The sequence below is a fragment of the Bradyrhizobium sp. LTSP857 genome (assembly GCF_000938285.1).
Classification (GTDB): domain Bacteria; phylum Pseudomonadota; class Alphaproteobacteria; order Rhizobiales; family Xanthobacteraceae; genus Bradyrhizobium.
Window position 1 is genome coordinate 55,140 of record NZ_JYMS01000046.1, and the last position, 57,671, is coordinate 112,810.

Annotated in this window: 48 protein-coding genes and 2 tRNA genes (2 of these 50 cut by a window edge); 34 read left to right on the plus strand and 16 right to left on the minus strand. The window is 64.3% G+C overall.

Features of this window, described 5'->3' with window-relative positions:
• On the minus strand, window positions 1–1,343 hold the 5' portion of the coding sequence (locus UP06_RS29720; protein ID WP_045007254.1) for an adenylate/guanylate cyclase domain-containing protein. The gene continues 433 nt to the left of window position 1, outside the view; the window shows 1,343 of its 1,776 coding nt (coding positions 1–1,343); it begins with the start codon at window positions 1,341–1,343; the stop codon falls past the left edge of the window.
• A 117-nt stretch (window positions 1,344–1,460) separates the two neighbouring features.
• Window positions 1,461–2,651 (minus strand): cystathionine beta-lyase, encoded by a 1,191-nt coding sequence (gene metC / locus UP06_RS29725; protein WP_045007255.1) that lies wholly within the window; start codon window positions 2,649–2,651, stop codon window positions 1,461–1,463.
• Window positions 2,652–3,045: 394 nt separating this feature from the next.
• Here metC and UP06_RS29730 point away from each other — a divergent pair, with 394 nt between their 5' ends.
• The 6 genes from UP06_RS29730 to UP06_RS29755 all read left to right on the plus strand — a co-directional run bounded on the left by UP06_RS29730 (window position 3,046) and on the right by UP06_RS29755 (window position 10,662).
• On the plus strand, window positions 3,046–4,062 hold the full coding sequence (locus UP06_RS29730; protein ID WP_045007256.1) for an amino acid ABC transporter substrate-binding protein: 1,017 nt from the start codon (window positions 3,046–3,048) through the stop codon (window positions 4,060–4,062).
• Between the two features lie 28 nt (window positions 4,063–4,090).
• Window positions 4,091–5,296 carry an amino acid ABC transporter permease gene (locus tag UP06_RS29735; protein WP_045007257.1) on the plus strand — a complete coding sequence of 402 codons (1,206 nt, stop codon included), beginning with the start codon at window positions 4,091–4,093 and terminating at the stop codon, window positions 5,294–5,296.
• Window positions 5,293–6,813, plus strand: coding sequence for an amino acid ABC transporter permease (locus UP06_RS29740; protein ID WP_045007258.1), 1,521 nt, complete (start codon window positions 5,293–5,295; stop codon window positions 6,811–6,813). The genes UP06_RS29735 and UP06_RS29740 overlap by 4 nt, the downstream gene beginning before the upstream one ends.
• An 11-nt stretch (window positions 6,814–6,824) precedes the next feature.
• Window positions 6,825–7,565, plus strand: a complete 741-nt coding sequence (locus UP06_RS29745; RefSeq protein WP_045007259.1) for an amino acid ABC transporter ATP-binding protein — start codon at window positions 6,825–6,827, stop codon at window positions 7,563–7,565.
• Between the two features lie 209 nt (window positions 7,566–7,774).
• On the plus strand, window positions 7,775–10,018 hold the full coding sequence (locus UP06_RS29750; protein ID WP_045007260.1) for an O-linked N-acetylglucosamine transferase, SPINDLY family protein: 2,244 nt from the start codon (window positions 7,775–7,777) through the stop codon (window positions 10,016–10,018).
• A 110-nt stretch (window positions 10,019–10,128) separates the two neighbouring features.
• A complete protein-coding gene (locus UP06_RS29755) occupies window positions 10,129–10,662 on the plus strand; it encodes a DUF805 domain-containing protein (protein ID WP_045007261.1) in 534 nt (177 codons plus the stop codon).
• An 11-nt stretch (window positions 10,663–10,673) separates the two neighbouring features.
• On the opposite strand, the gene UP06_RS29760 is transcribed toward UP06_RS29755, so the two are convergent.
• From UP06_RS29760 to UP06_RS29775, 4 genes are all read right to left on the minus strand, one after another.
• Entirely contained in the window at window positions 10,674–11,708 is a 1,035-nt protein-coding gene (locus UP06_RS29760; RefSeq protein ID WP_045007262.1) for a cysteine synthase A, read from the minus strand.
• A gap of 97 nt (window positions 11,709–11,805) precedes the next feature.
• Window positions 11,806–13,035 carry an SAM-dependent methyltransferase gene (locus UP06_RS29765; RefSeq protein ID WP_045007608.1) on the minus strand — a complete coding sequence of 410 codons (1,230 nt, stop codon included), beginning with the start codon at window positions 13,033–13,035 and terminating at the stop codon, window positions 11,806–11,808.
• A 94-nt stretch (window positions 13,036–13,129) separates the two neighbouring features.
• On the minus strand, window positions 13,130–13,966 hold the full coding sequence (locus UP06_RS29770; RefSeq protein ID WP_045007263.1) for a DUF1365 domain-containing protein: 837 nt from the start codon (window positions 13,964–13,966) through the stop codon (window positions 13,130–13,132).
• 4 nt (window positions 13,967–13,970) lie between these two features.
• Window positions 13,971–15,284, minus strand: a complete 1,314-nt coding sequence (locus UP06_RS29775; RefSeq protein WP_045007264.1) for an NAD(P)/FAD-dependent oxidoreductase — start codon at window positions 15,282–15,284, stop codon at window positions 13,971–13,973.
• 429 nt (window positions 15,285–15,713) lie between these two features.
• Here UP06_RS29775 and UP06_RS29780 point away from each other — a divergent pair, with 429 nt between their 5' ends.
• The 9 genes from UP06_RS29780 to UP06_RS41690 all read left to right on the plus strand — a co-directional run bounded on the left by UP06_RS29780 (window position 15,714) and on the right by UP06_RS41690 (window position 27,814).
• Window positions 15,714–17,156 (plus strand): efflux transporter outer membrane subunit, encoded by a 1,443-nt coding sequence (locus UP06_RS29780; RefSeq protein WP_245305595.1) that lies wholly within the window; start codon window positions 15,714–15,716, stop codon window positions 17,154–17,156.
• The gene (locus UP06_RS29785) at window positions 17,146–18,588 is read left to right on the plus strand and encodes an efflux RND transporter periplasmic adaptor subunit (RefSeq protein WP_045007265.1); all 1,443 of its coding nucleotides are present in this window, start codon (window positions 17,146–17,148) and stop codon (window positions 18,586–18,588) included. The genes UP06_RS29780 and UP06_RS29785 overlap by 11 nt, the downstream gene beginning before the upstream one ends.
• Before the next feature lie 36 nt (window positions 18,589–18,624).
• Window positions 18,625–21,777 carry an efflux RND transporter permease subunit gene (locus UP06_RS29790; protein ID WP_045007266.1) on the plus strand — a complete coding sequence of 1,051 codons (3,153 nt, stop codon included), beginning with the start codon at window positions 18,625–18,627 and terminating at the stop codon, window positions 21,775–21,777.
• Window positions 21,777–24,884: an efflux RND transporter permease subunit gene (locus UP06_RS29795; RefSeq protein WP_045007267.1), complete on the plus strand. Its 3,108-nt coding sequence runs from the start codon at window positions 21,777–21,779 to the stop codon at window positions 24,882–24,884. The genes UP06_RS29790 and UP06_RS29795 overlap by 1 nt, the downstream gene beginning before the upstream one ends.
• A 41-nt stretch (window positions 24,885–24,925) precedes the next feature.
• Window positions 24,926–25,666, plus strand: a complete 741-nt coding sequence (locus tag UP06_RS29800) for a tRNA-uridine aminocarboxypropyltransferase (RefSeq protein ID WP_045007268.1) — start codon at window positions 24,926–24,928, stop codon at window positions 25,664–25,666.
• Window positions 25,667–25,757: 91 nt separating this feature from the next.
• Window positions 25,758–26,585, plus strand: a complete 828-nt coding sequence (locus UP06_RS29805; protein WP_245305586.1) for an ABC transporter permease — start codon at window positions 25,758–25,760, stop codon at window positions 26,583–26,585.
• A gap of 7 nt (window positions 26,586–26,592) precedes the next feature.
• Window positions 26,593–27,348, plus strand: a complete 756-nt coding sequence (locus tag UP06_RS29810) for an ABC transporter ATP-binding protein (protein WP_045007270.1) — start codon at window positions 26,593–26,595, stop codon at window positions 27,346–27,348.
• A 54-nt stretch (window positions 27,349–27,402) separates the two neighbouring features.
• Window positions 27,403–27,476: transfer RNA gene (locus UP06_RS29815), tRNA-Cys, on the plus strand.
• A gap of 191 nt (window positions 27,477–27,667) precedes the next feature.
• Window positions 27,668–27,814: a hypothetical protein gene (locus UP06_RS41690; protein WP_197087424.1), complete on the plus strand. Its 147-nt coding sequence runs from the start codon at window positions 27,668–27,670 to the stop codon at window positions 27,812–27,814.
• A gap of 59 nt (window positions 27,815–27,873) precedes the next feature.
• On the opposite strand, the gene UP06_RS29820 is transcribed toward UP06_RS41690, so the two are convergent.
• Entirely contained in the window at window positions 27,874–28,068 is a 195-nt protein-coding gene (locus UP06_RS29820; RefSeq protein WP_045007271.1) for a hypothetical protein, read from the minus strand.
• Between the two features lie 257 nt (window positions 28,069–28,325).
• On the opposite strand from UP06_RS29820, the gene UP06_RS29825 reads away from it, so the two are divergent.
• The 16 genes from UP06_RS29825 to UP06_RS29900 all read left to right on the plus strand — a co-directional run bounded on the left by UP06_RS29825 (window position 28,326) and on the right by UP06_RS29900 (window position 48,001).
• Window positions 28,326–28,589: a hypothetical protein gene (locus UP06_RS29825; protein WP_045007610.1), complete on the plus strand. Its 264-nt coding sequence runs from the start codon at window positions 28,326–28,328 to the stop codon at window positions 28,587–28,589.
• Between the two features lie 455 nt (window positions 28,590–29,044).
• Window positions 29,045–29,929 (plus strand): ABC transporter substrate-binding protein, encoded by an 885-nt coding sequence (locus UP06_RS29830; protein WP_197087433.1) that lies wholly within the window; start codon window positions 29,045–29,047, stop codon window positions 29,927–29,929.
• On the plus strand, window positions 29,929–31,542 hold the full coding sequence (locus UP06_RS29835; RefSeq protein WP_045007273.1) for an amino acid ABC transporter permease/ATP-binding protein: 1,614 nt from the start codon (window positions 29,929–29,931) through the stop codon (window positions 31,540–31,542). Before UP06_RS29830 ends, UP06_RS29835 begins: the two co-directional genes overlap by 1 nt.
• Window positions 31,543–31,585: 43 nt before the next feature.
• Window positions 31,586–32,827 (plus strand): acetamidase/formamidase family protein, encoded by a 1,242-nt coding sequence (locus tag UP06_RS29840; protein WP_045007274.1) that lies wholly within the window; start codon window positions 31,586–31,588, stop codon window positions 32,825–32,827.
• A 134-nt stretch (window positions 32,828–32,961) separates the two neighbouring features.
• Window positions 32,962–35,295: an acetamidase/formamidase family protein gene (locus tag UP06_RS29845; protein ID WP_045007275.1), complete on the plus strand. Its 2,334-nt coding sequence runs from the start codon at window positions 32,962–32,964 to the stop codon at window positions 35,293–35,295.
• A 28-nt stretch (window positions 35,296–35,323) separates the two neighbouring features.
• A complete protein-coding gene (locus tag UP06_RS29850; RefSeq protein WP_045007276.1) occupies window positions 35,324–35,707 on the plus strand; it encodes a RidA family protein in 384 nt (127 codons plus the stop codon).
• Between the two features lie 1,086 nt (window positions 35,708–36,793).
• Complete coding sequence (locus UP06_RS29855) at window positions 36,794–37,957, plus strand: PspA/IM30 family protein (RefSeq protein ID WP_045007277.1); 1,164 nt, start codon at window positions 36,794–36,796, stop codon at window positions 37,955–37,957.
• 10 nt (window positions 37,958–37,967) lie between these two features.
• Window positions 37,968–38,627: an OB-fold-containig protein gene (locus UP06_RS29860; protein ID WP_045007278.1), complete on the plus strand. Its 660-nt coding sequence runs from the start codon at window positions 37,968–37,970 to the stop codon at window positions 38,625–38,627.
• Window positions 38,628–38,649: 22 nt separating this feature from the next.
• Window positions 38,650–40,353 carry a flotillin family protein gene (locus tag UP06_RS29865; protein ID WP_045007279.1) on the plus strand — a complete coding sequence of 568 codons (1,704 nt, stop codon included), beginning with the start codon at window positions 38,650–38,652 and terminating at the stop codon, window positions 40,351–40,353.
• A gap of 212 nt (window positions 40,354–40,565) precedes the next feature.
• The gene (locus tag UP06_RS29870) at window positions 40,566–40,934 is read left to right on the plus strand and encodes a hypothetical protein (RefSeq protein WP_045007280.1); all 369 of its coding nucleotides are present in this window, start codon (window positions 40,566–40,568) and stop codon (window positions 40,932–40,934) included.
• 135 nt (window positions 40,935–41,069) lie between these two features.
• A tRNA-Asn gene (locus tag UP06_RS29875) sits at window positions 41,070–41,144 on the plus strand.
• Window positions 41,145–41,334: 190 nt separating this feature from the next.
• Window positions 41,335–41,514: a hypothetical protein gene (locus UP06_RS29880; protein WP_045007281.1), complete on the plus strand. Its 180-nt coding sequence runs from the start codon at window positions 41,335–41,337 to the stop codon at window positions 41,512–41,514.
• Window positions 41,515–41,654: 140 nt separating this feature from the next.
• Complete coding sequence (locus tag UP06_RS29885; RefSeq protein WP_045007282.1) at window positions 41,655–42,317, plus strand: protein-L-isoaspartate O-methyltransferase family protein; 663 nt, start codon at window positions 41,655–41,657, stop codon at window positions 42,315–42,317.
• Window positions 42,318–42,522: 205 nt separating this feature from the next.
• Complete coding sequence (locus UP06_RS29890) at window positions 42,523–43,908, plus strand: TolC family outer membrane protein (RefSeq protein WP_045007283.1); 1,386 nt, start codon at window positions 42,523–42,525, stop codon at window positions 43,906–43,908.
• Window positions 43,909–44,211: 303 nt separating this feature from the next.
• On the plus strand, window positions 44,212–44,994 hold the full coding sequence (locus UP06_RS29895) for a PopZ family protein (RefSeq protein ID WP_045007284.1): 783 nt from the start codon (window positions 44,212–44,214) through the stop codon (window positions 44,992–44,994).
• A gap of 130 nt (window positions 44,995–45,124) precedes the next feature.
• Window positions 45,125–48,001, plus strand: a complete 2,877-nt coding sequence (locus UP06_RS29900) for a valine--tRNA ligase (protein WP_045007285.1) — start codon at window positions 45,125–45,127, stop codon at window positions 47,999–48,001.
• 5 nt (window positions 48,002–48,006) lie between these two features.
• Here the strand turns inward: UP06_RS29900 and UP06_RS29905 are convergent, their stop codons facing one another.
• Window positions 48,007–48,609: a DNA-3-methyladenine glycosylase gene (locus tag UP06_RS29905; protein WP_045007286.1), complete on the minus strand. Its 603-nt coding sequence runs from the start codon at window positions 48,607–48,609 to the stop codon at window positions 48,007–48,009.
• 130 nt (window positions 48,610–48,739) lie between these two features.
• On the opposite strand from UP06_RS29905, the gene lipA reads away from it, so the two are divergent.
• On the plus strand, window positions 48,740–49,696 hold the full coding sequence (gene lipA / locus UP06_RS29910; RefSeq protein ID WP_045007287.1) for a lipoyl synthase: 957 nt from the start codon (window positions 48,740–48,742) through the stop codon (window positions 49,694–49,696).
• Between the two features lie 6 nt (window positions 49,697–49,702).
• A complete protein-coding gene (locus UP06_RS29915) occupies window positions 49,703–50,173 on the plus strand; it encodes a type II toxin-antitoxin system RatA family toxin (protein WP_045007288.1) in 471 nt (156 codons plus the stop codon).
• Here UP06_RS29915 and UP06_RS29920 read toward each other — a convergent pair whose 3' ends face one another.
• The 6 genes from UP06_RS29920 to UP06_RS29945 are packed head-to-tail and all read right to left on the minus strand — an operon-like array spanning window position 50,174 to window position 55,315.
• Window positions 50,174–50,989: a c-type cytochrome gene (locus UP06_RS29920; RefSeq protein ID WP_045007289.1), complete on the minus strand. Its 816-nt coding sequence runs from the start codon at window positions 50,987–50,989 to the stop codon at window positions 50,174–50,176.
• Complete coding sequence (locus UP06_RS29925; protein WP_045007290.1) at window positions 50,989–52,611, minus strand: b(o/a)3-type cytochrome-c oxidase subunit 1; 1,623 nt, start codon at window positions 52,609–52,611, stop codon at window positions 50,989–50,991. Before UP06_RS29925 ends, UP06_RS29920 begins: the two co-directional genes overlap by 1 nt.
• Window positions 52,598–53,164: a cupredoxin domain-containing protein gene (locus UP06_RS29930; protein ID WP_045007291.1), complete on the minus strand. Its 567-nt coding sequence runs from the start codon at window positions 53,162–53,164 to the stop codon at window positions 52,598–52,600. Before UP06_RS29930 ends, UP06_RS29925 begins: the two co-directional genes overlap by 14 nt.
• On the minus strand, window positions 53,161–53,337 hold the full coding sequence (locus tag UP06_RS41695; protein ID WP_045007292.1) for a hypothetical protein: 177 nt from the start codon (window positions 53,335–53,337) through the stop codon (window positions 53,161–53,163). The genes UP06_RS29930 and UP06_RS41695 overlap by 4 nt, the downstream gene beginning before the upstream one ends.
• A gap of 8 nt (window positions 53,338–53,345) precedes the next feature.
• Entirely contained in the window at window positions 53,346–54,596 is a 1,251-nt protein-coding gene (locus UP06_RS29940) for a cytochrome c (RefSeq protein ID WP_082081740.1), read from the minus strand.
• A gap of 11 nt (window positions 54,597–54,607) precedes the next feature.
• Window positions 54,608–55,315, minus strand: a complete 708-nt coding sequence (locus UP06_RS29945) for a c-type cytochrome (protein WP_045007293.1) — start codon at window positions 55,313–55,315, stop codon at window positions 54,608–54,610.
• A gap of 435 nt (window positions 55,316–55,750) precedes the next feature.
• On the opposite strand from UP06_RS29945, the gene UP06_RS29950 reads away from it, so the two are divergent.
• Window positions 55,751–55,930 carry a hypothetical protein gene (locus UP06_RS29950; protein WP_045007612.1) on the plus strand — a complete coding sequence of 60 codons (180 nt, stop codon included), beginning with the start codon at window positions 55,751–55,753 and terminating at the stop codon, window positions 55,928–55,930.
• A 79-nt stretch (window positions 55,931–56,009) separates the two neighbouring features.
• Here the strand turns inward: UP06_RS29950 and UP06_RS29955 are convergent, their stop codons facing one another.
• Window positions 56,010–56,621 carry a CinA family protein gene (locus UP06_RS29955; protein WP_045007294.1) on the minus strand — a complete coding sequence of 204 codons (612 nt, stop codon included), beginning with the start codon at window positions 56,619–56,621 and terminating at the stop codon, window positions 56,010–56,012.
• Window positions 56,622–56,624: 3 nt separating this feature from the next.
• Window positions 56,625–57,671, minus strand: the 3' portion of a protein-coding gene (locus UP06_RS29960; protein ID WP_045007295.1) for a bifunctional 2-C-methyl-D-erythritol 4-phosphate cytidylyltransferase/2-C-methyl-D-erythritol 2,4-cyclodiphosphate synthase. Its footprint extends 135 nt past the window's final position; the window shows 1,047 of its 1,182 coding nt (coding positions 136–1,182); its start codon lies off the right edge, out of view; the stop codon is at window positions 56,625–56,627.

The window sequence follows — 57,671 nt, forward strand, 5'->3', positions numbered from 1 at the left end:
GCCCGATCGATGAGCGCGGCGCCATCGTCGAGATTGGCAGCGACGAATGCCAGGGCGAAGCCCGCCTGGGCGAGCGCGATTGCGTCGTCGAGACCGAGCCTGGCGGCCTTCCGTGCTGCGACTTCCGCGGCGGCAGTTTCCTGTCTGGTATCAGCGACCCAGCCATTCGCCTTGCGCCACACATAGCAATACGCGCTCATGCCATGGGCGGTCGCGAAGTTGGGATCGATCTCCGTGGCACGCTGGAAGTTCTGGAGAGCTTCGACGTTGGCGTCTTTCGTCCCCTGATAGATGTTTGCCATGCCATGCAGGTAATAGTCGTAGGCTGCGAGCTTGTCGGTCGGCTTGTGCTTGGCGCGCTCGATCTCGGCCTGCTCGAGCTTCGGCGCGATCGCGCCGATCACGCTGGTCGTCACTTCGTCCTGGAGCTCGAACACGTCTTCAAGCGCGCCGTCGAACCGGTCTGCCCACAAATGCGCGCCGTTCGAGGCGTCGATCAGCTGTCCGGTAATGCGCACCTTGTTGCCGGCTTTGCGCACGCTGCCTTCCAGCACGTAGCGGACGCCGAGCTCGCGCCCGACCTGCTTGATGTCGACAGCCTTGCCCTTGTAGGTGAAGCTCGAATTGCGCGCGATAACGAACAGCCAGGTCATGCGCGACAGGGCCGTGATGATGTCTTCGACCACGCCGTCAGCGAAATATTCCTGCTCCGGATCGCCGCTCATGTTGGTGAAGGGCAGGACTGCAATCGAGGGTTTCTCAGGCAGCACCAGTGCGGCCGGTCGATCGGGCGACCTCGTCGCGGACGTAGCTCCCGCTGCGGGGCGCGCTCGCCACGCCCGCATCGGCTCGGAAATGTTCTTGAGCGACTGCTGGCCCATGTCGTCATAGGCGATTTCGGTCTTGCCCCTGATCTGGCGATAGGCATCGTCCGAGATGCAAATGCCGCCGGGCTCGGCAATCCCCTCCAGGCGCGCCGCGATGTTGACGCCGTCGCCAAAGATATCGTCGCTGTCGATGATGATGTCGCCGACGTGAATGCCAATCCGGAACTGGATTTGCTTTTCGGCGGGCGTGTCGACGAAGGCGCTGGCCATGGCCCGCTGGACTTCGACCGCGCAACGGACAGCATCGACTGCGCTGCCGAACTCGACCAGCATGCCGTCACCGGTCGTCTTCACGATCCGTCCGCGGTGTTCGGCAATCTTGGGATCGACCAGCACCTGACGGCAGCTCTTCAGCCGTGCGAGCGTGCCTTCCTCGTCCTCGCCCATCAGGCGGCTATAGCCGGCGACGTCGGCGGCAAGGATTGCTGCCAGACGGCGGTCGACCCGGGCGGTCATGCTTTCGAATCCATCGTCAGTCGGCAATCCGTATGGCCAAGACGCAATAGCCATCGGCTTATACGTCAAGCCCGGCGAGCCGTCGATAGCAGCCGGATCGTTACAGACGGATCCGGGTCAGGAATTCGATGCGGCCTTCAACGCAGCAAAGCCGCGATCGAGATCCGCCTTCAGATCGTCGACACTCTCGAGCCCGATATGCAGACGCAGTGTCGGACCACCCGGCGCCCACTTGGTCGCGGTGCGATAGTCGTCGCAATCGAAGGGAATCGCCAGGCTCTCGAAACCACCCCAGGAGAAGCCCATGCCGAACAGCTTGAGTGTGTTGAGCATGGTGTCGACCGCCTTCTGCGGCGCCGGCTTCAGCACGATGCTGAACAGGCCCGAGGCGCCCGTGAAGTCGCGCTTCCAGATCGCGTGGCCCGGATCGGTCTCCAGCGCCGGATGCAGCACGCGCGCGACCTCGGGCCTGGCAGCGAGCCAGCGCGCCATGTCGAGACCGGAGCGATGATGCTGCGCGAGCCGCACAGACAGCGTGCGCAGGCCGCGCAGCGCGAGGAAGACGTCGTCGGGGCCGGCGCAGACGCCGAGCTGGCGGATGCCTTCGGCAATCTGGGGCCAGGCCCTGGCGTTGGCCGAGATCGTGCCGAACATGATGTCGGAATGGCCGCCGATATATTTGGTGGCAGCCATCATGCTGATGTCAACGCCCTGTTCGAGCGAGCGGTGATAGAGCGGCGTCGCCCAGGTGTTGTCGTCGATCACGAGCGCGTCACGCGCATGCGCGACCTCGGCAATAGTGCGAATGTCGGGCATCTCGAACGATTGCGAGCCCGGCGCCTCGACCAGCACTGCGCGGGTGTTGGGCTTGAACAGCTTTTCGATGCCTGCGCCGATCATCGGATCGAAATAGCTGGTTTCGACGCCGAAGCGGGTGAGCAGGCCGTTGCAGAAATTGCGCGAGGGCCGATAGACGTTGTCACAGACCAGCAGATGGTCGCCGGCCTTCAGCACCGAAAGCAGGGTGGTCGAGATCGCCGACAGCCCCGACGGCACGATGCCGACGCCGGCGCATTGCGGCCCCTCCAGCGCCATCAGCGTGTCCTGGAACGCCCGCGTGGTGGGGCTGCCGTGGCGGCCATACGTGAACTCGCCGCGATGGGCATGCAGGTCCTCGGCGGTCGGGTAGAGCACGGTCGAGCCGTGGAACACCGGCGGATTGACGAACCCCTTCTGCGCCTTGGTGTCGCGGCCGGAGGTGACCAGCCGGGTCTCGGCGTGCTGTTCGGAGGGGTGCGAGGAATCCATGCGTCTGCTTTCAAAAGCGCGTTTCCCCCGGGCGCCAATTGCGCCGGCGGGCCGGCCGGAGGCCGCAGATGTTAATAACAGAACACAGAAGAGTCCCGTCAACCCCTTGACCCGGCTCGCCAGTCGTTCTGTGATGCGCAGGTGCTATTCAGTCGCCGCATGTTGAGGGGCCTGCCGCGACCTTCGATCCATCGTCTGACCGGACCTTGCGCCACAGCCATCACGGCGGGCGCCCGCGGCGGGGATTAAGGTATGGCCTCAAGGGATGGGCGGGTGTTCGGCAAGGTTTCCAGCATGACTCTTGCAAGGCAAGCCTTAGTAGGATTTGCCCTGGCAGAGACGATCCTGAGACAACATTCCTGACCTTGAGACGACTTTGAAAGGCCTTCAACCCATGAAACGCGTAACCCTGGCTCTCACTCTCGCTCTCGCCGCCGGCCTCTCTGCCCAAGCCGCCGACGCGCAAACGCTCAAGACCGTCAAGGACCGGGGCGTCCTGGCCTGCGGCGTCAGCCAGGGCCTGCCTGGCTTCTCCTCGCCCGACGACAAGGGCAACTGGACCGGGCTCGACGTCGATGTCTGCCGCGCCATTGCTGCCGCGATCTTCAACGACCCGACCAAGGTCAAATTCGTGCCGACCTCCGCCAAGGACCGCTTCACGGCGCTGCAGTCCGGCGAGATCGATCTGCTCTCGCGCAACACCACCTGGACCCTCTCGCGCGACACCTCGCTCGGCGCCAACTTCACCGGCGTAACCTATTATGACGGGCAGGGCTTCCTGGTGAAGAAGTCGCTTAAGGTCAATTCGGCGCTGGAGCTGAACAGCGCCTCGGTCTGTGTGCAGACTGGAACCACCACCGAGCAGAATCTCGCCGACTACTTCAAGGCCAACAACATGAAGTACGAGGTGATCGCGTTCGGCACCAACGACGAAACCGTCAAGGCCTATGAGGCCGGGCGTTGCGACGTCTTCACCACGGACCAGTCGGGCCTCTACGCCAACCGCCTGAAGCTTGCCAATCCCAACGATCACATGGTTCTCCCGGAGATTATCTCGAAGGAGCCGCTCGGACCGATGGTGCGCCACGGCGATGACCAGTGGTTCGACATCGTGAAGTGGACGCTGTTTGCAATGATCACCGCCGAAGAGCTCGGCGTGACCTCGAAGAATGTCGACGAGAAGGCCAAACTGGAAAACCCGGAGCTCAAGCGCGTTCTCGGCAGCGATGGCAATTTCGGTGAACAGCTCGGCCTGACCAAGGACTGGGTGATCCGGATCGTGAAGGCCGTCGGCAATTACAATGAGGTGTTCGATCGCAACGTCGGTGCGGGCTCGCCGCTCGGCATCAATCGCGGTCTCAACAATCTCTGGAATAAGGGTGGTCTTCAGTACGCGCCGCCGATCCGCTGATCCCGCTTGATCTGCAGGCCAGCGGCAAATGAGTACAGAGGCCCGTAAACCGCCGCTCCAGATCGCGCTGAAGATCAGGCGGCTCTTGGGTGGCAAGGCAGGCTGGAACGGCGTCGCCGTCCAGTTTGCCTTCGCGGCGGTCCTGGGCTGGATCGCCTACGAGATCATCTCCAACGCCCGCGCCAACCTCGAAAACCAGCACATCGCCGCCGGCTTCGGTTTCCTCAGGAACAATGCAGGGTTTGACGTCAATCAGACCCTGATCTCCTACACCGGCTCGGACACGTTCTTCCGTGTATTTGTGGTCGGGATTCTGAACACGCTCGTGGTCTCGGTGGTGGGCATTGTCTTCGCCACCGTGATCGGTTTCATCATCGCGCTGTGCCGGCTGTCGCCCAATTGGCTATTGTCGCGCATCGGCGAGATCTACGTCGAGCTCATCCGCAACCTTCCGCTCTTGTTCCAGATCCTGTTCTGGTATCTGGCGGTGCTCGCGGCGCTGCCCAATCCGCGACAGAGCATTTCGCTCTTCGGTGTGGCCTTTATCAACAACCGCGGCCTGATCGTCCCGTCCCCGGTGGGAGAGCCTGGCCTCGGTCCGTTTCTGGCGATGCTTGGCCTTGGCATTGTCGCGTCGCTGGCGCTTCGCTTCTATGCGCGACGCGCCCTGTTCCAGAGCGGCCGGTTGATCCGCATCTGGCCCTATGTGCTGACGTTCGTCATCGGTTTGCCGCTGGTCACGATGCTCGTGTTCGGTCTGCCCTTCATCTTCGAATTTCCGCAGCTCAAGGGCTTCAATTTCGCCGGCGGGTCGCGGGTCATTCCGGAGTTCGTGGCGCTGACGCTGGCGCTATCGACCTATACTGCCGCCTTCATCGCCGAGATCGTGCGCGCCGGCATCCTGTCCGTCCACAGCGGACAGATGGAGGCGGGATCGTCGCTGGGCCTGAGCCGCGGCACCACGCTGCGGCTGATCGTCGTGCCGCAGGCGATGCGCGTGATCGTACCGCCGCTAACCAACCAGTACCTGAACCTCACCAAGAACTCCTCGCTGGCGGTCGCGATCGGCTATCCTGACCTGGTGTCGGTCTTCGCCGGCACGTCGCTGAGCCAGACCGGGCAGGCGATCGAGATCATCGCCATGACGATGGGCGTCTACCTCCTGATCTCGCTCATCACCAGCGGCGTCATGAGCATCTACGGGTGGCGCATCAGCCGGAGCCTCGGCGCATGACCGACATCACCGCGTCATCCTTCGTCCGTGCGGACATCGTCGCCGAACGTCCCGCACCGGTGAAGACCACAGGCTTCATCGGTCTGCTGCGCACCCGGCTGTTCAATTCGCCGACCAACATCCTGCTGACGATCCTGGGCGCCTTGCTGCTCTGGTTCACCATCATTCCGTCCGTCAGGTTCCTGATCGTTGATGCGGTCTGGACCGGGACGGACCGCACCGCCTGCCTCGCTGAGAACGCCGGGTTTACGGTCGGCGCCTGCTGGCCCTACATCCAGGCCAAGCTGCCGCAACTGATTTATGGCTTCTATCCGGAGGCCGAGCGCTGGCGGGTCAATCTCGCGCTCATCCTGGCGGTGGTTCTGCTGCTGCCGCTGCTGATTCCGCGCCTGCCGGCGAAGGGGCTCAACGCCGGCCTGTTCTTCTTCGCCTTCCCGGTGGTGGCGTTCTTCCTGTTACATGGCGGCGGCATCAAAGGCTTCGGCCTGAGCTGGACGGCCAGCGCACTGGAATTGTTCGACGACAGCATCAGCAGCGCCGGGCAGGTCCTGCTCAGTCTCAGCAAGACGTCAGCCATCGCGCCGCTGCTCTGGGTCGTCGGCAACCTCGTTGTTCTGGTCGGCACCGCGATCCATTGGCTGATCTTCCCGCTGACCTGGCTGCGCGATCATATCCAGGGGACGGGCCAGTCGATCTGGGTCGATTTCGCCATCACCACCGCCTTTGTCTCGCTGATCGTCTTCTTTCTCGGAGGCGGCGTCCGCGGCGGCGGGCGCGCTCTCGCATCGAGCATCGCCACTTTCATCGCGATCGCAATCGTCATCAAGCTGATGGACCTGGATCACGGCGGCCTGCCGATCGTCGCCACGAATCTGTGGGGCGGCCTCTTGGTAACGCTGGTGGTCTCCGTCACCGGCATCGTCACCTCGCTGCCGATCGGGATTGCGCTGGCGCTTGGCCGTCGCGCTTCTATCCCGTTGATCCGGATCTTCTCGATCGCCTTCATCGAGTTCTGGCGCGGCGTGCCGCTGATCACCGTGCTGTTCTTCGCCACCTACATGCTGCCGCTGTTCCTGCCGGGCAATTTTTCCGTCGATGGTCTCGTGCGCGCGCTGGTCGGCATTGCGCTGTTCACCGGCGCCTACCAGGCCGAGAACGTCCGTGGCGGGCTCGCTGCGATCCCGCGTGGGCAGGGCGAGGCGGCGGCGGCCCTGGGGCTGTCCTGGTGGAAGACGACGTCGCTGATTGTGCTGCCGCAGGCACTGCGCCACGTCATACCGAACCTCGTCAACAGCTTCATCTCGCTGTTCAAGGACACCTCACTTGTGTCGATCGTGGCGCTGTTCGACCTGTTGGGCTCGCTGCGGGCGTCATTCTCCGACCCGAAATGGTCGACGCCGTCGACGGCGTTCACCGGCTTCGCCTTCGCCGGCATCATCTACTTCCTGTTCTGCTTTGGAATGTCGCGTTACTCGCTCTTCGTCGAGCGCCGTCTCAACGCCCACCGCCGCAACTGATCGAGCTCGCCATGTCAGCCAAACCGATCGTCAACATTTCCGGCCTCAACAAATGGTACGGCGAGTTTCACGTGCTGCGCGACATCGACCTGGAGGTCGAGAAGGGCGAGCGCATCGTGATCTGCGGCCCCTCGGGCTCGGGCAAATCGACCCTGATCCGCTGCATCAATGCGCTGGAGGAATTCCAGGAGGGCGAGATCGTCGTCGATGGCATCGAGCTCGGGCCGAACCTCAAGCATGTCGACGCGGTGCGTCGCGAAGTCGGCATGGTGTTCCAGAGCTTTAATCTGTTTCCGCATCTGACGGTGCTGGACAATTGCACGCTGGCGCCGATCTGGGTCCGCAACATCCCCAAGAAGGACGCCGAAGCGACCGCGATGAAATTTCTGGAGCGGGTCAAGATCCCGCACCAGGCCAACAAGTTTCCGGGCCAGATGTCCGGCGGCCAGCAGCAGCGCGTCGCGATCGCCCGCGCCCTGACCATGAACCCGAAGGTGATGCTGTTCGATGAGCCGACCTCGGCGCTCGACCCCGAGATGGTCAAGGAGGTCCTCGACACCATGGTCGACCTCGCCAAGGAGGGCATGACCATGCTGGTCGTGACCCACGAGATGGGCTTTGCGAAGGAGGTCGCGAACCGCGTGGTGTTCATGGACGCCGGCCAGATCATCGAAGCCAACACGCCGAACGAATTCTTCGCCAACCCGCAGCACGCGCGCTCGAAGCTGTTCCTGAGCCAGATCCTGCGCTGATTTCGCAGATTTCGTAGGGTGGGCAAAGGCGCCCTTGCGCCGTGCCCACCATCCCTTGGCGATCTCGCGGAGACATGGTGGGCACGCTACGCTTTGCCCACCCTACAAGGCTGCGCCTGATTCCCGCGGCATCCCGGAGGCGCGCCGATCGGCCGGCCAGGCTTGCGAATCAGTTAGACTCGTCGTGGGCCATCCTTCGGAGAGCGACCTTGCAGAGCAGCGCCGGCGCGCGCGCGTTTCAGAACGCGCGATTGCAGAAGAAATTCAAGAAGCAGGCGGACGCCATCCTCACCGCCGCGGTCGCAGCCCATGATCAGGGCCGATATGCGGAGACGGAGGCGCTCTGCCGTCAGATCCTGAAAGAGCTTCCGGAGCATTTCGGCGCTTTGCATCTGCTTGGACTGTGCGCGTTTGCGTGTCGGCACTTGGAGGAAGCAAGACAGGCTCTCAAGCATGCCGTGACCGTCGACCCGCGCTCGGCACACGCCCTTTCCGATTTGGGAGCGACGCATTTCGCACTTGGGCAGTATGAGGAAGCGCGCACGTATCTGGAGCGGGCCATCGCATTGAAGCCGAGTTTCCCGGTGGCCTTGGCCAACCTCGGCAATGCGTTGCTGCATCTGAGTTGCGTCGAGCAAGCCATCGAACTGTACGATCGCGCTATCAGGCTGAAGCCCGACTATGTCGATGCGCTATGCAATCGTGGCTTGGCGGAGCTGGCACTGCGCCAGCTTGACCGCGCCAGACAGAGTTTCGAGCGTACTTTGTTGTTTCAGCCGCAACACGTGGAGGCGCTGGTCGGCAAAGGCTTAGTCAATATTGAGCTCAAGAACTACGACGAGGCTAAAGCCGCGCTCGAAGCGGCGCTCGCGATCAGGCCTGGTTCGGCGAAGATCCTGGCGAACCGTGGACGGGTCAATCTTGAGCTGTCGCGGTCGGAACAGGCGGCGGCGGATTTTGATGCAGCGCTTGCGCTTTCGCCCAGGCTCGAGGTGGCCTTGCAAGGGAAGGCGCAGGTCTCGCTCGACATGGGGAATACGGCGCAGGCAATCCTGGCCTGCACCACCTTGCTCGAGGAAAATCCGCGCTCCGCGATGGCGATGGCGCTGCTGAGCGCCTGTTTTGCAAACCAGGGAGAGATCGCATCGGCGATCGAACTGCTCGACGCTGCGCTGGCCATTGCGCCGGATGCAGGCTTGATCGGGCGAAAGATCTTCTTTCTGGACTTTCTTTCCGACGCCGATTTCGCGGTCCAGCAGGCAGCGCGAAAACATTGGTGGGAAGCGATCGGCGCCAAGTTGCCGCAGAGGAAGCTTTCACCCAGGCAGCTTGATCCGGATCGGCGGATCGTGATCGGTTATGTGTCTGCCGAGTTCTGGTACCATTCGGCGGCGTTCGCGCTGTTGCCGGTACTGCGCCATCATGATCGCGCCAAATTCGAAATCGTCTGCTATTCGTGCTCGCCGACACAGGATGAGGTGACCGCCAGATTCAAGCAGTTGGCGGACGTCTGGGTCGACGCCTGGCAGCTTTCGGACGACGAGCTGGCCGATCGTATTCAGGCCGACAAGGTCGATATCCTGATCGACGTGTCCGGGCATACCACCGGCAACAGGCTCTCTGTCTTCGCACGCAAGCCGGCCCCCATCCAGGTCTCAGGCTTCGGACATGCGTCCGGTACGGGCCTTCAGACCATGGACTACGTGCTTGCGGATCCAATCTTCATTCCGGAATCGGCGCGGCATTTGCTCGCCGAAAAAGTCTATGATCTGCCGTGCCTGAACACGCTCGATCCGATCCTGGATGTGCCGCCTTCGGAGCTTCCGATGCTCCGCAACGGTTATGTGACCTTCGGCGTGTTCAACCGCATCAACAAGATCTCGGACGAGGCCATCGGCGTGTGGTCAAAAGTGATGCGCGAGGTGACGGGATCGAGGATCATCATCAAGCATACCCTGCTTGACGATCCCCTGGTGCGCGAGCGGCTCCTCGCGCGATTTGTGGCGCACGGTATTCCCGAAGCGAATATCACCTGCCAGGGCCTGACCCCGCGCCACGAGCATCTCCGGGCCTTTGCGCAGGTCGACATTTCGCTCGATCCATTCCCGCAAAATGGCGGCATCAGCACCTGGGAATCCCTCTATGCCGGCGTTCCCGTCGTTGCCAAGCTCGGCAACGCGTCGTCGTCGCGCGCCGGTGGCTCGATCGTGGCGGCCGTCGGCCTCAATGATTGGGTCGCAGACGACGACCAAGGCTATGCCGCGATCGCTTGCAAGTATGCAGCGCAGCCGGATTATCTGGCGAAGTTGCGGGCGGATTTGCCGGCTCAAATCGCAAGTTCACCCGCCGGCAATGTCGAGATCTACGCGGGCAGGGTCGAGGCGGGCTATCGCCAGTTCTGGCGCGACTATTGTGCCTCGGCCTCGAAGAACGGCGAGGGCGCCGAAGCTTAAAATTTTACGCAATTTCGTCGCGGGCTAAAAACCATGCCGCTTGCGACACCCCGCCGCTTTACGCGTCCGAAAGCTCTTTCTGTGCATGTGCCGCAAAAGGGGATGCGTCAATGCTCGGTTTCGTGTTCGGTCTCAATGCCCGCCTCGGGCGCTTGCATTTCTTCCTGGCCTCGGTCGCGCTTGCGATCGTGATGACCGCGATCTGCTTTGCGATCGCGATGGCCGTGCTGCGCACCACTTCGCCCAGCATGATCCGGCCGGAAGATCTCATGACGAACTGGGCCATCATCGGTGCGATTGTCCTCTTCGGACTCGCGACCTTCACGCTGCAATCGATGCGCATCCGCGACATCGGCTGGGATCCGGTCTGCGTCATCCCGGCCTGGTTCGCACTCATGATCGTCGATTACGTCGTCGCAGGGCGGTTTCCGGCCTGGGCGATCGGGCAAGAGCACCAGGGCACGGTTGTCGGCGGGCTGGTCAACCTCGCGCTGATGCTTGCGCTTACGTTCTGGCCGAGTGCCGACAGCGAAGGCTCTTACGGCAGTCCCCGCCAGCCGAACCGGAGCGCCACCAACCCGTCGCTCTCGGGCGCACGTCTGGCGCGCGTGTCGCAGGGGACGCCGCGTCCGACCTGGAGTTAGCCGTCTGAGGCCTAGACGTAGGGCGGCTTGATGTTGCTGCGCTTCTCCAGCCATTCCGGCACCGGCAAGTTCTTGGCGCGCATGAAGTCGGCGTTGAACAGCTTTGATTGATAGCGGCTGCCGGAATCGCAGAGCACGGTGACGATCGTCTTGCCCGGCCCGAGCTGCTTGGCGAGGCGCATGGCGCCCGCGATGTTGATCCCGGTCGAGCCGCCGAGGCACAGGCCTTCGTGCTGAAGCAGCTCATAAATCAGCGTCACGGCGTCCTCGTCCGGAATCACGAAGGCATCGTCGACCTTGGCGCTCTCGACGATGGCGGTGACGCGGCTAAGCCCAATGCCCTCGGTAATGGAGTCGCCCGGCGTCACCTTGGCCTCGCCATTGCGGAAATACTCGTACATGCCGAAACCCTGTGGATCGGCACAGGCGACGCGGATGTCCTTGTTCTTCTCCTTCAGAAAGCGGCTGATGCCGGCGAGCGTGCCGCCGCTGCCGACAGCGCTGACGAAGCCGTCGATCTTGCCACCGGTCTGCTCCCAGATCTCTGGGCCGGTCGATTCGTAGTGCGCCTTGGCGTTGTCGAGATTGTTCCACTGATCGGCAAACAGCACGCCGTTAGGCTCGCTCTTGCGCAGCTCGTCCGCAAGTCTGCGGCCGACATGCTGGTAGTTGTTGGGGTTGGCGAAAGGCAACGCCGGCACTTCGATCAGCTCGGCGCCGCACAGCTTCAGAAAATCCTTCTTCTCCTGGCTCTGCGTCTCCGGGATCACGATCAGCGTGCGGTAGCCACGCGCGCTCGCCACCACCGCAAGCCCGATGCCGGTGTTGCCGGCGGTCGATTCCACAACCAGCCCGCCCGACTTCAACTCGCCGCGCTTCTCGGCTTCCAAAATCATCCATTTGCCGGCGCGGTCCTTCACCGACTGGCCGGGATTCATGAACTCGGCCTTGCCGAAAATGGTGCAGCCGGTCAATTCCGAGGCGCGCTTCAGCTTGATCAGCGGGGTGTTGCCGATGGCTTCGACAACGTCGTTTTTGATGGTCATGTCAGGCAATTACCGGCTGGTTATGACGTGGGCGCCGACCCTAAAGTAGGGTCGCCGACCTTACAAGCGACCCCTTGCAAGCCGCCCCCGTAAACTCTTATTGCTGCTTTGCGAAGATGACCTGCCGGACGTCGATATTCCCGGACAGGAATCCGGCCTCGCAATAGGCGAGATAGTACTCCCACAGCCGCCGAAACCGGTCGTCAAAGCCGAGCGGGACGAGGCCCGGCCAAGCGTTACGGAAGTTATTTCGCCAGGTGGCAAGCGTCTTGGCATAATCTTGCCCAAAGATGCGCTCGCGGATGACGGGGACGCCGAACCGGTCGCCGAGCGACTTCAGCACGGCGGGCGAAGGCAGCATGCCGCCGGGAAAGACGTAGCGCTGGATGAAGTCGACCTCGCGCCGGTAGCTCTGGAACAGCCTGTCCTGGATGGTGATGGCCTGGATGCCGGCAAGCCCGCCCGGCAGCAGCCGGTCACGCAACTGTGCGAAATATCGCGGCCAGAACTGCTCGCCGACCGCCTCGATCATCTCGATCGAGGCAATCCGGTCGTAGCGGTCGCGCTCGTCGCGATAATCCTGGAGCCGGATCTCGACCTGCTCGGACAGGCCCGCCTCGTGGATGCGCTTGCGCGCGAAATCGCGCTGTTCGGTCGAGATGGTCAAACCCACGACGCGCGCGCCAAAAGTCTTGGCGGCGAATTCGGCGAAGCCGCCCCAGCCGCAGCCGATCTCGAGCAGCGTCTGGCCCGGCTTCAGGTCGAGCGCCTCGGCGAGCCGGCGATACTTGTTGGCTTGTGCCGCCGTAAGGTCGGTGGTGGATTCCTCGAACAGCGCCGAGGAATAGGTCATGCTGGGATCTAGCCAGGCCGCGTAGAACGCATTGCCGATGTCGTAATGGGCGTGGATGTTGCGCCGGGCCTGGCGGCGGGTGTTGCGGTTGAACCAGTGCTGCACGACCTGGAAGAAGCGCATCAGCGGCTTGTCGCGCAGCATGGTTTGGATCAGGTCGTGGTTGACGCAGAACAGGTACAAGAACTGCGTCAGGTCCGGCGTGTCCCAGTCGCCCGCAAGATAGGCTTCTGCAATCCCGATATCGCCGCCGTTGATCAGGCGCGAGGCGAAGCTGTAATTGTGCAGCCGCATTACCGCGTTCGGGCCCGGCTCCTGCCCGCCGAGCCTGATCATGCGACCGTCCGGCAGAGTGACGTGCAGAGTGCCGCGCCTCAGCCGTGAGCCGAAGGCGATCGCAAGGCGGACGAGACGCGGCAGGTCAGCGAACGCTGTTTCCACATTTTCGGGCGTCACCGAGATGGTGTGCGGCATCGGCGGATCCATCACCTGAACTGGTCCAGTCCGACCGTGAGCCAAGCGCGCCCAACTCTCCATTTCGCCAGATCCGAGCACGCCCCGCATACGGTCAGCGACGGATAATATATGTGGGCGTTTTGCCGGCCGCCAAGGTGGTTTCGGCGCGAAGCGTCCCCGCGACATCAGGTCGTGGCACCAGCCGCGCGCCCTTCAGCCAGAGCCGCAGCGCTTCCCAATGGATCGCCGCCATCACCTTGAAGCTCACCAGCGGCAGGCCGAAGAACGATCGCAGCAGGGCACGCGAGGTCAGCGCCCGGCGGCGGCCGTTGAAGGTCGCCGCGAGCAGCGGGCCGTCGCGGTCGGTCTCAAGGATGCGCAGCTTGACCGTCTCCGACGGCGGCAGGACGCGGAAATGATAGCGCATCGCCATCGGCAGGAAGGGCGAGACGTAGAACAGCTTGTCCTGCTGCTGTCGCAGGCCCGCATCGCTCCATTCGCCCGGTTTCACCGGCAGGACGTAAGGATGGACCTCGCCGAAAGTGTTGCGGACTTCGTAGATCACCAGCGCCAGCGCGCCGCAGGCGTGATAGCAGAAATAGACCGCAAGCGGATTGAAGCCGTAGCCGAGCAGGCGGGGATAGCAGAGCAGCTCGACGCGGCCGCCGCTGAGGTCGATATCGTGCGCGGCGGCACAGCGCTCGGCGTAGGCCTTCAGGGATGAGCCGTCGCGCGCGCCGTGGTCGGTCTCGTGAAAACTGTAGAGTGCGGCGCGGTTGACGCCGAACAGTGGCGATTGCCGGTCGGCTTCGCCGAGCCGGTCGAGATCGATCAGCAGGCTCATGACGCGGTAGCTGAAGCGATGGCCCATCGGCTTCAGTCGCGCATGCATGACGTCGCCGAGATAGAGCGAGGCGGGATCGGTTGCGGGCAGAGCTGTCGTCACCATCGCGCTACTCCGCGGCCTCCGCCAGCTCGACCGGCGCCTCGCGCCACGGCGCGACGGCGCCGAGCGCCTCGGCGACGGCAAGGCCGGAGCGCAGGCCGTCTTCGTGAAAGCCATAGCCGGTCCAGGCGCCGCAGAACCAGGTGTACCGCTGCCCCTGGATATCGCCCAGTCGTTTCTGTGCGGCAAAGGCAGCAGCATTATACTGCGGATGCTCGCAGAGATATTGGCCGAAGGTGAGTTCAGGCGCAGGCTCGAAGGGCGGGTTGAGGCTGACGAACAGCGGCTTGTCGGGATCGATGCCCTGGAGCCGGTTCATCCAGTAGGTCACGGCGACATCGTTCACGGCGCGTCCCTCGCGCTGCCAGCGCAGGAAATTCCACGACGCCCAGGCCCGCCACCGCTTTGGCATCAGCCTGACGTCGCGATGCAGATACACCTTGTTGGGGGCATAGCCGATGGCGCCGAGGATGTCGCGCTCGCGTGGGTCTGCGTCGGACAGCATCGCAAGCGCCTGGTCGCTATGAGCCGCGATCACGACGTGATCGTAAGTCTCGTGCTGGCCGCGGCTGTCGTGAACGACGACGCCGTGCGCTGTGCGCCCGATCGATGTGACGGCGCAGCCGAGCCGAATGGTATCCTTGAACGAGGCCTGGAGCTGCTCGACGTAGCGCTGGCTGCCGCCCTTGACCGTGCGCCAGACGGGCCGGTCGTAATTCAGCAGGCGATGGTTGTCGAAGAAGGCGATGAAATTTTCGGCCGGGAAGTCGAGCATCTCGCTTGCGGGGGCGGACCAGATCGCCGCGCCCATCGGTGCGAGATAGTCAGCGAGCAGGCGCTGCGAGAATTGGCGTTTCCGGAAATAGTCTCCAAGCGTCAGTCCGGCGAGACGGCCGTTGCGGAGGTCGTCGACGCTCTGTCGGCCGAATTTGAGGATGCCTGTGACCATCCGCAGGTAAGACGGGGAGAGCAGGTTGCCGGGCTGGGCAAACAGGCCCGCGGCCATCGCCCACCAATCATTGCCGCCGCCGCGCCATTCGAAACGACCGGCGTCGGCGGACACGGCAAAGCTCATGCAGCTTGCGACCGTCTCGACACCGAGATGCGCGAACATCGCGGTGAGATCCGGATAGTTGAGCTCGTTGTAGACAATGAAGCCGATGTCGACCGCGACCGGCGTCCCCTGGTAGTCGATGGTAACGGTGTGGCTGTGGCCGCCGGGGCGGAGCTCGCGGTCATAGACCGTCACCGGATAGCGCTGTGAAAGCGTCCAGGCCGCCGCATTGCCGGCGATGCCCGTCCCGATGACCGCGATACGCATGCGTAAATGTCCCTGCCTCGTGCTGGACAAGCTACGGTGCGTTGCGGCGCAGGTTTCAGTGGAGTGCGGGTGGCCTTCGCTGGTCTTGCTGCCAGTGTGGCCACAATATCACATGAAATCTTGGTAAGCTTGAATGCGCTTCTGGACGGCGCCGGAATTCAAAAAAGCCCTGCAAGACAGGTACATTTGGTATTTTTAAAGTCCAGGCGCCAGCGCGTTCGGGGGTGTCTTTCGCAGGTGCGGGACTGTCCCGCAGTTCCGCACCCGGCTAGGATAGATTTCAGGTTCCGCAGAAAGCATCACCGCTGTGAACGAGTTGCCCAAAGCCCCCCGACTGTCCCGCTGCGAATCGGTTAATCCGGCTGCGCGGCGGCGGTTCGGTCTGCCCGGCAGGGGGTGGATGTGACACAGCGGGTTCCGGCGGTCGCCATGCGGCAATCCCTTGGTTCTGCGTCCCGAGCGGGGCGCTGGGTCGCCGCGCTGTGCCTTGCGGCAAGCTCGGGGGCGTGCGTCCTGACCCAGGACCTTCCCGATCCCGCGCTCGATGTTCCCGCGCAGTACAAATACGCCGGCAAGCCGGACGCGCCGCCGACGCCGGATTGGTGGCGCGGCTTTCGCTCCACGGAGCTGACGCAATTGATGGAAGAGGCGCAGACCGTCAACCTCGACATCGCCGCCGCCGTCTCGCGCATCGTCGAGGCCGACGCCCAGGCTCGGCAGGCGGGCGCGGCGCTGCTGCCGAGCCTGTCGGGGAGCGGATCGGAGACCTATTCGCGCACCTCCGGCTCGAGCGCGTCCGGCCTGACCAATGGTGGCCGCGAGGTCGTCAATTACTCGTCGTCGCTGAGCGCCAGCTACCAGCTCGACTTCTGGGGCCAGAACCGCGATGCGCTGCAAACGGCGGAAGAGACCGCCCACGCCAACCGCTTCGATCGCGACGTCGTCGCGCTGACGACCCTTTCCGGCGTCGCCAACGCCTATTTCCAGGTGCTGGCCTCGCAGGACCGCATCAGGACCTCACAGCGCAACATTGCGAGCGCACAGCGCATCCTCGACGCCGTCAAGGAGCGGCGCAAGGCCGGCACCGGCACCGACCTCGACGTCGCCCAGCAGGAGAGCGTGCTGGCCAACCAGAAGGCGCTGGTGCCGCCGCTGCGCCAGACGCTCGACCAGAACGTCAACGCGCTCGCCGTGCTGGTGTCGCGGCCGCCGGAGAGCGTGCGCGTGCTCGGCGGCTCGCTGGACCGGGTCGCGATCCCGCGCGTGACGCCCGGCCTGCCGTCCGAACTCCTGACACAGCGGCCTGACATCCGCCGGCAGGAAGCACAGCTTGCTTCCGCCACGGCGAATATAGGCAATGCCCGCGCGCAATTCTTCCCGACCATCCAGCTGACCGGCAATGGCGGCTATCAGAGCTCGGCGCTGGTCTCGCTGTTCCAGCCGCACGCGGCGTTCTTCCAGCTGGTCGGCAGCGCAACGCAGCCGATCTTCGACGGCGGCAAGATCCTCGGCAATTTCGAATATGCCAAGGCGCGGCAGGAGGAGTTGCTCCAGACCTACCGCAAGACCATCGTCCAGGCCTTCAGCGACGTCGATAATGCGCTATTCTCGATCAAGCAGACCACGATCAAGCTGCAATTGCAGCGTGATGTCCTCAACGCCTCGCGGCGCGCCTTCGATCTGTCGGAGCAGCAGCTGCGCGCCGGCACGGCCGACATCGTCACCGTGCTCAACACGCAACTGACCCTGTTTACGGCGGAAGACGCGCTGTCGCAGGCACAACTCGCACGACTACTTGCCATCGTCAGCCTGTATCAGGCGCTCGGCGGCGGCTGGGAGCCGCGAATGGAGAAACCGGTCAATGCTCTTTAAGCCGGATATGAAGGATGATGCGAAGCCGGGGGCGGTGAAAAAATCGCGCGGCCGCGGATTCGTCATGACCCTGATCACGCTCGCGATCCTCGGCGGTCTCGGCTATCTCGGCTGGACCATCATGCATCAGCAGCCGCAGCAGCAAGGCAACGGCCGCAACCAGCGCCCCGATTTGCCGGTGCCGGTGCTGGCGGCAACGCCCCGGGTGCAGGACGTGCCGGTCTATCTCGACGGCGTCGGCGCGATCCGCGCGCTCAACACCGTGACCGTGCGCTCACAGGTCGACGGCAAGCTGATCGCGGTGAATTTTACCGAAGGACAGGACGTCAAGAAGGGCGACGTGGTCGGCGAGATCGATCCCGCGCTCTACCAGGCGACGTATGACCAGGCCGTCGCCAAGAAGGCGCAGGACCAGGCCCAGCTCGCCAACCAGCGCATCGACCTGACGCGCTACGAGCAACTCGCCGCCTCCAATGCCGGCTCCAAGCAACAGGCCGATACCCAGCGCGCGCTGGTCGCGCAGACCGAGGCGCTGGTCAAGGCCGACCAGGCCTCGATCGACAATGCGGCGGCGACGTTGAGCTACACCAAGATCGTGGCGCCGCTCTCGGGCCGCGCGGGTCTGCGCCAGGTCGACCAGGGCAACATCATCCACGCCGCCGACACCACCGGCCTCGTCGTGATCACGCAATTGCAGCCGATCGCGGTGTGGTTCAGCCTGCCGCAGCAGCAGATCATGCGCGTCAATGCGGCGGCGGCCAAGGGCTCGCTCGCAGTCGACGTGTTCGGCAATGACGGTGTCACCGTGATCGACACCGGCAAGCTGACTGGCATCGACAACCAGGTCGACCAGACCACCGGCACGCTCAAGCTCAAGGCGGAATTCCCCAACGCTCAGTACCAGCTCTGGCCGGGCCAATTCGTCAATGTCCGCTTGAAAGTCGAGACGCTCATGCAGGCGCTGGTGGTGCCGACATCGGCGGTGCAACGCGGTCCGATCGGCACCTTCAGCTACGTTATCGGAGAGGGCGACATCGTTTCGGCCAAGCCCGTGACGGTGACGCAGCAGAACGAGCATGACGCGGTGATTGCGAGTGGCCTGTCGCCGAACGACCGGGTCGTGACGACGGGCTTCGCCAATCTGTCCGACGGCTCCAAGGTCATTGTCGGTCGCGACGAGCAGACGCCGTCCGCCGATCTCGCCCCGCGCAAACGCACGCGCGCGCCTGACGGGCAGAAAAAGGACGGCCAGAAGGACGGGCAAGCCAAGGATGGCCAGAAGGACGGCGCGTCGAAAGATGGCGCCAAGGATTGGCAGGAGCGCCGCGCCAAACGGCAAAGCAGCGAGGGCGACCAGAAGGGCCAGACTGGCCCGGCGCCGGCTCAGGAGACTGGGGCCAAACAATCGGGAAGTGGAGCCAAGCAGCCATGATCCCGACAACAGCCGCTTAAGCGGCAGGCGTATCCCATGGGTGTTTCCGAACCCTTCATTCGCCGGCCAATCGCGACTTCACTGCTCGGCATCGCACTGCTGATCGGCGGCGCGCTCGGCTATTTCGCGCTGCCGGTCTCGGCACTGCCGCAGGTCGACTTCCCGACCGTGCAGGTGACGACGCAGCTGCCCGGGGCGAGCCCTGACGTGATCGCCTCGCTGATCACCGCGCCGCTGGAACGGCAGCTAGGCCAAATCCCGTCGCTGTCGGCGATGAACTCGACGAGCTCGTTCGGCGTCAGCCAGATATCGCTCCAGTTCGACCTCAATCGCGATATCGACGGCGCTACCCAGGACGTGCAGGCCGCGATCAACGCCGCGGCCGGCGTCCTGCCCAAAACGCTGCCCTATCCGCCGACCTACGCCAAGGTGAACCCGGCGGATGCGCCGGTGATGACTTTGGCGTTGCGCTCCGAGACGATCTCGCTGCGGGCGATGAGCGACATCGCCGATACGCTGTTGGCGCAGCGGCTGAGCCAGATTTCCGGCGTGGGACGCGTCTCCGTGCTCGGCGGGCTGAAGCCGGCCGTGCGCATCCAGGCGGATCTGGCGCGGCTTGCGTCCTACGGCATCGCCATGGAGGATCTGCGCGCGGCGATCTCCAATGCCAACGTGTCCGGGCCGAAGGGCTCGCTCGATGGCGCCCAGCAGTCCTACATCATCGCGGCCAATGACCAGATCGCGGCGGCCGACGCCTACCGTCCCATCATCATCGCCTATCGCAACGGCTCGCCGGTCACCATCGGCGACGTCGCGCAGATCGTCGATGGCCTCGAGAACGACCGCACCGGCGGCTGGTACCAGGGCACGCCGGCCGTCATCATCGACATCCAGCGCCAGCCCGGCGCCAATGTGATCGACGTCGTCAGCCAAATCCGGGCCGAAATCCCAAAAGTGCAGCGCGCGATTCCGGCCGGCGTGCACCTGACCATCGTCTCTGACCGCACGGTCACCATTCGCGCCTCGGTCCATGACGTCCAGTTCACACTGATCCTCAGCGTCGTGCTGGTGACGCTGGTGGTGTTGTTGTTCCTGCGCTCGCTGCGGGCAACCCTGATCGCCGGGGTGGCACTCCCGCTGTCGCTGATCACGAGCTTCGGCATCATGTATTTTGCCGGCTTCAGCCTCGACAATCTGTCATTGATGGCGCTCACCATCGGCACGGGCTTCGTGGTCGACGACGCCATCGTCATGATCGAGAACATCGTCCGCCACATGGAGAATGGCGACAGCGCGATGCAGGCCTCGCTCAAGGGCGCCAGCGAAATCGGATTCACCGTGATCTCGCTGACGGTGTCGCTGATCGCGGTGTTCATCCCGCTGCTGTTCATGTCCGGCCTTGTCGGGCGCATGTTCCGCGAATTCGCGCTGACGTTGACGATCGCGGTCGTGACCTCGGCCGTGGTTTCGCTGACGCTGACGCCGATGATGTGCTCGCGCCTGCTCAAGCACACTCATGAAGAATTCGCGGTGCCGGGGTTGGCTGCCGTCAGCCGCTTCATCGACCGCACCGTCGAGCTCTACCACCGGACGCTGCTTGTGGTTTTGCAGCACCAGCGCACCACGCTGGTCGTGACCTTCGCCACGCTGATCGCAACCCTGGTCCTCTACGTCGTCGCGCCAAAAGGCTTCCTGCCGCTCCAGGACACCGCCTCGATCACGGCAGTGACGGAGGCGGGGCCCGACGTCTCCTTCGCAGAGATGCAGAAGCGGCAGGCGGAGGTCGCCGACGCCATCAAGGCTGATCCTGATGTGACCGGCGTGGTCTCGGTGATCGGCGCGGGCTCGGTCAATCCGACCACCAATGTCGGGCGTCTCGTCATGAGCTTGACGCCTCGCGGTGAACGGCGCGACGATGTCAGCGCGGTCATCAACCGATTGAAGGAGAAGGTGGCCGGCATCCCCGGCATGACCGTCTATTTCCAGCCGGTGCAGGACGTGCAGATCTCGACCCAGTCGAGCCGCTCGCAATATCAATATACGCTGACCGGCACCGACGCGGCGCTGGTCTCCGAATGGGCGAAGAAGCTCGTCGACGAAATGCGGCACGATCCCTTGTTCCGCGACGTGTCTTCCGAGGCGCAGGAGGGGGGCCTGCGAGCGCAGCTCGATGTCGATCGTACCCGCGCCGGCCAGCTTGGCGTCAACCTTCAGGCCATCACCGACACGCTGAACGACGCCTTTGCGCAGCGCCAGATATCGACCATCTACGGCCAGGCCAACCAGTACCGCGTGGTGCTGGAGGCGCTGCCGATGTACCAGCGCGATCCCTCGATCCTGTCAAAGCTCTATCTGCCGGGTGGCGCGAGCAGCTCCGTCGTCGGTGCGCCCAACGCCCAGGTGCCGCTCGACGCGGTGGCGACGCTGAAGCGCACCACGGCGCCGCTCGCGATCTCGCATCAGGCGCAATTCCCGGCGATCTCGCTCAGCTTCAACCTCGCACCCGGCGCGGCGCTCGGCGACGCGGTTGAGGCGGTCAAGACGATCGAGACCAGTATCGGCATGCCCAACAGCATCGTCGGAGTCTATGCCGGCGACGCGGCCGAATTCGCCAAGGCGCTGGCCGGCCAGCCCTGGCTGCTGCTCGCCGCCGTGATCACCATCTACATCGTGCTGGGCGTGCTCTATGAGAGCTATATCCACCCGATCACGATCCTCTCGACGCTGCCCTCGGCCGGCGTCGGCGCGATTCTCGCGCTGATGCTGTGCGGGCAGGACCTCTCGGTGATCGGCCTGATCGGCATCATCCTGTTGATGGGTATCGTCAAGAAGAACGCGATCATGATGATCGACTTCGCGCTTGAGGCCGAGCGCAAGCAGGGCATGCCGGCGCATGAGGCGATCGTGCAGGCCTGCCTGTTGCGCTTCCGCCCGATCATGATGACGACCTTGGCAGCCCTGTTCGGCGCGTTGCCGCTCGCGATTGAAAGCGGCACCGGCGCCGAGCTGCGCTTTCCGCTCGGCATCTCCATCATCGGCGGCCTGCTGCTGAGCCAGTTACTCACGCTCTACACCACGCCCGTGATCTACCTCGCGCTCGACCGCATCAACCGCCGACTCGAAAACGCGCTTCCGCCTGTAGAGCCCGGAGGCCCGCCGGTCGCCGGCGCCACCGAGGGGATGCAGTGATGGCATCGATCTCGGAGCCCTTCATCCGCCGGCCGGTCGCGACCACGCTGCTGTCGATCGGGCTGTTCCTGTTGGGGGGCGTCGCCTACGAGTTCCTGCCGGTCGCCTCCGTCCCGAACGTCGACTTCCCCGCCATCTTCGTGTCAGCAAGCCGACCGGGCGCCGATCCGTCGGTGATGGCCGCGACCGTCGCCGCGCCGCTGGAGCGGCGCTTGGGCGAAATCGCAGGCATCAACCAGATCACCTCGACGTCTTCGCTCGGCACGGCCAACATCCAGCTTCAGTTCGACATCGGCCGCAACATCGACAAGGCCGCGCGCGACGTGCAGGCCGCGATCAACGCCGCGCTGGTCGACCTGCCGAGCGATCTGCCGTCGCTGCCGCGCTTCCGCAAGGCCAATTCGGCCGGCGCGCCCGTCTTCGTGCTGGCGCTGACCTCGAGAACGCTGTCTGCAAGCGCGATCTACGACGTCGCCGATACCGTGCTGGCCCAGCGCATCTCGCAGGTGCCGGGCGTTGGCGATGTGACGGTGAGCGGTGCCGATCAGCCTGCGGTGCGGATCCAGCTCAACCCCGTGGCGCTGTCGAACGCCGGGATTGCCACCGACGACGTGCGAACCGCGATCATCAACGCCAACCCGCTCGGTCCCGTTGGCATCTTCAACGGCGAGCGCCAGAGCGAGACGCTGTCGCTGAACAAGCAGATGCGCACGGCCGCAGAGTTCCGCAACATCGTCATCAAGAGCTCGAACGGCAATTTCGTGCGGTTGTCCGATGTCGCTGACATCGAAGACGGCGTCCGCAACGCCCGCTCCATTGCCTGGTTCAACAAGCAGCCGGCGGTGTTGATCCAGATCACCAAGCAAGGCGATGCCAACGTCATCGACACCGTCGACCGAGTCAAGGCGCTGATCCCTGATCTGAAGCAGTGGATTCCGGCCGGGGTCGATGTGTCCACCCTGGTCGACCGTACCACCACGATCCGCGCCAGCGTGATGGACATGCAGTGGACACTGCTGGCGACCGCCATCCTGGTGATGGTCGTGGTGTTCGTGTTCCTGCGCCGCTTGACGCCGACGATCGCGGCCGGCATTTCGGTGCCGCTGGCGCTGGCCGGAACCTGCGCCGGGATGTGGGTCGCGGGCTTCTCGATCGACAATCTGTCGCTGATGGCGCTCGCGATCTCGGTCGGCTTCGTGGTCGACGACGCCATCGTCATGATCGAGAACATGTTCCGCAATCTCGAGCATGGCATGCGGCCGTTCGAGGCGGCGCTGGAGGGTGCCAAGCAAATCGGCTTCACCGTGGTCTCGATCAGCCTGTCGCTGATCGCGGCCTTCACGCCGCTGATCTTCATGGACGGCATCGTCGGGCGTCTACTGCGCGAATTCTCACTGACGCTGACCTTCGCGATCGTGGTCTCGACGCTGGTGTCGCTGACGGTCACGCCGATGATCTGCGCCCATTACATCCGGCAGACCACGTCGGGATCGGCCACGCTGTTCGATCGTGTTATCGAAGGTTCGCTGACACGAGTCGTCGCTTTCTACGCCCGCACCTTGCGCACCGTGCTGGAATTTCCGCTGCTGACGCTGCTGGTGTTCTTCGCCACCATCGGCCTCACGGTGGTGCTCTACATCAAGGTTCCCAAGGGTTATTTCCCGACCGACGATTCCGGCTTCGTCATCGGCGCGACGCGCGCCTCGGCCGATATCTCGTTCCAGTCCATGCTGAGCCTCCAGCAGCGGCTTGCCGACATCGTGATGCAGGATCCGGCCGTGGCCGGCATCGGCTCGACCGTCGGCAGCGGAGGCGGGGGCCCGGGCGCTGCGACCTCGAACCGCGGCACGATGTTCATCACGCTCAAGCCGCCGGAGGAGCGCGACCACATCTCGACGCAGGTCGTGATCGACCGTCTCAGGCGCGCTTTGTTTCCCGTGCCCGGTATCCGCCTCTTCATGTTTGCGGCGCAAGACGTGCGCGCCGGCGGACGGCAGAGCGATTCCGACTACCAGTACACACTCTCCTCGACCGATCTCGACTTGTTGCAGAAATGGGCTCCAATCGTCGCCAAGCGCATGGAGACGGTCGAAGGCATCACCGACATTTCTAGCGACCGCGATCCCGGCGGGCTTCAACTTACTTTGAACATCGACCGCCAGAAGGCAGCGATGCTCGGCGTCAAGGTCCAAGACATCGACAACGCGTTGAACAACGCCTTCTCGCAGCGGCAGATCTCGATCATCTACACCCAGCGCAACCAGTACATGATCGTGCTGGAAATCGACCCGAAATTCCAGGTCGACCCATCCAACCTCGATCGAATCTATGTTGCCGGCGCCAACAACGTGCAGGTGCCGCTGTCGGCCGTGGTGCATGCGACGCGCAGCCTCGCAGCGCTCGCGGTCTATCACTCCCAGTCGGTCCCCTCGACCACGGTGTCGTTCAACCTGCTGCCGGACGTGCCGCTGCAGGCCGCCACGCAAAACATCCAGCGCGCTGTCGACGAGCTGCACATGCCGGAGGGCATTCGCGGCAGCTTCGACGGCAATGCCGGCGATTTCGCCAAGACCAGCGGCCGTCAGCCGCTGCTCATTCTCGGCGCGCTGGTGGCGATGTATATCGTGCTCGGCGTGCTCTATGAGAGCCTCGCCCATCCGCTCACGATCATCTCGACGCTGCCCTCCGCCGGCCTCGGGGCGCTGCTTGCGCTGCAAATCACCAACACGCCGCTGACGGTGATCGCCTTCGTCGGCATCATTCTGTTGATCGGCATCGTCAAGAAGAACGGCATCATGATGGTCGACTTCGCGCTCGATGCCGAACGCCAGCGCGGCCTGTCCTCGGCGGAGGCGATCTTCGAGGCCTGCCAGGCGCGCTTCCGTCCAATTCTGATGACGACGATGGCGGCGCTGTTTGCCGGCATTCCGCTGGTCGTTGCGACCGGGCCCGGCACGGAGCTGCGGCGCCCGCTCGGCATCACCATCATCGGCGGTCTGTTCGTCTCGCAGATCTTGACGCTCTACACCACGCCCGTGATTTATCTGCTGATCGACCGCCTGCGGCGGCGCTCCGAGCCCCGCGCGCTGGCTGCGCCGGCGGAATAGGCGGGTTGTTGAAGCGCCGCGCGGAGCGTATAGCGGCGGTCATGTCCAACCCATCAGACCTGACCGCTGCGGCGCCCGAGCCGATCCCCGAATGTCCGCACTGCCAGAAGCCGATGCCGCTGTGCATCTGCGACAGTGTTACGCCGATCCAGAGCCGCCTCGGGCTTCTGATCCTCCAGCATCCGCAGGAGCAGGACAGGGCGCTCGGCACCGCGCGGCTGACTGCGAAGCATTTCCCCAAGGCGACTTTGCGGGTGGGCCTGTCCTGGCCGAGCCTGTCCAAGGCGCTCGGGCATCCCGTCGACAATGCGTCGCACTGGGGCGTGCTCTATCTCGGCTCGGCGCGCGCGGCCGATCTCGAGGCCGAGGGCGAGATCGTGGCCCTGACCCGCAAGGGCGAGATCGCCGAGAACCAGCGCGCCATCCTCGGCAAGCTCGAAGGTGTGGTGCTCCTCGACGGCACCTGGAGCCAGGCCAAGGCGCTGTGGTGGCGCAACCCCTGGATGCTGAAATGCCAACGCGTGATCCTCAACCCGTCGCGTCCCTCGCGCTACGGGCGCTTGCGCAAGGAGCCGCGCAAGGACGGACTGTCGACTATCGAGGCGGCCGCGACGATTCTGGCCGGCCTGGAGCGGCGCCCTGACATTGCCGAGACGCTGAATGCCAGTTTTGAACGGCTGTTAACACGCTACCGCGAGGTCCAGGCCGAGATGCCGGGCTTGGCGCCCAAGCCGCCGGTGAAGGACCGCCGACGCGGTGTCCGGCGCGGCAAACGAGCCTAGCTCCAGCCCACCTCATCCGTACGGTTGATTGCCCCCCGTGGAGCGGGCAGATACAGACCACCGGCCGACAGGCCCGTGACCTGCTATCCTGTTGCAGCGTCGTAAAATCCGGAATGCAAAAAGGGGCAACCGTATTCAGAGCGCAGCGAAGGAGATCCTGGCCCAGGCGGCGCAGTTCGATCGTTGGGGCACGCTCGCCCTGATGGACATCTCGCTGCGCTACCGGCGCACCGTGATCGGCCCGCTCTGGATCACGCTGACGCTCGCGGCGACGATCGTCAGCGTCGGCACAGTCTATGCGGCGCTGTTCAAGCAGGAGATCACGGGGTTCCTGCCGCCTTTCGCGGTCGGCTTGATCGTCTGGACCCTGATCGCCACGACGCTCCAGGAGGGGTCCAACATCTTCGTGGCCTCCGGTCACCTGATCAAGGCGGTGCCGGCGCCGCTGATCGTGCATGTATTGCAGATGATCGCGCGCAACGTCCTGATCTTCGCGCATCATCTGGTGATCGTGGTCCTGCTTTATGTCGTGATGCCATGGCCACTGCACTGGAACATCATGCTCGTCGTGCCAGGCTTTGCGATTCTGCTGGTCGTGCTCCTCGGCGGCTCGGTCGCGCTCGGCATGCTCTGCGCGCGGTTTCGCGACATCGGCTCGGCGATCGTCAGCGGCCTGCAATTCATCTTCTTCCTCACGCCGATCATCTGGACCGAGGACAGCGTGCGCGGCACCGCGTTCCACTGGCTGACGCGGGTCAATCCGTTCGCGACACTGCTCGATCTCGTGCGCAAGCCGCTGTTGTCGCAGCCGACGGATGCGGAGCAGTGGTTGCTCGGGCTGGCCTATGCGATCGCGATGGCCGTGATCGGCCTCGGCTGCTACGCAAGGTACCGCCACCGCGTGGCGTACTGGCTGTGAGGCGCGGATGAGCCCCCAAGCCCACATCGTGCTTCGCAACGTTTCGGTCAATTTTCCGGTGCTGTCGTTCCGCGACCGTTCGCTGCGCAGCCGGTTCGTTCGTGCCGTGACGCTGCGCCGGGAGGCGCCGCGCCCGCACATCGTCAGCGCGTTGAACGATATCAATCTCGATATCCGTGCCGGCGACCGCGTCGCCATCGTCGGCGCCAATGGCGCCGGAAAGACCACGTTGCTGAGGGTCCTGGCCGGGATCTACCATCCGACGGTAGGCGACGTCGACGTGCTCGGCCGCTGCCTGTCGCTGTTCGACCTGTCGGCCGGCTTCGACGAGGAGGCCACCGGCTACGAGAACATCATGCGCCGCGGCCTCGTGATCGGCGCACGGCGCACCGAGATCGACGCGCGGCGCGCGGAGATCGCCGAATTCACCGAGCTCGGCGACCGGCTCGACCTGCCGCTGCGCACCTATTCCAGCGGCATGATGCTGCGCCTGATCTTCGCGGTCGCGACCGCCGTCGAAGGCGAGATCGTTCTGCTCGACGAATGGATCGGCGTCGGCGACCAGCAGTTCCGGAAGAAGGCACGCCAGCGGCTCGATGAGATCGTGGCGCGCGCCGGCATTTTGGTGCTGGCCTCGCACGACATTGATCTGATCAAGAGCACCTGCAACCGCGCGATCCTGCTGCAAGAAGGCCGTATCACCGCAGCCGGCACGACCGACGAGATTCTCGGCCGATACCTCGGTGGCGAGGCGAGGGCATAGCCGGCTCGGGGTTGCCTAAACCCTTGATCCCCTATATTGCTCCGCCCTCGTTGGGGCCACGTGGCGGAGTGGTTACGCGCCGGTCTGCAAAACCGTTTACTCGGGTTCGAGTCCCGACGTGGCCTCCATCACAAGCCTCTGATATTTCAGTGCAAATTCGAGCTCGGCGTGGGTTCCGCCAACCGGCGGACAGAGCCTGCCTGTGCGCGGTTACCGGGTTTGCCCGGGGCTTGCTGGAAACCCCCGATTCAGGCCCGATGGCATAGACTTCGCATCTGCGAAGGAATTGCAGTCCCAACAATCGAGCGCTGGAGAGCACGTGAGCGACGTCGTCCGATTTGTCCCGAAATCTGAGCTGGAGCGGGCTCGCCTCATTCGCGAGGCCCGTGCGATCTATGACAGCATCTTCCCACCGGCCGAACCCGACAGGGCGCCGCAGGATGGCGAGGAGAGCGTCAAGAATTGATCGCGGGCCGCGCGGACGCGCAGTTTACGCGTCCGTTCGCAAGGTCTGGCTAAACGGTCTCAGCAGGACGCGTACCAGCTGTCCGGAAAGGGCAGGAGGGGCCAGGCGCCCTCGTTGTCATTCGCGGCCTTGGGCGTCGCGTCGAAGCTCCACGAGCGGGGCACGAATTCCTCCTCCGGCCCGAACGCCAATTCTTCCAGGACCATGGCGTCGCGGACGGTGTCCAGCAGCAAGTTGAATTCGGCTTCGCTCATCACACCCTCCGGAACTCGGATGGCGCACTGTCGCAGAGCCGGTTTGTTTCCCGATTGAGCCGATCGTTCGCATTTTAACGATCCGGCGATCGGGTCCCGGTTGGTTAGCGATTCCTGAAAAATCCCCGCGCAAATTTAGGCAAGCTGGGCCGGCTGCCAGTGTGAAAGAGATCACATTCACCGCGATTTATTCCTCCTACCTCTTTGCACACACCGGCCGACGCAGGCCGGCGGGTAGAGCGGACAGGAGAGCGGTCATGAAGGCGAGGTTCTTGCGGTTTGCGGGTGTGAGGAGCCGGGCGCGTCGCGCTTCGACGGTCGGGCTGTTTCTGACGCTGTTTGCCACCGTCGCCCACGCGGAGCCGGGTACCCCTGAGCAGCGCCGGGCCTGCAGCCCCGACGTCTATCGGCTTTGCGCCGGCGAAATCCCCAACGTCCGCGCCATCACGGCGTGCCTGCGACGTAACCGATCAAGCTTGAGCGAGGCTTGCCGCACCGTGTTTGATCAGGCCGGCGGCTGACATAGCCGGTCTGTGGATTTGTGCGCAGCAAGTAGCTCATGCGCGCTCGCGAATCCGGCATAGTCGGCCTGTGGATATGCTGCGGACAGGCTGTGGAAGACGGTGATGTCCCGCCGATGTCAGTCGCAGATACGTCTTCAGGGCGTCATATCTCTGTTAAATCGCCTCACCGAATGATTCCCTCATCGTGCAGATCCCTGCATGATTCGAGATTATTTGGTTCTCCCGAATTCGGAATCCCGTCCTGCGGCGCTTTGCGCCAGCGAACAGTTTTTGTGCAGCGGCTTGCCCAATTCACAGGCCCACCCCATCCAATTTATTGTACGCCCGCGGACAAGCTTTCCCATCCGCTCTCCCCCTAGGCTCGCTCCCGAGTTTTGGAACATGGCCATTGCCATGACAATTCGAAGGAGCTGGACATGGAGAGACGGGTTTTGTCCCAGACGCACCGGGGAATGGCGCGTGCATCGTTGCCGTGGCGCAAGGTCGCGCTCGGCGCCCTCATTGCTTTCGGCGCTCTCGCCGCAGCACCACTGAGTGCGCAAGCCGCGGCGCCTGCGGCCTGCGTCGCGCTTCAGGAAAAATATCCGGACTGGAAGGGCAAGACGCTCGTCAACGCCATCAACCCACACACGCCGGGGTATGAGACGATCGACCCGAAGGATCCCAACAAATATATCGGCTTCGACATCGACATCGGCGAGGCCATCGGGGAATGCCTCGGCTTCAAGCTGACCTACAAGCCGGTGACGTTTGCCGCCCTCCTGACCACGCTTGCCGCGGGACAAGCCGATATCGTCATCTCCGACATCTACGCCACCAAGGAGCGCGCGAAAGCCGCCGACTTCATCACCTATTCAAAGGTGTTCGACGGCGTACTGGTCGCCAAGGGCAATCCGAAGGGCATCAACGGCATCAACATGTCGATGTGCGGCGCGGCTGCCGCCGAGAACACCGGCTATGTCGAAGTGCCCCTGATCCAGGCCCTGATGCCGGAGTGCAAGAAGGCCGGCAAGCCCGAGCCCACGGTCCAGCTCTATGACAACAATGCCAACTGCATCCAGGCGATCCTCGCCGGCCGCGCCGACACCTATGTCAACGACGTCAACACCGTCGACAGCGCGGTCAAGGCCTATCCGGACAAGCTGGAGAAGGCGATCGCGGTGACGATCCCGTATTCGGTCGGCATCGCCGTTCCCAAGGACAAGCCGAAATTCCGTGACGCCGTGCTCGCCGCGTTGATCGAGGTGCAGAAGGCCGGCACGCATATGGAGCTTCTGAAGAAGCATGGGCTCGACGTGAACAACTTCAAGGAGCCTGACATTCTGACGGCTGACTGATGTCGCTGTTCCTCCATTACCTGAGCATGCCGTATCTGCTCGAGGGCATCGAGCTCACCCTCGAGGTGACTGCCCTCGGGCTCGGCGGCGGATTGATCCTCGGATTGATCCTCGCCGGCATGCAGCTCTCCCGCTTCTGGCTGCTGGCGGCAATCGCCCGGGCCTACACCGTGATCTTCCGCGGCACGCCGCTGATCCTCCAGATGGTGTTCGCCTACGACGCGCTGCCGCATATCGGCATCAAGCTGCCGGCGGTGCTGGCCGCCGGCCTCGCGCTTGCCTGCAACGAGGCGCCGTTCATCGCGGAGATGCTGCGCGCCGGCGTGCTCGGCGTTGACCGCGGGCAGGTGACGGCGGGGCAGGCGCTCGGCATGACGCCGTCGGTGCTGATGCGCCGGGTGATCGCGCCGCAGGCAATCCGCACCATGATCCCCGCGTTCGGCAATGAGGCCGTCAGCGCGCTGAAGAATTCCTCGCTCGCCTCCGTCGTCGCGGTCCAGGAGCTGACGCTGCGCTCGACCCAGCTTGCATCCTCGACCTTCGACTTCTTCTCGATATTCTTCGCCTCGGGCCTTTTGTACCTCGTGCTAACCTTTGCCATCAGCGTCATCCAGCTTTTCGTCGAATGGCTGCTCGATCTCGACCGGGCCAAGGGCCGTGAGCGCAAGCTGGCCGATTATTTGCCCTGGCGTCGCGTCGATCTCGCGACCACACTCGAGCCTGCCGGCGCGACCGTCGCTGATCCCGTGCAGGCGGAACTCACCGACACGCCGCCGCTGGCCTTGACCCGCGAGGAGCGGACCCGGCGCGCGGTGACGATCGCGCGTAACAACATCGCGGTCGAGACCAAGGACCTCACCAAGAGCTACGGTACGCAAAAGGTGCTCGGTGGCCTCGATCTCACCGTCCGCATCGGCGAGGTCGTCGCGCTGCTCGGACCCAGCGGCTCCGGTAAGAGCACGCTGCTCCGCTGCATCAACCATCTCGAAAGCTGGGATGGAGGCACCGTGCGCGTCGGCGGCCGCCTCGGTTTTGATGACGACGGCAAGCTGCTGTCGCCGCGGGCCATCGCCAATGAGCGGGCGACCGTCGGCGTCGGAATGGTGTTCCAGCAGTTCAACCTGTTCGCGCACCTCTCGGCCAAGGAGAACATTGCCGGGCCTCTGCGATGGGTCCACGGCATGACCAGGATCGATGCCGACCGCCGCGCCGCCGAGCTGCTCGAGCGCGTTGGCCTGACCCATCGCGCCGATGCGCTGCCGCGCCATCTCTCCGGCGGCCAGCAACAGCGCGTCGCCATCGCGCGTGCGCTCGCGCCGAACCCGAGCGTGCTGCTGCTGGACGAGCCGACCTCCGCGCTCGACCCCGAGCTCGTCAACGAGGTGTTGGAGGTGATCCGCCGCCTCGCCATCGACGACGGCCTCACCATGATCATCTCGACGCACCAGATCCGTTTTGCCGATGAAGTCGCCGACCGCGTCGCTTTCTTAAGCGGCGGGTCGATCATCGAGGAGGGACCGGCGCATGAGGTGCTCACCAATCCCCGCAATCCGCTGACCGCGCGTTTCCTCAGCGTCATGGAAGCCGACAAGACTCCGGAGGCGGTGCGATGAGCGCTGTCTCCGCCAGGTTCAAGACTCCCGAAGAGGCCACGTCATGAAACACTTCACGCTGCCGGTTTCGCCGAAAACCGTTCACTGGGGCTATTTCTCCAAGAAAGTCGCGCCGTCCCTGACGCTGCGCTCCGGTGATCGCGCCACCATCGAGACACTGACCCATCACGCCAATGACGATTACGAGCGGATGATCGCTGGTGATCCGGGCGCCGAGAGCGTGTTCCAGTGGACCCGCGAGCACAAGGCGGTGGCGCGCCGTGGCTCAGGTCCCGTCGAAGGCCCCTTCATCCGCGGCGCAGGCGAGGGGATCGGCGTGCATCTGTTGACCGGTCCGGTCGCGATCGAAGGCGCCGAGCCTGGCGATATCCTCGAAGTGCGCATTCTCGACGTCCGGCCGCGGCCGAGCTGTAGCGCCTGTCATGCCGGCCGCTGCTTCGGCTCCAACGTCGCGGCCAACTGGGGCTTTCACTTTCACGACCTGATCGAGGAGCCGAAGCCGCGCGAGGTCGTCACCATCTTCGAGCTCGATACCTCGGGCGAGCCCTACGCGAAGGCCGTCTACAATTACGTCTGGACGCCGCAGACCGATCCTGACGGCATCGTGCATCCGACCATCGATTATCCCGGCGTGCGCGTCGATCACGCCACCATCAGGAAGCGCGAGAACATCCTCGCAAGCGTGAAGGTGCCGGCGCGGCTGCACTTCGGCACCATGGGCCTTGCCCCTTCGGAAGCCGATTTTGTCAGCTCGATTCCACCGAGCTACACCGGCGGCAATATCGACGACTGGCGCATCGGCAAGGGCGCCCAGATGTTCTATCCAGTCGCGGTTCCCGGCGCCTATTTCTCGGTCGGCGATCCCCACGCGGCCCAAGGCGACAGCGAGCTTGGCGGCACCGCGATCGAGACGTCGCTGACCGGCGATTTCGAGTTCATCCTGCACAAGAAGGCCGACATTGCCGGCACCAGCCTCGAAGGTCTCGATCATCCGATGCTGGAGACCGATCAGGCCTGGTCGTTCTACGGCTTCACCTATCCGAACTATCTCGCAGCACTCGGCGCCGACGCACAAACCGAGATTGCCAATCACAGCAGTCTCGACCGTGCGATGCGCGATGCGTTCCGCAAGCTCCGGCGGTTCCTGATGACCGTGCACGGCCTCAGCGAAGACGAAGCGATCTCGCTGCTATCGGTCGGCGCCGATTTCGGCGTCACCCAGGTGGTCGATGCCAATTGGGGCGTCCACGGCACAATCCGCAAGAACATCTTTCGGTGCGACTAATGCGTTGAAGCGAAGCCTGTTTTCGGGATGAGAGGATGAGCAGCGATCGTCATTTGCGGCCCGTCGCTGCGACGGATGAGCGCGCTCGTCTGGCACAGAGGTTGCTTCGATCGACTGCAATCTGGGTCGATCCGATGAGCTTCCGTCCCTTCACAAGCGAGTCCTATGCGCAAGACGACCGCCCCGAAGCCTGGCGGGACGTGCTGGCTGCGATTGGCCTGCAACCCGCGGGCGGTCACGCCTTCAATGACGGTCACGCGACAGCGTCGCATCGCCACGCCGCGGGCGTCGCGCTGACGCGCATGGCCGCGGGCGCACAGAGCGTTGGTCCGCTCTCGCAATCGAACGAAGACCTGCCGATCGCCCTGATGCCGGTCGAAGACGGCATGGTGCTCAAGAGCGCGGGCGGCCATCGCATCGTTCCGGTCGGCCATCTTGTGCTGCTGCCGCGGAGCGGGGACTGGAGCATCGTGTTCCAGCGCGACATGCGCGCCATCGTGTTGGCGGTGACGTCTGAAGCGCTGCACGGACGTCTGTCGGGCAAGCCACGGCTCGGCGAGCCCCGGGTCGTTCCGCCCAGCGGCTTTGCCGATGTGTTCGCGCGCCTGCTCGATGCCACCGCGCGCACGCTTGATACGTTGAGCGATGCCGAATGGAATGCGGTTGCGCAGTCGCTCGTTGACCTGCTTCTGACGCTCGCGCATCAACTAGCGGCCTCGACGTCAGATGCCGGATCGAGCGCGACGCAGGCCGCGCTGCTGCACCGGATCTGCCAGACCATCGAGCGCAGGCTCGACGATCCCGAACTGGTGCCAGCCCGTGTCGCCCAGGCCGAGGGGATTTCCGAGCGCTATCTGCAAAAGTTGTTCGAGACGGTCGGCGACAACTTTACCCATTACGTCCGCGAGCGCCGGCTCCAGCGTGCCTGGGCCGGCCTGTCCAACCCGACCGAAGCGCATCGCTCGATTTCGGAGATCGCCTACGCCTATGGCTTTGGCGATTCCGCGCATTTCAGCCGCGCCTTTCGCCATCGCTTCGGCCTGCCGCCACGCGAGTTTCGCCAGCAGGAGGCGGAGCGCGCGACGACGCAGCACGGGATCACCGGTCAGCGCGGCTGGCCACAGGATGCGCTGGCGCAGCTTCGCGTGCATCAGGCGGGTGCGGAGGCGCGCAGCAACGTCGCCCGCGCTGACTCCGATGCGCCGAGAGCGGCCGGACGCAAGCACCACCATCTTCCGATCGAGGCCAGCCGGGTTCATTGGGGTTATTTCAGCCGCTCGCTCTCGCCGCAGCTCGAGATCACCTCGGGCGATACCATCACTATCGAGACGCTGACGCAGCATGCCTCCGACGATCCCGAACTGATGATCGCGGGCGATGCCGCCGCAGAGAGCGTGTTCGGCTGGACACGGGACAAGAAGAACGTGGACCGCCGCGGCGCGGGCCCGATGGACGCCAGCGTGTTCGGTCGCGGTGCCGGCGAGGGGTTTGGCGTGCACATCTGCACGGGGCCCGTGGCGGTGAAGGACGCCCAGCCCGGCGACGTGCTGGAAGTGCGAATACTCGACATCGTGCCGCGCGCGAGCCGCCATCCCAAGCATGCTGGCCGTGTGTTCGGCTCTTCGGTCGCAGCCTGGTGGGGCTATCATTACGACGAGTTCCTGTCAGGGCCGAAGCCGCGCGAGGCGGTGACGATCTACGAGATCTTCGACGACACGGATGCGCCGCATGCCCGCGCGCTCTATTCCTATCGTTGGGAGCCGCAGACCGATCCGTTCGGCGTCGTTCACCCCACTTACGACTATCCCGGTATTCCCGTCTTGCCCGGCACGGTGAAGCGCCGCCACGATGTGCTCGACGGCATCCGCATTCCCCTGCGTCCGCATTTCGGCGTGATCGCGGTGGCGCCGCGCGAGGTCGATTTCATCGACTCTGTGCCGCCGTCCTATTTTGGCGGCAATCTCGACAATTGGCGGCTGGGGAAGGGGGCGAGCGTCTATCTTCCGGTCTCCGTGCCCGGCGCGTTGTTGTCGGTCGGCGATCCCCATGCCGCGCAAGGCGACGGCGAGTTGAGCGGCACGGCAATCGAATGCTCGATGACCGGAACGTTCGAGGTGATCCTGCACAAGAAGGCCGATCTCGCAGGCCAACCGTTCGCCGATCTCAGCTATCCCTTGATCGAGACCGCGACCGATTGGGTGCTGACCGGCTTCAGCCATCCCAACTATCTCGCCGAGTTCGGCGCGCAAGGGCAGAGCGAGGTCTACGCAAAGTCCTCGCTCGACCTCGCCATGAAGGACGCGTTCCGCAAGATGCGGCGCTTCCTGATGAACGTGAAGGGTCTCAGCGAGGACGAGGCGATCGCGCTGATGTCGGCCGCCGTCGATTTCGGCGTGACCCAGGTGGTAGACGGCAATTGGGGCGTGCACGCCATCATCAGCAAGCGTCTGTTCCAAAACTCCCCTTAAAGCGCGCGCCCTAAGCAAGGACAATCAAGTGAAATTCCACATGATCAGCGGCGGACCGAAGCCGGTCGCGCCCTTCAGCCACGCTGTCGAGACCGACGGTTTTGTCTTCGTCACCGGCCAGATGCCGGATACGCCGCAAGCGCCGGGTGTGCTGCCCGATGGCATCGTCGAGCAGACCCACGCGGTGATGGAGAATTTGAAGGTGGTGCTCGGGGGTCTGGATCTCGGCCTCGAGCACGTTGTGATGACGCGGATCTACCTCACGCGCTTCAAGGAAGACTACACGGCGATGAACGAGACCTACCGCACGTACTTCGCACCCGGCCGCCTGCCGGCCCGCACCTGTGTCGGCGTCACCGGGCTTGCCTACGACGCGCTGATCGAGATCGACCTGGTGTGCCGGCGGCCGTAACAGTCCGTCTTTCGTAGCCCGGATGAGCGAAGCGATATCCGGGACCGCTGGTCGCCAGAATCCCGGATGTCGCTTCGCTCATCCGGGCTACAACCCCTTGCGTTGCCTGTCGGGCAAAACACACAAACAACGGGTCAATCCGCTCTCGCGAAAATATTCCACTTTACCGAAATTCTGTTTTCTCGTATTCAAGCGCCACCTCATCCCAGTCAGAGGGGCGTATCGCGATCGTCACGAAACGCGGGATGAGCCGTGGTGGACGCTGGACCGCGTCGGCGCGATAGGCTTCGCAGGGCGGGACACCGTGAGCGAAGGCATCGCGCACACGACCGGTGCGGTCCGCGTACGGCAAAACCGAGTCGTCCTGGCGCCCGGGGTCTGTGCGCCAAGTCTTGTGGTGATGTGTGCTGCCCGACCGGGCGCACGCGTCAGTGATCCGTAAGGCGACGGGGGCAATAGTGCATCGCTCCCCGGGGAGAGCTCGGCATAAGCCGTCAAATCACTACGCAGGGAAGGCCGGTTGTTTGGCTTCACCTGTATGCCGCTGTGCAGCCTCTTGTAGCGCAACCTTCGCACAGTGGACCGCGGGTGCCAGCCGGCACCCGGTCTTCCCTGCGCCCTCTGACGGAGGAGGGGGTGAGATGAAGCAAAGCTCGGGCGAAGCAAGTCGCGAGGACGCAGATCTGTGTCGGCCTGCACATAACGCGCACTGCCCATCACCCGTCATCCTGAGGTGCCGGAGCGAAGCGGAGGCCTCGAAGGGTGAACGGCCCGGCTGCATCCCGGCCGCTCATCCTTCTAGGCTCCCGATGGGGCGCATCGCGCCCCATCGCTCGCGCCTCAGGATGACGGCGACCCAAGGCTCCAACGACGTGAAGGGAACGGCACCGGGGCTGTCAAAAGCTCTCTCGACTTCGCCTCAAACTGCAACCCGCGCGTGCAAGAAGTCTTGATCGGCGGTGATCTAGGGGTGATTGCCCCACCTTGAACGCGTCGCCCACGGCCAGCGACTAATCCATAGAGTGCATAAGGATCAGTGGAATGTGATCGACCTTCCCCCTTGTAAAGCACCAAAATGGTGCTTTAGTGCTTTCCATGAGCCCGTCGCCCCGAAATGCGCCATCGGCGCTTCGATACAGGCTTGCCCCTGACCCGGCCGCCAAGGCCGCGATGGAGGCGACGTTTAGGGCTTATGACCGCATGATGGAGATTCTGGACGAGGTCGCGCGGAGCCATAACGTCGGCTCCAACGTCGTCCTGCTGCATGCCCATGCCTATGAGCCGATCCGGAGAGAAACCGCGCTGCCCTCGCGCCTGGTGACCCTGGGCCTGCGGGACCGCGCCGACTATCGCGCCGCGCAAGGCCGCCGTCTGCCGCTCGACGACAAGCTCGCCAAGATCAAGGGGCCCGCCACCATTTCGATTGCGACCGTGCAAGGGCGCTTCAGCGTGCCCTTCGACTATGCCGGCTACGCGGAGGGCTGGGGGCAGAGCGCGCCCGCGCACCTCATCCGCACCGACGACGGTTTCGAGGTTCACTACGGCGTCACGCCGAACAATCTGCCAGAGGAGGAGAACGCCATGGATACCATCGCTGCCGCTCCCGAAAATTTCCTGTCACGGGTCGGACGTCTGATCGCCGGGATCGCCTACGACGCGATCGAGCAGGCGGAGGGCAAGAACAAGCTTGGAGTGGTCGGACAGGCCATCCGCGAGATCGAACGTGCGGAAGGCGAGGCGCGCGACGCGCTCGCGGCCGCACGTGCCGAAGAATACCGTCTCAACGCCAGGCGCACCGAGATCGAGCGCGAGATGACCGATCTCACCGCGAAGATCGAGGGCGTGATCGCGGACGGGCGCGACGATCTCGCGCGCGCCGGCATCGCACGGCAGATGGACCTGGAGGCGCAGTTCGAGGTGCTCTACCGCGCCATCGACGAAAACAACGAGAAGATCGAGAATAGTGTCACCTCGCTGCGCGCCGTGCTGTCAGCATTGCAAGATGCCGAGCAGCGCCGCGCCGATCTTGAAAAGAGCGAGGCTGCCGCAAGCCACCAGGCCTCGACGTCACCCCGCAAGCCCGGCGGTGCATCGGCTGCGGCGAAGGCGCTGCGCGCGGGCAGGGCGGTGGCGCGCGCCACCGGCGTTCCCGCAGCTATCCCGTTTTCAAGCGACATCGACGAGCTCAGCACGTTGCATCGCGACAAGGAGATTGCAGCGAGGCTGGCCCGGTTGAAGTCGCGCTCCTGAGTCATGTGTCATGAGCGCAATGCTCGAACACGTCATGTCGCCGGAGGTCAGGCCGTTCGCGATCGCAGCGGCCATGATCCTCATCGTCGGCTCCGTCGAGGTGGTCTCGATGCTGGTCGGGGCCTCGCTGAGCGAGCTGCTTGGCACCAACATCGATTTCGGCCACCCCAGCGACAACGGCGTCATAAACGCCATTTCCTGGATCAATGTTGGCGGCGTGCCGCTGCTGATCTTCCTGTTGCTGGTGCTCGGCGCCTTCTCCATCACCGGCTTCCTGATCCAGGACATCGCACGGATGGTCGCCGGTCCGTTGCCGGCAACCATCGCCTCGGTCGGGGCGATCGTGGTGTCGGTTCCGCTGGTCCGTGCCGCCAGCGGCGCCATCGCGCGGGTCATTCCCAAGGATGAAAGCTATGCGGTCGGCCTCGGCGATCTCGTCGGCCGCGTCGGTGAGGTCGTCATCGGCCCGCTCGACCAGGGTCCGCCGGGCCGCGTCAGCGTCGCCGACGTCCACGGTAACAGGCACTTCGTCTGGGCGGTCGCGGCGCCCGCATCGGGACCATTGCCGCAGGGAACGCTGGTCCTCCTGGTCGATCGCGTCGGCACCCGCTTCGTGGCGGTCAAGGCCGACGATGAACTCAAGCCGTCCAAACCCACTCTAAGCAGCTAGCAAGTCATTATTGGAGAAAGTCATGTTCGACATCGCAGTCCCGGCCATGATCGGCGTCGCGCTGATCGTCGTCCTCGGGATCGTCTTCACCATCCTCTACAAGCGCGCCACGCGCGACGAGGCCTTCGTGCGTACCGGCCTCGGCGGCAAGAAGGTCGTGCTCGACGGCGGCGCCATGATCCTGCCGATCTTCCACTCCTACGCCAGCGTCAATTTGAAGACGCTGCGGCTCACCGTCGAGCGTAAGGAGCGGGAATCCCTGATTACCAAGGACCGCCTCCGCGTCGACATCGTCGCCGAGTTCTACGTGCGCGTCCGTCCCGACGATGAGAGCATTGCGCTCGCGAGCCAGACGCTGGGCGCGCTGACGAATGACGCCGAAGCCTTGCGTAACCAGGTCGAAGCCAAATTCGTCGACGGCCTGCGTTCGGTGGCGGCCACCATGAGCATCCTGGAGCTTCAGGAAAAGCGCAGTGATTTCGTCAAGCACGTGCAGGCGACCGTGGAGTCCGACGTGAAATCCAACGGTCTCGAGCTTGAATCGGTGTCGCTGACCAAGCTCGACCAGACGGATGTCAAATTCTTCAATCCGGAAAACTTCTTCGACGCCGAAGGCCTGACCCAGCTCAAGACCGTCACCGAGACGCGTCGGCGCGACCGCAACTCGATCGTGCGCGACAACGAAGTGGCGATCGCGCAGAAGGACCTCGAGGCACGGCAGCAGACCCTGACCATCGAGCGCACCAAGAAGGAGGCCGAGCTGTCGCAGGAGCGCGACATCGCCAACAAGACCGCGAGCACCCGCGCCGAAGTCGCGACCGCGACGCAGACCGCCCGCCTCACCGAGGAGAACGCCCGCATCGATACCGACCGGGCGGTCGCCGAGAAGGAGGCCGGCGCCAAGCAGGTCAAGGAAACGGCCGTCATCGAGTCGGATCTCGCGATCAACAAGCGCAAGACCGATGCCCAGCGCGAGATCCAGATCGCGACGCAAGAGAACGAAATCCAGATCGCCTCCAAGAGCAAGCAGACCTCGGAAGCCGTCGCCGAAGCCAAGACCGCGGAAGCCATCGCTGTCTCCGCGGAGGAAAAGGTCGTGACAGCCCGCGCCGTCGAGGTCGCCGATCGTGCCCGTCTCACGCAGGTGCTGGCCGCGCGAACCGAGGCCGAACGCAAATCCACCGAGGTGATCGTCGCGGCCGAAGCCGAGAAGAAGGCGGCGCTCGACCGCGCCGAGGCCACCAAGACAGCGGCCACCGCGGAGGCCGAGTCCAACAAGATCAAGGCGGTCGGCGTCAGGAACATCGGCGAGGCCGAGGCTGCAATCATCACGCTCAAGAATGAGGCGCAGAACAAGCTTGGCGCCAACGTCATCGACTTCGAGCTCGCCAAGAAGCGGATCGAGACCATGCCCTTGGCGCTGGCTGAGATGGTCAGGCCGATCGGAAACCTCAAGGACGTCCGCATCCTGCACACCGGCGGCGCATTCGGCGGCAATGGCGGGGCGGGCGGCAATGTCGGCTTCGGCGAAGGGCTCGCCGGCGAGCTTCTCAAGGTGCACGCGCTGCGTCCGATGATCGACGAGATCCTGCGCCAGAGCGGCTTCGCACCGGGCGAGGATCCCGTGAAGACACTGGTCGGCGCCGTCACCGGCAAGGGCAACGGTGCCGCGGTAACGCCGGTGGCTGCACCTGCTCCGGAGAAAACAAACGCCGCCGATCTATGAATGCCCATTCATTGCTGCGGAGAATTCGAATCGGTAAGAACTGGCTCGTTGCGCGTCTCGCGTCGCGCAACGAGCCGGAGTGCAGGTCGATCGCGTGTTGAACCTTTCGATCGCGCTCCGGACGAATCTCTGAGGCAACGCCATTTGTTGCCGCGGCGCCGGCGTAGATCGACGTCAGCCGCCGGAAGCCGTTTTCGATCGGGGGAATTTACATGAAGTATTTTCTGTCTGGACTGATCGCCGTGGGTCTTTCACTCGCCGCCACGGCGTCCTTCGCGGCTGACGCCCGCAACGTCACCGTCGTCAACGAGACCGGCTATGCCATCAAATTCCTGGGCTTCAACGCACCGGACGATGGCCTGGACGAATGGGACAACGAGCTCGACAAGGTCTTGCAGAACCAGGCCTCGACCTATGTCGAGTTCGACGATGATGGCGAGGGCTGCGTCTGGAACATCCGCGTCGACTGGCAGAACTACGACGAGACCGTGCTGTGGAAGAACGTCAACCTCTGCAAGTTTACGGCTCTGCGGCTGCGCTACGACTCCGGCACCAAGACCACGTCGTTCATCGCCGAGTAATCTTGCCTTCGATGGCCGGGAGGAGGGGCCGTACAGGCCCTTCCTCGATGCGTTGCGGAAGATGACGAATTCGTCCTTTGCAAGCGCAAGCGGCTTTGTTATACGCAGCCGCGCGCGAACGACTGGTTCGCCTTTTCCTCGGTAGCTCAGCGGTAGAGCATCCGACTGTTAATCGGATGGTCGCTGGTTCGAATCCAGCCCGGGGAGCCAAATTTCACCGCATTTTCAATGGCTTGCATTCAGACTCTGATCTGACGTGCGATCTCGTTGCGGCAAGTTCTCAAGCGCAAGTTCTCAAGCGGATGTGTACGGTGGGGCTATCGCTGCCGCCGGGGTGACGCCAAATCGACTCAATTCGAATCGAGCTTCGCAGGGCCGGGCCTTCACGGAGCTGATTCCCATGCGAGACATCCAGGTCGACCGTTCCCAGCTGGCCCCCTCTATTCTGCCGGCCGACATTCCCGAGCTCAGCGACGATCAATGCCTGGCCTGTCTCGCGCGGGCCGTCGAGGCACCCGATTCGGCGCGGCTGGACGAAGTCGCTGCATTGATCGGCCGCCTTGCGGTCGCGATCGAATAGGCCATCTCGCTTCCGATGCCGTAACTTGCGGAGCCCGTAGGCCCGCCCGGGCCAACGGACGTGTTGCGTTTTCGCGGAGCCTGCTCCAAATATGCCGCGAAGTTTCGTCCGCGGCGTCGTCCGCATTGCAGGGTCCGCAAATGTCCGGTTTCTCGACCGCGCGCCAAAAAATGGTCGATGGCCAGGTGCGCACCACTGACGTCACCGATCGCCGCATTCTCGATGCCATGCTCACGGTTCCGCGCGAGGCCTTTGTGCCCGCGACCAGGCAGGCCCTGGCCTATCTCGACCTCGACCTCGACGTGAGCGAGGGGGCCGCCAAGCGGTACCTCATCAAGCCGGCGCTGACCGGCAAGCTGCTCCAGGCCGCCGAGATCGGCGAGGGCGACAACGTGCTGGTGGTCGGCTGCGCCACCGGCTATCTCGCGGCGCTGACCGCAAAGCTGGCGCGCCATGTCATTGCGACGGAATGCGATTCGGCACTGGCGGCGAAAGCCAAGGATGCCTGCGCCGCGATCGGGCTCACCAACGTGACCTGCAAGGCCGCCGCCTGCGCCGACGGCGATTCGGCTGCCGCTCCCTATGACGTGATCGTCCTCAACGGCGCCACCGAGGTGACGCCGGAAGGGTTGTTTGGCCAGCTCAGAGAGGGCGGTCGTCTGGTAGGGGTCTCCGCCGAATCCAGGCCGTCGCGGGCCATGATCGTGACCCGGTCCCACGGCGAATTCGGCTATCGGCCGCTGTTCGATGCCGCAGCCCCGGTGCTTCCCGGGCTGGAACGGGCCGCCGCCTTCGTCTTCTGACGGCCGAAACCCTGTTAAAATACCGTTCTGAATCAGAAGTGTGGCCGGGATGCTGCACGTGAAGAGTTTCCACTGAGAACCACTCAGAGGTAGTTCCGTCGCGCTTGACCGCGTCCTATGTTGCGGCGGGGCAACGACTCCACTTGGATACGGTAACCAGGCTCGCGGGCACGAGCCTGACGTGAGAATGAACGGAATTTCAGGGATGCATGGGGTGAAGCTCTTCACCGGAGTTGCGGTTTCGGTCCTGCTGGCGGCGCTTGCCGGGCCGACGCCTGCCTTGGCGGACACGATCGAGGCTGCGCTGGTGCGCTCCTATCAGAACAATCCGCAGCTCAACGCGCAGCGCGCCCAAGTGCGCTCGACGGACGAGAACGTGCCGCAGGCGCTGTCGGGCTACCGCCCCAAGGTCAATGTGACCCTCGGCACCGGGTATCAATATCAGGATATCCAAGCAGCGCAGAAGGCCTCGCCGATCAATGGCGTCCCTCAGTCCAACAGCGCCAGCCTGAACGTCACCCAGACGCTGTACAACGGCAATCAGACTGCCAACAAGACGCGCGCGGCGGAGAGCCAGGTCTCGGGCTCCCGCGAGGCGTTGCGGGTGCTCGAGCAGACGGTCCTGCTGCAGGCCGCCACCGTCTACATGGATTATCTGCGCGATGCGGCGACGCTGGAAGTCCAGCGCAGCAACGTGCGCGTGCTGGAGCAAACGCTCAAGCAGACTCGCGATCGCTTCAATGTGGGTGAGGTGACCCGCACTGACGTCGCCCAGTCCGAGGCGCAGCTGGCAGCCGGCAGGACGCAGGAGCTCACCGCCGAATCGAATCTGACCACCACGCGCGCAAACTTTCGCCGCATCATCGGCAATGAGCCGGTAGCCCTCGCCCCGGGTTCGCCGGTCGACCGCTTCCTGCCGAAGACGCTTCCCTCTGCGGTCAGTCTCAGCTTGGTCGAGAATCCCAACGTCACGGCCTCCATGTACGGCATCGACGTCAACTATCTCCAGGTCAAGATCAACGAAGGCGCGCTGCTGCCGACGGTCACGGTCCAGGCTGCTGTCAGTACGGCCTATCAACAGACCCTGACGGTCTTCCGAACGAATACCGCGTCCGCCATCGCGACTGCCTCCATTCCGATCTTTCAGGGCGGCGCAGAATATTCGCTGATCCGCCAATCGAAAGAGAACCTGGCGCAGCAACGCCTGAATCTTGAAACCACCCGCGATCAGACCCGTGCCAACCTCGTGCAGGCCTGGGGCCAGCTGGAAGCCGGCAAGGCGCAGGTGCAGTCCGCGCAGGCTCAGGTCACGGCGTCCGAGATCGCGCTGAACGGCGTGCGCGAAGAGGCCAAGGCCGGTCAGCGCACCACGCTCGACGTGCTCAACGCGCAGCAGGCGCTGGTCAACGCGCGCGTTGCGCTGGTCACCGCGCAACACGACCGCGTGGTCGCGTCTTATTCCGTGCTCAGCGCGGTTGGCCGCCTTGCACCGCAGGTGCTCGGCCTTAACACCACGGTCTACGATCCGAGCGTGCATTACCAGCAGGTCCGCGACAGCTGGGTCGGCGTGCGCACGCCTGACGGACGCTGATTGCCGTAGTTCTCCGGTCGGCCTCGCAAACAGTCGAGGCCGACCGGCGGTTTGCTTGCAATCGTCAAAATCCCTGACATAGCCTTGCCAAGACGTTGCGGGTCGATTCGCCCCGCATTCGATGTTGCGTGCGTAATGCTGGAGTGACGGGGCAGGGGCGCACCGCCGCACGTTGAGCCGTGATCTGGGGACAAGTCTGGCTGTCACGACGAAAATGTCGGGCCGCCCGTCCGGAACCGGCCAATCCTGTCGTGCTTGGTGTAAAACAACGCATGCGAGGGCGTTGATGATGTGGAGTCGGAGATGACGCAGCCTGCAAAGGTCACAGAACCCTCGATGGAGGAGATTCTGGCCTCGATCCGGCGCATCATTGCCGACGATGAGGCCAAGCCGCCGCCGGCCGAGGCCGCGAAGCCAGCGCCCGCCGCGCCTGCGCCGAAGCCGCAGGCAATGAATGACATTCCACCCTCCAAGGTTGCCCCGGCTGCGAAGCCTGCTGCTGAGAGGCCGGCGCCTCCGCCCGCCGCTGCCAAGCCGGCGCCCCCTCCGACCCCTGCTGCGGTTGAATCCAACAACCAGGACGATATCGACGCGCTGCTGGCTGGCCTAGATGGCGCCACCGCGGCGCCGGAGGTGCGGGCGCCCGAACCAGAGCCTGAGCCCGAGCCCGAACCTGACGTTCTCGAACTGACCGACGAGATGGCGGTCGAGGTTCCCGCGCCGACGCCGTCGCCCCCGCCGCCGAGCTTCCGCAAGGTCGAGCCACGGGACGATCTTGAGTTCGCTGAGCAGCCGGCCCCGCCGCGCCGTGCGGCCCCGCCGCCGTCTTACGAGCCGGTTGATTACGATGCGCCGCCGTTGCCCCCGCAACAGCCGATCCTGGCGCAAACGACGGTGTCGGCGGTCGAATCCGCCTTCAATTCCCTGGCCCACACGGTGCTCAGCAGCAATGCGCGGACGCTGGAGGATCTGGTCAAGGAAATGCTGCGCCCGATGCTGAAGTCCTGGCTCGACGACAATTTGCCGGGGCTCGTCGAACGCATCGTGAAGGCCGAAATCGAGCGGGTTTCGCGCGGCGGCAGGTAGGGTGGGCCGCACCGGCCCCGATAAAGGCCTGCTCTTGTGTCATATTCGGCTGGCCGGTCGGGTCGGAAAGCCCTTTTGCCGCTGAGCTTTCCGTTGACTTGAACCCCGCACGCGGCTTTCTAGCAGCCCCATGATCGAGAAAAATTACCAGCCCGCCGATATCGAAGCCCGCATGTCTGTTGTGTGGGAGGACAGCCTTGCCTTCAAGGCCGGCCGCCCCGACCGCCGCGATGCCGCGCCCTTCACCATCGTGATCCCGCCGCCGAACGTGACGGGCTCGCTGCATATGGGCCACGCCCTCAACAACACGCTCCAGGACATCCTGTGCCGGTTCGAACGCATGCGCGGCCGCGACGTGCTGTGGCAGCCCGGTACCGACCATGCCGGCATCGCCACCCAGATGGTGGTCGAGCGCCAGTTGATGGAGCGCCAGCAGCCCGGCCGCCGCGAGATGGGCCGCGAGAAGTTTCTGGAGCGGGTCTGGCAGTGGAAGGCCGAGAGCGGCGACACCATCATCAACCAGCTCAAGCGGCTCGGCGCCTCCTGCGACTGGTCGCGCGAGCGCTTCACCATGGACGAGGGCCTGTCGAAGGCCGTCGTCAAGGTGTTCGTCGAATTGCACCGCGACGGCCTGATCTACAAGGACAAGCGGCTGGTGAACTGGGACACCAAGCTGCTGACCGCGATCTCCGATCTCGAGGTGCAGCAGACCGAGGTCAAGGGCAGCCTCTGGTATCTGCGCTATCCGATCGAGGGCAAAGCGTTCAGCCCCGAGGATCTCTCGAGCTTCATCGTCGTCGCCACCACACGCCCCGAGACCATGCTCGGTGACACCGGCGTGGCCGTGCATCCGGACGACGAGCGCTATCAGAAGCTGGTCGGCAAGCACATCATCCTGCCGCTGGTCGGCCGCAAGGTGAAGATCGTCGCCGACGACTATTCCGATCCCGAGAAGGGCTCGGGCGCGGTGAAGGTGACGCCGGCGCATGACTTCAACGATTTCGAGGTCGGCAATCGCCACGGCCTGCGCCGCATCAGCGTGCTCGACAAGGAAGGCTGCCTCGATCTCCTAGATAACGAGGATTATCTGCGCGACCTGCCTGAGGGTGCGTCGCAACTCGCCGAGGAATTGCACGGCGTCGACCGTTTCGCCGCGCGCAAGCGCATCGTCGAGCGGTTGGAGAATTTCGGCTTCGTCGAGCGCATCGAGGCGCACACCAACATGGTGCCGCATGGCGATCGCTCGAACAGCGTGATCGAGCCGTACCTGACCGACCAGTGGTACGTTGACGCGAAGACACTCGCAAAACCCGCGATCGCGGCGGTGCGTTCGGGCGAAACCAATTTCGTGCCGAAGAACTGGGAAAAGACCTATTTCGAGTGGATGGAGAACATCCAGCCCTGGTGCATCTCGCGCCAGCTCTGGTGGGGCCATCAGATCCCGGCCTGGTACGGTCCGGACGGCAAGGTCTTCGTCGCCGAGACCGAGGAGGAGGCCGTCAGCCACGCGCTCGGCTATTACGTCGAGCAGGAAGTGATCACGGTCGAGCAGGGGCGCGAGATGGCGCTCGACCGCAACAAGCGCGAGGGCTTCATCACCCGCGACGAGGACGTGCTCGACACCTGGTTCTCCTCGGCGCTGTGGCCGTTCTCGACGCTCGGCTGGCCCGACGACACGCCGGAAGTGAAGCGCTACTACCCGACCAATGTGCTGGTCACGGGCTGGGACATCATCTTCTTCTGGGTGGCCCGAATGATGATGATGGGCCTTCACTTCATGAAGGAGCCGCCGTTTTCGACCGTCTACATTCACCGTCTCGTTCGCGACGAGAAGGGCGCCAAGATGTCGAAGTCGAAGGGCAACGTCATCGATCCGCTCAACCTCATTGACGAATACGGCGCTGACGCACTCCGCTTTGCGTTGGCACGCGAGGCGGCCCATACGCATGACATCAAGCTGTCGTCGCAACTCGTCGAGATCAATCGCAATTTTGCGACCAAACTCTGGAACGCCTGTCGCTTCGCGGAGATGAACGATTGCATCTTGCCCGAAGGCTTTGAGCCCGCGAAGTCGAAGGAGCCGCTGAATCGCTGGATCGCACACAAGACTGCGGAGGCCACTCGCGAGGTGACGCAGGCTCTTGAAGCTCACAGCTTCAACGATGCGGCGAGCGCAATGTACCGGTTCGTCCTAAACGTCTATTGCGACTGGTATGTCGAACTCGCAAAGCCTGCGCTGCTCGGCGCAGACGGCCCGCTCAAGGCCGAGACCCGCGCCATGGTTGCGTGGGCGCGCGACGAGGTGCTGAAGCTCCTGCATCCCTTCATGCCCTTCATCACCGAAGAGCTGTGGGAGGTCACCGCCAAGCGCGACGGCTTGCTCGCGCTGGCGCCATGGCCGCTGAAGCCGGACGTGCCGACGCCGGAGCAGCTCGCCATGCTCGCCGCAGCGGTCGGACCGACCGATCCGCTCATCTCGCCGATGTTGGTCATGCCGATCTTCGATCATGCCGATTTCACCGATCCCAAGGCTGAAGCCGAGATCGGCTGGGTGATCGATCTCGTCACGCAGATCCGTTCGGTGCGCGCCGAGATGAACATCGCGCCGGCAACGCTGACCGCGCTGGTGCTCGCGGGGGCCTCGGCCGAGACCAAGGAACGGGCGCCGCGCTGGACCGACGTCGTTAAACGGATGGCGCGGCTCTCCGACATCTCCTTCGCTGATCGCGCGCCTGACGGTGCGGTTCAGCTTCTCGTGCGCGGCGAAGTGGCCGCATTGCCGCTGAAGGGCGTGATCGACGTCGCCGCCGAGCGCACGCGTCTCGACAAGGAAATCGGCAAGGCCGATGCCGATATCAAGCGCGCCGAGTCCAAGCTCGCCAACGAGAAATTCGTCGCCAACGCGGCCGAGGAGGTCGTCGAGGAGGAGCGCGAAAAGCGCGAGGCCGCGCTGGGGCGCAAGGCCAAGCTGCTGGAGGCGATGGAACGGCTGAAGCAGGCGTCGTAGCGTCGCTACTTCGGGAACGGCTTGCTCAAAAACTTCGAGCCCTTGACGCCATAGCGCCAGGGCAGCTCGACCGCCTTGGTGAGGCCGATCCGGATGCCCGTCGCGACCTCCACGTCCTCCGTCCGCGCATGCAGCGCGATCGGCGGCCGGTCCAGCGGCAGGGCGTTGTGGGCGATGGTGATGCCGAGCGCTTCCGTCAGCTTGCCGGGGCCCGAGCAGAGCGCATGCACATCGACCGTGTGACGGCGGCGGCGCATCTTGGCGATGCCATGGGTCGGCTCCAGGGCACGGATCAGCACGGCGGCGGCCGAACCTTCTTCCTCGCAAACGAAGTTGATGCACCAGTGGATGCCGTAGGAGCGGTAGACATAGACGTAGCCGGGCGGGCCGAACATCACCCGGTTCCGCGGCGTCGGGCCATTGTAGGAGTGCGCCGCCGGCTCGGTATGATGATAGGCCTCGACCTCGACGATGATCCCGCCGACGCCATCGACGAGCAGGGTGGCGCCGATCAAGTCGGGCGCGACCTCGTGGACGCTACGTCCGAAAAAGGCACGCTTCAGGGCCTTGCCGAGCCGCGGTTTGGAGCCGTTCGATGCTGGAGCCATTCGAGATGAGAATCGCTTGAGAACAGAGCAAGATATTGCCCATATCTGCCATGTTCCCTGAAGCAGCGCGAGCCGGGTTGCGATGGCGAGCGAGACCGATTAGGTAGGACCTGAACAGACCGGACACCCCATGGTCGTTATTGTCGACACCATCTCGAACCCGCTGCGCCCGCGTCACCCCGAAAAGGTGAATCGCCCCGACTCCGCTTCGCCGCCGAAGCCGGACTGGATCCGCGTGCGCGCGCCCAACACCCGCGGCTATGCCGACACGCGCAACATCGTGCGCGCCAACGGCCTGCACACGGTATGCGAGGAGGCGGGCTGCCCGAATATCGGCGAGTGCTGGGACAAGAAGCACGCGACCTTCATGATCATGGGTGACACCTGCACCCGGGCCTGCGCCTTCTGCAACGTCAAGACCGGCATGCCGAATGCGCTGGACGCAGCCGAGCCGCACAACGTCGCCGAGGCCGTGGCCAAGCTGGGCCTTGCCCATGTCGTCATCACGTCCGTCGATCGCGACGATCTCGCTGACGGCGGCGCCGAGCATTTTGCCCAGACCATCCGTGCCATCCGGGTTGCGTGCCCCTCGACCACGATCGAGATTTTGACGCCCGACTTCCTGCGCAAGGAGGGCGCGCTGGAGGTTGTCGTGGCCGCCAAGCCCGACGTCTTCAACCACAATCTCGAGACCGTGCCGTCGCGTTACCTGACGGTGCGGCCCGGCGCGCGCTACTTCCACTCGATCCGGCTGTTGCAGCGGGTCAAGGAGCTCGATCCCGCGATTTTCACCAAATCCGGCATCATGGTCGGCCTCGGCGAGGAGCGCCACGAGGTGCAGCAGGTGATGGACGATCTGCGCTCTGGCGACGTCGACTTCCTCACCATCGGACAATACCTCCAGCCGACCCGCAAGCACCACGCGGTGATGCGCTATGTGCCGCCGGATGAGTTTTCATCCTATGAGAAGGTCGCCTACACCAAGGGCTTCCTGATGGTGTCGGCAAGCCCGCTCACCCGTTCGTCGCATCATGCCGGCGAGGATTTTGCAAGACTGAAGGCCGCACGGGCCGCGACCGCCCGCTGAACCGCTATGCCTAAATTTTCGAGCAAGCGCCGTGTCCATCACAGCGCATCCGAGATGTTTGATCTGGTCGCTGATGTCGAGCGCTATCCGGAATTCGTACCGCTGTGCAGCGCGCTGAAGATCCGTCAGCGCATGCCGAAGCCCGATGGCACCGAGGTGCTGATCGCCGACATGACGGTGTCGTTCAAGCTGGTCAAGGAATCCTTCACCAGCCGGGTGACGCTCGATCGCGCCAACCTGAAAATCCTGGTCGAATATCTGCAAGGTCCGTTCAGTAATCTTGAGAACCGTTGGACCTTCGAGCCCAAAGGCGATGATGTCTGCGACGTCGGCTTCTTCCTCGCCTATGAGTTCAAGAGCCGCATGCTGGCGCTGCTGATGGGTTCGATGTTCGACGCCGCGTTCGCGCGCTTCTCCACCGCGTTCGAAAAACGCGCGGATGCGGTCTACGGCCGGCCGAAGCTGGCGTCGACCTGATCAATCCACCGCCTTCACGATATCCGGCGGCTGCGAGGCGTAATACGCCGCGGCCGCTCCGATCTCCTGCGGCGTCAGCGCGCGTGCGATGTTGCGCATCTGCTGGCTGATGTCGTTGCGACGTTCTCCTCCGGCAAAGGCCTCGAGCTGGGCCTTCATATAGGCCTCGGACTGGCCTTCGAGCCACGGGCTGCCGGTCTTGTTGTCGAGACTGCCGTGGCACGCGCCGCAGGGAGCAATCCCGCGCATCGGTGCGCCATAGATGACGATGTTGGGCTTGGGCAGTTGCGGTGTCGGGTGATAGGCCGGAAGCCGCGGCAGATAGGCGTAGTAGTTCGAGAGATCGGCGATCTCTTCGTCCGTCAAATTCACCGCAAATGGCGACATCACCGCGTTGGTGCGCGCGCCGGATCGGAAATCGTGCAGCTCCTTGTAGATCACGGCCGCATACTGGCCGGCGAGGTTTGGCGAGTCCGCGCGGCTGATCCCGGTCGGGCCATGGCAGATCGCGCAACGCTGCGCCAGCGTGGCGCCGCGGCCGATCGCCTCCTGGCTCGGGCGCGACAGTGTGTGCGAGGTCAGCACGACCTCCGACAGGCGTTTTGTCTGTTCGGGCGCCGTCACGTTTGCCGCGCGTTGCGGCACGCCGGCGGCGCTACAGATCGCGTCCCAGACATTGGCGAACTGCACCCAGGGCTGCGCGAAGGGCAGCACGATGAAGCCGGTCATCGCCGTCACGATGAGCATTGCGGCGATGATGCCGACGCCCGCGGTGAAATGGCGATTGCGGAAGGTGAAGAGGTCGCGCGCGCTCATCACTGCGCTCCCACATAGACGGCCGGCACCGACGTGCCCTCGGTCAACGCCAGCGTCAGGATCGGATAGCCGTAATTGGTGATGGTGAGCACGATCATCAGCGCCACCCATAGGGCATGCGTATTGAGCGCGACCGGCACGGTCGCCGGCTGGTGCACGGCGATCGCAAAGCGGTACGGTCCGGCATCAGCCTGCGGCGCGCGCATGCCGCGGGCCAGGATGACCAGGAACAGCAGGCCCGAGGTCAGCAGGATGAAGCCGCCGAACGCCGAGAATGTCACCGAGAGCGCCTGCGGCGCGATGGCGGGATGGCCGAAGTCGAAATAGGCCATGCGGCGCGGCATGCCCAAAATACCGACCCAATGCCAGGGGAACGTCGTGACGATCATGCCGATGAACCACAGCCAGAGCTGGGTGCGGATCAGACGGAGATCGATCAGCTCGCGGCCCGTCAAATGCGGCCACAGATCATAGGCGATCGCAAAGTACATGATGACGATGGCGCCGCCGAAGATCAGGTGGAAATGGCCGGTGATCCACTGCGTGTTGTGGATGGAAGCATCGAGCTGATAGCTCATGTTGATGAGGCCGCCGGCGCCGCCAAAGCCGAGCATCACGAAGGAGAAGGCGAGCGCCAGCATCATCGGATTGTCCCAGGGCAGCGCTCTGATCCAGCCGAACATCCCACGGCCGCCGCGCAGCCGCGCGGCGATCTCGACCGAGGCGCAGATCGTGAAGACCGTCAGCAGCGTCGGCAGCGCAACCAGCGCCGTAAAGGCCGAATGGATGAACTTGAAGCCGGCGCCGACCTGCGGATCGGCGAAGGTGTGATGCATGCCGATCGGCATCGCCACCACCAGGAACAGGATGAAGGAGATCCGCGCCATCGTGTCGGAATAGACCCGGCCGCCGATCGCGCGCGGCACGATGGTGTAATAGGCGATGTAGGTCGGCATCAGCCAGAAATAGACGATGGCGTGCAGCGTCCAGGAGAAGAACACGCGGGCAAGACCGGCGTCGATGGTGGCCTTCAACCCCACCGAGACGGGGATGATCTGCAACAACAGCTCGAGCGCCGCGCCGACTGCGGTCCAGGCCCACAGATAGGAGCCGGCGACATTGGCGAACATCGCGAGCGGCACCGGTGCACCGGGATGGGCCTTGCGCCAGACTCGCAGATTGATCGCCATCAGCGCGACCCAGACCCAGGAGCCGACCACGACCAGCACGACGCCGATGTAATAGAACGGGCTGCCGATCAGCGGCGGATAGAAGGTGTAGAGCACCGAGGCGCGGCCAAGCGCGATCGGGATGATCGCCATGACGCTGCCGAGGACGATCAGCCAGAACCCGGCCCAGGCCCAGCGCGCGCCGACGAGGCGCTGCTCCAGCGCGGACTCGCTGATGGCGTAGCCAAAGCCCATCGCGACCAGGGTCGGGAACACGTAGCCCATCACCGTGCCGTGCGCGGTCAGCGAACGGTAATAGAGTTCGGGATTGGAGAGCCATGTGCCGATCGGGCTGCGGATGAACATCTGCCAGGCGCCGAGCGTGAGTGCGACGCCGAACACCGTGAAGGCAAACCAGAAATGCGCGAGGATGAGCTTCCTATTGGCCAACACAGCTCAGCCTCCCGCCGCCCTTCGCACGATTGGCGAAGTCGGCCTTGTCGATCACCCGGACCTTGCCCCACATGCCCTCATGGCCAAAGCTGCAAAACTCCTGGCAGGGCATCAGATAGTCGCCGGTCCTGGTAAAGCGCATGAGCTGCTCGGAGATATAGCCGGGCACCAGCATGGTGTTGACGTTGGTGCCCTGAATCAGGATGCCGTGCACGACGTCGGCGCTGGTGGCGCGCAGCGTGATCGGCGTATCGACGGGCACGATGATGCAGGCCGGCGTGAAGGAATATTGCTGGCCGATCGCGCGCACGGTCACAGCGCCGTTGGCCTCCAGTACGCTGCCGAGATTGCTCTCGACGAATTCTCCGGAGAGATGAATCCTCGACGGATCGACGGTCTCGACGCGCGGCTGCGGCATGGTCGCGCGATGGATGCCGGCAAACGCCGCCAGCAACGCCATCATCACGACGATGATCACAGCGATGGTGGCCCAGCGCCGCTCGACGCGGGCAGCGACCTCGGCGCTGCCATGACCGTCCTCCTGAACGCTCATTGCAGCGACCCGCGCGGCAGGAAGACGAACAGATAGAATGCGAACCACATCGCGACCACGCAGGCCGTAGCGATGCCGGCGACTGCAATGGCACCGGACGGGCCCTGGGCTACGACCTCCTCGACGGCCTGGTCGGCGGCGGCGGGGCTGGTCGGAGGGTCGGAATTGAACATGGCGCCTCTCAGTTCAGCGGTGCGGAGCGCAGCTCGTTGGCCTCGCGCGCCGAGACCGGCGTGCCGCGATTGCCCCAGGCGGTGCGGATGTAGGAGACGACGGCGGCGACCTCGTTGTCGGACAGGAGGCCCGCGAACGGCGGCATGCCATAGGGCATCGGATTGCCCTTGGTGCCCGGCGGATAGCCGCCATTGAGCACCATGCGGATCGGATTGACCGCGGACTGCATCTCGATCGACTGGTTGTTGGCGAGCGGCGGCCAATGCGGCGGCCTGCCTTCGCCCTGCGTGCCATGACAGCTCGCGCAATTCTTGTCGTAGACGGTCTTGCCGAGGCTGATCAGCAGGCTGCTCTCGGTGGTCGGCAGCGCCGAGCTCGGCGGCGGCGGAGCCGAGGCCTCTGCGATACCCTTGAGGTACACCGCCATCGCCCTGGTGTCCTCGTCGTTGAGATATTGCAGGCTGTTGTGCACGACCTCGGCCATCGGGCCGTAAACGACGCCACGCGTGGAGACACCGGTCTGGAGCAGATCGGTGATGTCCTTGATGCTCCAGTCGCCGAGCCCGGCCTCGCGATTGGAGGTGAGGGACGGCGCGTACCAGTTCTGCATCGGGATCAGGCCGCCCTTGAAGGCGTCCGATTGCGAGGTGCCACCGAGCGCGTTGATCGGCGAATGGCACATGCCGCAATGGCCGAGGCCCTCGACCAGATAGGCCCCGCGATTCCATTCGGCCGATTTGGATGGGTCCGGCTTGAACTCGCCCTCGCTGAAGAACAGCGTGCGCCAGCCGAGGATGAGCTGGCGGTTGTCATAGGGGAAGCGCAGCTCGTGTGGCTTGTTCTTCTGGTTCACAGGCTGAATCGAACGCAGATAAGCGAAGATCGCGTCGCTGTCGGCGCGCGTGACCTTGGTGTAGGACGCAAACGGCATCGCCGGATAGATCAGCCCGCCGTCCGGGAAGCGGCCATTGTGCATGGTCCGGTAGAAGTCGTCGGCGCTCCATTTGCCGATCCCCGTCTCCGAATCCGGCGTGATGTTGGAGGTGTAGATCGTGCCGAACGGGGTCGGCATGGGGCGTCCGCCAGCGAACAGGCGGCCTTCCGACGCGGTGTGGCAGGCGGTGCAGTCGCCGGCGCGGGCGAGGTATTCGCCGCGCGCGATGATACCGCTGGTCTTGTCGCTTGTTTTGTCCTGCGCCTGGACAGCCGTCGTGAGTGCGGCGAGAGCGAGGAGCGTGATCGACAGTCTCAAGCCCATCATCCGCCTCATCAATTCGGCTGGCTGCCGCAGCCGAACGGCAGCGCGTAGGTGCCTTTCGGTACGGGGGCCGGGTTGGTAGGCGCCGGGCGCGTCGCGAGCCAGGCCGCGACCGCGGTGACGTCGGCCTCGGTCAGGTGGCCAGCGACGAGCTGCATGCAGTCGGGCGACTTCGCCGTGCGGGTGCCGTAGCGCCAGGCGCCGAGCTGGGCGCTGACGTAAGCGGCGCGCAAGCCGAGCAGGCCGGGGATGCCGGGCTGCATGCCTGTCAGCTCCGGGCCGTGGCAGCTCACACAGGCTGGAATGTTGCGGTTCGCATCGCCGCTGGTGGCGAGCAGCTCGCCCTGCGCCAACACGTCCTTGCTGACCTCGCTCGGCGCGGGCTGCGGCAGCGGGGGATGCTCGCTGGCAAAATACTCCGCTATCGCCTCCAGATATGGATCGGGCAGAAACTCCAGCAGATAGTTCATCGGCGGGTATTTGCGTCGGCCGCTGCGGAAGGCGAGGAGCTGGTTATAGAGATAGCCGGCCGGCTTGCCGGAAAGGCGCGGGAAATAGACGTCGCTGGTGCCTTCGCCCTTGTTGCCGTGACAGGGCGTGCAAGCTTCCACCCGCGCCGCCATCGTGTCCGGCGGCTGGTTGGCCGTTTGGGCGGCCGCACCATCAATAGCGACGAAGGTGGCGATGGCAGCGAGTGAAGCTACGGTACGAGCGAACACAGTGTCGCCCTCCAGAGGGCTGGGCCGGTTGATTCCTGGCCACAACGTAAAGCGGCGTTGTTGCGCCAGTATAGGCGTGCAGAAGCTCTGAAGGGAACAAAGACGTTTGGTCGCGCCGCGGCTTCGCAGATCATGATCGATTTCGACAAACCTGCGTGCAATTTGAAAAGCAAGCGCGACGTCGTCGTCTCGCGGCGCTTCTCACTCGGCGCAGCATAAGCAAACGTTGCTGGCGACGGCATCGCAAGCTCTGCGCACAACCCTCAATTTGAACTCGGCGCTCCCGGGAGTGACAAGTGCAGTTTGTGCCAAAATACGATGTGCTGACAGAACACCTCTTGCCATCAGCGGCACACGTAGAACGGCTGCATGTCTGGTGCTGATCAACTACAATACGAGTCGGGCGCGGGGGCTTGTATGGCGGGACCAGGGGACATGGCACGCTGGAAGCAATCGTGGAGTGAGGAAGACCTCAGGAGGCTGAAGACACTCGCGGGCACCAAGCCGATCACGATGATCGCAAAGGAGCTCGGCCGGACCACGGGGACGGTGCTTGCGAAGGCGATCGAGCAAAAGCTCCCTGTCATGTATCGGATCACGCAGACGCAACAATGATCGGGACACCGCAACGCCGATGCGGTCAAGCCGCGCGCCCGGTCATGCAAGTGCGTGGCTTGCGACGGTGCGAGGCGCTTCAGCCTCGCGGCGACCGCGGCGGCCTGCGCTTTGCAGCGTGCCGTCTCGGCGTCCGCGTCACGCGCGGGCGCAGGCGGGTTGCGGCGGCAGCACGGCGCGGCTTGACCTGGGCTTGCGGGCCGCGGGCGAGATCCATCAGCATGCGCAGCGCCTCGACCACGGAGCGGGCGCGCACGGCAGAGCGGCCGATCGCGCCAAAGCGCTGCTCGCGGTGGACGATGCGGCCATCGCGCGCGGCGACGGCGAAATGCACGAGCCCGACCGGCTTGCCGGGCGTGGCGCCGCCGGGGCCGGCAATGCCGGTGATGGCTACCGCAAGATCGACGCCGGCGCGCTCCAGCGCACCGACCGCCATGGCGGTCGCGGTTTCCTTGCTGACAGCGCCGAAATTCGTCAGCGTGCTGGCCTCGACGCCGAGCATGGCGCGCTTGGCATCGTTGGAATAGGTGACGAAGCCGCGGTCGATCACATCGGATGAACCGGGGATGTCGGTCAGCGCGCCGGCGACAAGTCCGCCGGTGCAGGACTCAGCGGTCGCGATCGTCAGCTTCCGCATCCGGCACAAATCGAGCAGCGAGCGGGAGAGGGCGCGTGCGTCGCTGCCGGCCATGGCCTAGACACCCCAGGGAAGGCGAATGGTGGCGCTCGCGGTGGCCGCGATGCCTTCCTCGCGGCCGGTGAAGCCCAGCCGCTCGCTGGTCGTCGCCTTCACCGCGACGCGGGAGATGTCGACGCCGGAGATCTCGGCGATGCGCGCGCGCATGGTGTCGCGCAACGGGCCGATCTTCGGCCGCTCGCAGATCATGGTCACTTCGAGATTGGCGACGCGTCCGCCACGTGCGGTCACACGCTCGATGGCGTATTTCAAGAACTGGTCGGAGGAGGCGCCCTTCCACTTCGCATCGCTCGGCGGAAAGTGCGAGCCAATGTCGCCGTCGGCCAGCGCGCCGAGAATAGCGTCAACCAGCGCATGCAGGCCGACATCGCCGTCGGAATGCGCCAGAAAGCCCCTGGTGTGCGGCACCCGCACCCCGCAGATCATCAGGTGATCGCCCTGGCCGAAGGCATGCACGTCATAGCCCGTGCCGGTCCTGATGTCGCCGAGCAGGCTGGCCAGGCGCGCTTCCTCGCGCACGAAATCTTCGGGAGTGGTGAGCTTCATGTTGGCAACATCGCCTTCAAAGGTCGCAACCGTCAATCCCGCCCATTCGGCGATCGCGGCATCATCGGTGAAATCGCTGCGTCCGTCCTTGGCCGCGCGACGATGCGCTTCGAGGATGACATCGAAACGAAAGGATTGCGGCGTCTGGGCGATGCGCAGCCGCGCGCGGTCCGGCGTGTCCTCGACATTGCCGCCTTCGCCGGTGAGCTTGATGGTGTCGGTCACGGCAATGGCGGGGATCGCGGCGCCGGTGCGGCTCGCCGCATCGATCGCGCGCGAGATCAGGCCCTGCGAGACGAAGGGCCGCGCGGCGTCGTGGATCAGGACGATGTCCGGCTTGTGCCTGGCGAGCGCTTCGAGACCTGCGAGCACCGAGGCCTGACGGGTGGCGCCGCCATTGGTCGGCGGCTCGTGGCTGAGCCCTGCGACCGCTGCCGCGAACATGGCGCTGTCGTCAGGGTTCACCACCGGCTGCACGGCAAACACGTCCGGATGACG

What these genes read in the sequence shown, in the direction of transcription:
- UP06_RS29795 (WP_045007267.1), top strand. Translation starts at nt 21,777, where the DNA reads ATGGCATCGATCTCGGAGCCCTTCATCCGCCGGCCGGTCGCGACCACG.
- UP06_RS29825 (WP_045007610.1), top strand. Translation starts at nt 28,326, where the DNA reads ATGAAGGCGAGGTTCTTGCGGTTTGCGGGTGTGAGGAGCCGGGCGCGT.
- UP06_RS29860 (WP_045007278.1), top strand. Translation starts at nt 37,968, where the DNA reads ATGAGCGCAATGCTCGAACACGTCATGTCGCCGGAGGTCAGGCCGTTC.
- UP06_RS29865 (WP_045007279.1), top strand. Translation starts at nt 38,650, where the DNA reads ATGTTCGACATCGCAGTCCCGGCCATGATCGGCGTCGCGCTGATCGTC.
- UP06_RS29830 (WP_197087433.1), top strand. Translation starts at nt 29,045, where the DNA reads ATGGCGCGTGCATCGTTGCCGTGGCGCAAGGTCGCGCTCGGCGCCCTC.
- UP06_RS29740 (WP_045007258.1), top strand. Translation starts at nt 5,293, where the DNA reads ATGACCGACATCACCGCGTCATCCTTCGTCCGTGCGGACATCGTCGCC.
- UP06_RS29920 (WP_045007289.1), bottom strand. Translation starts at nt 50,989, where the DNA reads ATGAGCGCGCGCGACCTCTTCACCTTCCGCAATCGCCATTTCACCGCG.
- UP06_RS29765 (WP_045007608.1), bottom strand. Translation starts at nt 13,035, where the DNA reads ATGCCGCACACCATCTCGGTGACGCCCGAAAATGTGGAAACAGCGTTC.
- UP06_RS29745 (WP_045007259.1), top strand. Translation starts at nt 6,825, where the DNA reads ATGTCAGCCAAACCGATCGTCAACATTTCCGGCCTCAACAAATGGTAC.
- UP06_RS29950 (WP_045007612.1), top strand. Translation starts at nt 55,751, where the DNA reads ATGGCACGCTGGAAGCAATCGTGGAGTGAGGAAGACCTCAGGAGGCTG.
- UP06_RS29835 (WP_045007273.1), top strand. Translation starts at nt 29,929, where the DNA reads ATGTCGCTGTTCCTCCATTACCTGAGCATGCCGTATCTGCTCGAGGGC.
- UP06_RS29930 (WP_045007291.1), bottom strand. Translation starts at nt 53,164, where the DNA reads ATGAGCGTTCAGGAGGACGGTCATGGCAGCGCCGAGGTCGCTGCCCGC.
- UP06_RS29755 (WP_045007261.1), top strand. Translation starts at nt 10,129, where the DNA reads ATGCTCGGTTTCGTGTTCGGTCTCAATGCCCGCCTCGGGCGCTTGCAT.
- UP06_RS29890 (WP_045007283.1), top strand. Translation starts at nt 42,523, where the DNA reads ATGCATGGGGTGAAGCTCTTCACCGGAGTTGCGGTTTCGGTCCTGCTG.
- UP06_RS29900 (WP_045007285.1), top strand. Translation starts at nt 45,125, where the DNA reads ATGATCGAGAAAAATTACCAGCCCGCCGATATCGAAGCCCGCATGTCT.
- UP06_RS29905 (WP_045007286.1), bottom strand. Translation starts at nt 48,609, where the DNA reads ATGGCTCCAGCATCGAACGGCTCCAAACCGCGGCTCGGCAAGGCCCTG.
- UP06_RS29895 (WP_045007284.1), top strand. Translation starts at nt 44,212, where the DNA reads ATGACGCAGCCTGCAAAGGTCACAGAACCCTCGATGGAGGAGATTCTG.
- UP06_RS29845 (WP_045007275.1), top strand. Translation starts at nt 32,962, where the DNA reads ATGAGCTTCCGTCCCTTCACAAGCGAGTCCTATGCGCAAGACGACCGC.
- UP06_RS29780 (WP_245305595.1), top strand. Translation starts at nt 15,714, where the DNA reads ATGCGGCAATCCCTTGGTTCTGCGTCCCGAGCGGGGCGCTGGGTCGCC.
- UP06_RS29915 (WP_045007288.1), top strand. Translation starts at nt 49,703, where the DNA reads ATGCCTAAATTTTCGAGCAAGCGCCGTGTCCATCACAGCGCATCCGAG.
- UP06_RS29785 (WP_045007265.1), top strand. Translation starts at nt 17,146, where the DNA reads ATGCTCTTTAAGCCGGATATGAAGGATGATGCGAAGCCGGGGGCGGTG.
- UP06_RS29810 (WP_045007270.1), top strand. Translation starts at nt 26,593, where the DNA reads ATGAGCCCCCAAGCCCACATCGTGCTTCGCAACGTTTCGGTCAATTTT.
- UP06_RS29760 (WP_045007262.1), bottom strand. Translation starts at nt 11,708, where the DNA reads ATGACCATCAAAAACGACGTTGTCGAAGCCATCGGCAACACCCCGCTG.
- UP06_RS29800 (WP_045007268.1), top strand. Translation starts at nt 24,926, where the DNA reads ATGTCCAACCCATCAGACCTGACCGCTGCGGCGCCCGAGCCGATCCCC.
- UP06_RS29770 (WP_045007263.1), bottom strand. Translation starts at nt 13,966, where the DNA reads ATGGTGACGACAGCTCTGCCCGCAACCGATCCCGCCTCGCTCTATCTC.
- UP06_RS29870 (WP_045007280.1), top strand. Translation starts at nt 40,566, where the DNA reads ATGAAGTATTTTCTGTCTGGACTGATCGCCGTGGGTCTTTCACTCGCC.
- UP06_RS29790 (WP_045007266.1), top strand. Translation starts at nt 18,625, where the DNA reads ATGGGTGTTTCCGAACCCTTCATTCGCCGGCCAATCGCGACTTCACTG.
- UP06_RS29880 (WP_045007281.1), top strand. Translation starts at nt 41,335, where the DNA reads ATGCGAGACATCCAGGTCGACCGTTCCCAGCTGGCCCCCTCTATTCTG.
- UP06_RS29885 (WP_045007282.1), top strand. Translation starts at nt 41,655, where the DNA reads ATGTCCGGTTTCTCGACCGCGCGCCAAAAAATGGTCGATGGCCAGGTG.
- UP06_RS29775 (WP_045007264.1), bottom strand. Translation starts at nt 15,284, where the DNA reads ATGCGTATCGCGGTCATCGGGACGGGCATCGCCGGCAATGCGGCGGCC.
- UP06_RS29940 (WP_082081740.1), bottom strand. Translation starts at nt 54,596, where the DNA reads ATGGGCTTGAGACTGTCGATCACGCTCCTCGCTCTCGCCGCACTCACG.
- UP06_RS29735 (WP_045007257.1), top strand. Translation starts at nt 4,091, where the DNA reads ATGAGTACAGAGGCCCGTAAACCGCCGCTCCAGATCGCGCTGAAGATC.
- UP06_RS29840 (WP_045007274.1), top strand. Translation starts at nt 31,586, where the DNA reads ATGAAACACTTCACGCTGCCGGTTTCGCCGAAAACCGTTCACTGGGGC.
- UP06_RS41695 (WP_045007292.1), bottom strand. Translation starts at nt 53,337, where the DNA reads ATGTTCAATTCCGACCCTCCGACCAGCCCCGCCGCCGCCGACCAGGCC.
- UP06_RS29730 (WP_045007256.1), top strand. Translation starts at nt 3,046, where the DNA reads ATGAAACGCGTAACCCTGGCTCTCACTCTCGCTCTCGCCGCCGGCCTC.
- lipA (WP_045007287.1), top strand. Translation starts at nt 48,740, where the DNA reads ATGGTCGTTATTGTCGACACCATCTCGAACCCGCTGCGCCCGCGTCAC.
- UP06_RS29820 (WP_045007271.1), bottom strand. Translation starts at nt 28,068, where the DNA reads ATGAGCGAAGCCGAATTCAACTTGCTGCTGGACACCGTCCGCGACGCC.
- metC (WP_045007255.1), bottom strand. Translation starts at nt 2,651, where the DNA reads ATGGATTCCTCGCACCCCTCCGAACAGCACGCCGAGACCCGGCTGGTC.
- UP06_RS29955 (WP_045007294.1), bottom strand. Translation starts at nt 56,621, where the DNA reads ATGGCCGGCAGCGACGCACGCGCCCTCTCCCGCTCGCTGCTCGATTTG.